Here is a 56053-nt window from a genome sequence, read left to right as displayed (position 1 = left end):
GGCTGTTATATACAAACTGGTAAATTACAAAGGAATTGTTCGCTGAGAGTTATTAGATCAGAGAAAGTAATATTTGAGGGCAATTTAGACTCTCTAAAAAGAGCTAAAGATGATGTAAAAGAAGTAAATACAGGATTTGAATGTGGAGTTGGCTGCGATAAATTCTCATCATGGATTGAAGGAGATGTAATCGAGGCATTCAAATTTGTAACCAAAAAGAGGACCTTATCTCAATAATTAAACATCTAGCCTATTAATCTTTATTTCTGTCAAAGATTAATAAAGTAGGAAATATTACACAAGCACCCAACTGAATGAGAAGGTTATTTTGCTGTAATTCAGTTCCGCTTGCAATTCTGGTAAGCATAATTAAAAGTCCCAAAAATGCAGAACCGCTAAAAGCTATCCACAATACTCTTCTTAATCCCTTATAAGGAGCTTGGGATTCCTTTAATAATTTATTTCTCAATTTAGGATCTATTTTTGACATAAATTCTTTAAATTATAAGATTAAGTCTATATGAAAAATACAATATTTAATTTGGCCGGTATAGCTCAGCGGTAGAGCAACTGTCTCGTAAACAGTGGGTCATTGGTTCAATTCCAATTATCGGCACTTACAAAGCAAAATAAAATGGTTAATAAAATTTTAAAAATTAGTTATTTTAATTATTTATTTTTATTACTCTTATATTTTATTTTGGCCAAAGAAGTTATATTTCGTTTGATGAAGGTTTTTATTCAATATAACCTAGATGGATTAAACCTTCTCAAAGTATGCTGGATTTATATGATTTCTAATATCTGAATTAAATAAAATTTTCGCGAGTATTTTCTTTGAATTTTTAATTTCTCCAAATTAGTAATAAAGTAGTTAGATTCTTAAAGAAATAAATTCATTAAATTTCATGACATGAATTTTAATTTGAAGTTCGAAAAATTAAATAAAAAAATTTACCAAAGAGAGCACTATGGAAAAATACTAACTGTAAGATTGCCATGTAATCCAATATTTCCAATTGGACCTATTTATTTAGCAGACCATATTCATAAATGTTTTCCAAATTTAGAGCAGCAATTCATTGATCTGGCGATTATTCCATCTAATAAAGTTTCCAAATATTTAGCTCGAAAAATTGATTATTTTAGACCACATCTCATCATTTTTTCATGGAGAGATATACAAATTTATGCACCTGTAGATGGTAGAAGTGGAAATCCCCTACAAAACTCTTTTGAAGTTTTCTACTCAAAAAATATCCTTAAAAAAATTAGAGGTTCTTGGGGAGGATTAAAATTAATTGCATCTCATTATGGAGAAATATACAGAAATACCTCTTTAGTCAAGATGGGACTAAAAAGAGCAAAAAAATACAATAAAAATGTAAAAGTAATTTTAGGAGGTGGGGCTGTTAGTGTCTTCTATGAACAATTGGGAAATCTTCTCCCAAAGGGAACTGTAATTTCAGTTGGAGAGGGAGAAAATCTCATAGAAAAAATCATTAGAGGAGATTCAATAGAGGAAGAAAGATGTTACATTGCTGGACAAAAACCTCGCAACAAATTAATACATGAACAACCCTCAGGCATTGTTAAAACTGCCTGCAACTATAAATACATTAAATCAATATGGCCTGAATTTGATTGGTATATAGAAAGTGGTGATTATTACGTGGGGGTACAAACAAAAAGAGGTTGTCCTCATAATTGCTGTTTCTGTGTTTACACAGTTGTTGAGGGGAAAAAGGTTCGGGTTAATCCTGTAAAGGAGGTTATCGAAGAAATGAAGCAATTATATGATATTGGAGTACGGGGATTTTGGTTCACTGATGCACAGTTTATTCCAGCCAAAAAACATATTCAAGATGCAAAAACACTTTTGCAAGCAATTAAGGATCAAGGCTGGGACGATATTAATTGGGCTGCATACATCAGAGCAGATAATATTGATGCTGAGCTAGCTCAGCTTATGGTTGATACAGGTATGAGTTATTTTGAAATAGGTATCACGTCGGGATCGCAAGAACTAGTTAAAAAAATGAGATTAGCGTATAACCTTGAAACTGTATTAAATAATTGCAGAATGCTAGTCAAATCAGGTTTTAAGAATCATGTTTCAGTCAATTATTCATTTAATGTTTTTGATGAAACGCCCAGCACCATAAGACAAACAATTGCTTACCATAGAGAATTAGAAAATATTTTTGGTAAAGGCTTAGTTGATCCAGCTATATTCTTTATAGGTTTGCAACCTCACACTCTTCTTGAGAAGTACGCCTTGGAACATAAAATTTTGAAGCCAAATTATAATCCAATGAGCATGATGCCCTGGACAGCGAGAAAACTTCTTTGGAATCCAGGCTCACTAGGGAAAAAACTTGGTCAAGTTTGCTTAGAAGCTTTTGACAATCCTGACGACGAATTTGGCAAAACAGTTATCGACATTCTTGAGAGAGAATATGGAAAGTGCTCCTTAAAAGAATCCCTAAAAGTTCGTCCTTTATCAGAAAGGAAATTAGCTCACTCTAAAAAATAAATTAAACGGTTATTAATCCTCTTTCTCAATTGAACTAGAAATTCCTTTAGATTTTAATGATTCTGAGTAGAATTCTGCGGGCTCTAAATCACAAACAATTACTAAACCCACCCCCGTATTGTGTGCTTCAAGCATTATGGCAGTAGCATCTTGTTCACTTAATTGCGGTACAACTTCTCTTAATGAAATAGTGACATACTCCATAGAATTAACTGGGTCATTATGAAGTAAAACCTTATATTTTGGAGATTTATTTTTTAATTCAACAGGTTCCTTTTCAATAACCGCTGAATTATTGTTTACACTTTGTTCTAACTTTATAGATGCCATTAAATTTATTAGAGTTTAAATTATATTTGTAATTATATATTAATTATTCTTTCCATTGCATCAAGGACGTTTGATCGTGAGTTAAATGCTGACAAGCGAAAATAACCCTCTCCTGCTAATCCAAATCCGCTCCCAGGTGTTCCCACTACACTAACTTTTTGGAGAAGGAAATCAAAAAAGTCCCAAGATGTCATTTGATCTGGAACTTTAATCCAAATATAAGGAGCATTATCCCCACCATAAACTTTATATCCTGAATTCTGAAGTTTATTTTTCATTATTTTTGCATTTTCCATATAAAAATCAATTAAGCCTCTCACCTGTTTCTTCCCTTCAAGAGAATAAACAGCCTCTGCACCTTTCTGAACAACATAACTTACTCCATTGAACTTTGTAGATTGTCGCCTATTCCAAAGAGGCCATAACTCTATTTCCTCATTTATTGAGCTCAAACCTTTGAGATTTTTAGGTATTACTGTAAAAGCACATCTAACTCCAGTGAATCCTGCATTCTTTGAAAAAGATCTAAATTCGATAGCACAATCCTTTGCTCCATCAATCTCATATATTGAATGTGGAATATCATTATCTTGAATAAATGCTTCATAAGCTGCATCAAAAAGTATTAGGGATTTGTTTTGTAGAGCATAGTCAACCCACTTTTTCAAGTCTGCTTTACTAATCGTCGCCCCAGTCGGGTTATTTGGGAAACAAAGATATAAAATATCAACTTTTTTTTCTGGTAGTTCTGGCAGAAAGTTATTCCCCTCGTTTATTGCAAGATATGTCAATCCTTGATAAGTACCATTTTCAAGAGAATCACCAGTTCTCCCTGTCATAACGTTACTATCTACATAAACTGGGTAAACAGGATCTGTTACAGCAATTGAATTATCTTTGCCAAGAATATCTAAAATATTGCTACTATCGCATTTAGAACCATCTGAAACAAAGATTTCTTCAGGTGTAATTTGACAGCCTCTCGAAATAAAATCATGCTCAGATATTTTTTCTCTGAGCCAAGAATAACCTTGTTCTGGTCCATAACCTCTAAAACCATCCGTTGTTCCCATTTCATCTAAAGCTTTACCCATAGCCTCAATACATGCTCTAGGTAATGGTTCTGTAACATCTCCAATGCCAAGCTTAATAATTTCAGCATTCTTATTTGATTGCGAATATATTTTTACCCTCTTAGCAATTTCAGGGAATAAATAGCCTGCTTTGAGTTTTAAATAATTTTCGTTTACTTGAACCACTTTAGATAAAAAATTTCACCAATATAAGAATAATGTATCAATGTGCTTTAGTGGTGATTAGATGTTAATATTACTTTAGTTATGATTAATCTCAGATATTATCATAGCTATGAATTCAATTTCAATTAGTTTGAAAATCGTTTAAAGCTTTATAAATAGCATATTTCAATCACAATTAATTTTAAAAAGTAAAAAATAAAAGCTATAAAAACTTGCTTTATTGAAAAATAAAATCTAATTATTTAATTTAGATGATTTTCAAAATCCAAATCATTCATAATCAACTATATGTCTCAGCAAATTATCATCGCAGAGCAGGCTCGAATAGCAGCACTACTTACAGATGATCGAGTTGATGAATTAATCGTCGCACAAGGTCAATATCAAATTGGCGATATTTTTTTAGGAACAGTTGAAAATGTTCTCCCTGGCATTGATGCCGCTTTCATAAACATTGGTGAAAGTGAAAAAAATGGATTCATCCATGTTTCAGATTTAGGTCCACTAAGACTCAAAAAAGGAACTTTTGGAATAACTGAATTACTAGAACCAAAACAAAAAGTTCTAGTTCAGGTAATAAAGGAACCCACAGGATCTAAAGGTCCCAGACTAACCGGAAGTATTTCAATTCCAGGAAAATATTTAATATTACAGCCATATGGCCAAGGAGTAAATATTTCAAGAAAAATAAATACAGAAACAGAACGAAGCCGTTTGAAAGCTCTTGGGGTTTTAATAAAACCACCCAGCACAGGCTTGTTATTTAGAACAGAGGCTGAAAAAATAAAAGAAGAACTTTTAATTGAAGATTTAGAACAATTAATTCAACAATGGGAAAATATACTAAAAGTTTCTGAAGCTTCTAATCCACCAAATTTGATAAAAAGAGATGATGATTTTTCCCTTAAGATCTTAAGAGATTATATTAAAGAATCAACTAAAAGCATAATTATTGATAGTAAGTTTTCAGTTGCAAGGGCAAAAGATTTTTTAGTAAATTATGAATCTGATATAGATATCGAATTCCACGATAACAATTTAAACCAACATATTTTCGAGAAGTACGAAATAAAGAAAACAATTCAAAAAGCTCTCCAGCCGAGAGTAGACCTTCCTTCGGGAGGGTATATCATTATCGAACCTACTGAAGCTTTAACAGTAATCGACGTAAACTCAGGATCATTCACAAGATCCGCAAATTCAAGACAAACCGTTTTGTGGACAAACTGCGAAGCCGCAGTTGAAATCTCAAGGCAAATGAAATTAAGAAATATTGGTGGAGTTATAGTAATAGATTTTATCGATATGGAATCTAGAAGAGATCAATTTCAGTTACTTGAACATTTTACCTCAGCAATAAAAGATGATTCTGCTAGGCCTCAAATAGCTCAGCTTACTGAATTAGGCTTAGTAGAGTTAACCAGAAAAAGACAAGGTCAAAATATATATGAATTATTCGGTAAAAAATGCTCTGCATGCGATGGTACCGGACATTTAGAAAATATATTAAATCACGAAATTTCTAACTTAAAAATTAAAAATTTTGAAAATAAATCTAATCAATCAAACAATCTAAAATCTTCAGATACAGATACTTATCAATCAACTGATGAGCAGGAAAAAATAATTGACAAGGAATTAATTAACTCCAAAGATCTAAGTAAAGAGAATTCATCTAATAAAAAAGAAAAAGAAAATGATAATTCCAACCTGTCAAATTCAAAAGAAAAAAATATAATCACAGTTGATCTTACAAATGAAGAAAAAATTGTATTCAGTCAATTAGGTATTAATCCACTTGTAAAGTTGGGGAAAGATTATCTTACCAGCAATAATTTTGTGCGATTAAAAGAAAGTAATAAAGAAAAGGAAAAAACCTTAGATAATAAAAAAACAAAAGCAAAACAAATTAAAAAAATCTCAAAATCGGGAGAAGAAAATATTCAAATTAAAATTGAAGCAAATGCAAATTCTAAGGATAAATTAACAAATAAAACTAATGAAAATAATGAAGTTACATTAACAGACAAAAAGGATGAAATTGAACTTACAGATGAGCTAAAAAATGCAAGAAAAAGAAGAAGAAGATCTTCAGCAAGCATTGAATAAAGTATTCGAAGTTGGATTAGATGAAGTTGGAAGGGGAGCAATTTTTGGTCCCGTTTTTGCAGCAGCTGTAGTATTAACTGAAAAAAATAAATTTATCTTAAAACAATTTGGAGTAACAGATAGTAAAAAACTAACCCCAAAAAAAAGAAAATTACTTTTACAAAAAATTTTATTACTTTCTTCAGATTATGGAATTGGGCAATCTTCGGCCAGAGAAATAGATAAGTTAGGTATCAGGGTTGCGACGGAACTGTCAATGATAAGAGCTTTAAAAAAATTAAAAGAAAAGCCATCTGAATTAAAAATTGATGGTCCCTTATTATTAAGGCCATGGGACGGAATTCAGAAAAACATATTATCTGGAGACTCAAAGTTTATCTCGATAGCTTCAGCAAGCATAATTGCCAAAGTTTCTCGCGACAATCTAATGGAGAGGTTAGAAAAAAAATACTCAGGATACTTGATATTTAAAAATAAAGGTTATGGAACAAGAGAGCATCTTTCATTAATCAAAAAAAATGGCTTAACTGAACTTCATAGGAAAAGTTTTTTAAAAAAATCAAATCTTCTTTAATTCACACCAATCTAAAAAGTCTTTTACGAGTTGCTGTTGAACCCTTGACTTTATACCCAACAGAATCCCATTTAATACCGAATGACCAGTAGATTCCAAAATTTTCCTTGGTACCAGCTTCAGTAGAGGAGGTTGGCTTACAGATACCCCAAGAAGCGCTTCACCTTCTAAACCAATAGTAGTTGCTTCCAAATTTGCTTTCAAAATAAGATTAAAATCATCTATCATACCCAAACCATCCAATGTACTTTCAAGAGCACTCATTTTTAAAATTCCACCTTTATTTTCTACCGCAATTGAGACAACAGGGTTAATATCTAATTGAAAAACCTTAAAACTTGTTACTGTATACTTATATCTACCTACTCCTTCTGCTACTAATTTTTTGGAGTCAAGCATTGCTCCAACAACTCTTTCTTCTTCCAAAAGATATTTAGAAAGATATTCTTTATTACGTGTTACAGAAAGCTTGAGTTTCTGTTTAGCATCAAAAGACAATAGCATTTTCTATATTCCTCCAATGCTTATTTGATTTCTTTTTTTTTTACAATTAATCATGCGCAAACAAGTTGCATATTTAGGTCCTCAAGGAACATACGCAGAAAAAGCAGCCCATATATTATCAAAGCTTGCCAATTTTCAGACACCTATATTTGTACCATGTAATGGGTTACATTCGGTTATTAAATCAATTGCGTACAACAATTGTGATGCAGCTGTAGTTCCTATAGAAAATTCTGTAGAAGGGGGAGTTACGGCTACTCTAGATGCCCTTTGGAAATTTCCTGAAATTTTCATAAATAAAGCAATTGTTTTACCTATTAAACATGCATTAATTAGTGATGGAGAACTTTCAAACATTTCAGAAGTATTATCTCATCCTCAAGCATTAGCTCAATGTTCAGAATGGTTATCTGAGAATCTTCCAAATGCAATTCCTCTCCCAACAAATTCAACATCAGAAGCTGTCAAAATGATCAAGGGGAGTAAATTCAGAGCGGCTATTGGTTCAAAATCGTTAATTCAAATCGAAGGACTTAAAGAATTAGCCTTTCCTATTAATGATGTTCCAGGTAATTGCACTAGATTTGTCTTGTTGAGCAAGGAATCAAATTCAAATTTAGCTAATATTGCTAGTTTTGCTTTCTCATTAATTTCAAATAAACCTGGTGCTTTGCTTAAAGCTGTAAATTATATTGCAGATTTTGGATTTAATATGAGTAAGATTGAATCAAGACCTTCAAAAAGAGAATTAGGAGAATACATAATTTATGTTGATTTAGAAATCAATAATCAAAATAGGATTACAAATTTTCTTGAATTAAAAAATAAGTTGATGCCACTTTGCAAGAATTTTGTAGATTTTGGAAATTATTTTTCTGAAAATGTTGAACTAGATTAATTTACCCTCTACATTTATAAACTCCAAACTCCATTAAACCTTTTCTAAATGCCCAATTCATGAGAAGTATTGTTGGAATCTCTCTAATCGACTTCACTATCGCAAATGGGCCAAGTGACAAAATTACGAGGGGCCTCCGCATACCTTCAATAATGGAGTCATACCATGAAGGATTTGTATAGGAATTCCAGTTTTCAGAAATAACTCTTCCTGAACTATTTCCGTTAGTTCCAAGAATGTTACTAAATTCGTTAATGCTAATAAAATGAGGATGTACCCATTGTTCAAGTAGTTGTTTAAGAACTAACTTTTCAAAAAATGATGGAGGGTATGCCCTTAAGTCTCTTGAGTTCCAATCAGCCAGCGCGAGATACCCTCCAGGTCTTAGAGTTCTCAGCATTTCATCTGCAAACCTAGTTTTATCATTCATGTGTGCACCAGCCTCAACACTCCAGATGGCATCAAATGATCCATCTTCAAATTTCAAATCCAAAGCATCCATAACTTGGAAGGTGCAATTTAGCCCATTAGGAGTAAGTTCTCGTGCTCTTTTAACTTGAGCCGGACTAATTGTAATGCCAGTAACATTAAAGCCATAATATTCTGCAAGAATCCTAGAACTTCCCCCTATTCCACAACCTACATCAAGTACTCTGGATCCCCGTGGTAATTTATCTAACCCACTCCATTTGACTAATTCATGAACAAACTGAACTTTAGCCTTCCTAAAATCAATATTTTTTACCTCTGAAGGATAAAAACCCAAATGTATATGTTCTCCCCATAATCTCTCAAGTAATTTATCTTGGGTCCAAGCATCATATGCAGAAGCTACTGTACCAGTGGAAATATATTTTCTAGCATTATTTCTCCAAATTATAGTTAGGACTAGAATGAATAAAACTATTAAAAAAAAAGGGAATAATAATTCAAACATTTAATTTTCTTTAATATCAGGAAAACTCTCTTTCAATGCTGTTCTTGCTGCAAGTTGTTTTCTTGTATGATCAAGCATTTCATATTCTCTTTGCAAACGAGTAAAAGTATCTCTCTCCTCAAGAAGTCTTTGCTGTTCTTCCGCAACAGGGCCGCCCAAATGAGCTCCTATCCAAAATGATAAATCCATTGGATTGTCAGGTAATTTATCAGGAAAATTTTTCTTAGTATTAGTCAATTTACTCGTTAAATTAATAACATCACTAAGTGCTTCTTTTACTGAATCTTTTAAAGAATCTAATTTTTGCAAATCATCAATATTATTATCACTAATCCAACTAACCATCGCAGAACAAAATGGCGTAGAACGGGTAATTTCTAAAACTTGGAATCTTTGTTGGCCGAGAGTGATAATATTACTTCTCCCATCCTCTGCAGTTTGATGTTTTAATATTTGTGCACAACATCCAACATTAGCCATACTTTTAGTGGTTGGATCCAACTTAATTACTCCAAACATAGAATCAGTTTCAAGAACGGATTGGAGCATAATCCTGTATCTCGATTCAAAAATATGTAAAGGCAATATTTCTTGAGGAAAAAGAACTACCTCTGACAAAGGAAATAAAGGTAATTCCCTTACTGAGAGTTCTCCCATTTAAACCTCAACTTATTTCATTTATACTAATCAATTTAGGTCGGTTTCGGGATTTATTAAAGTTTAACTTCTATATCTACACCACTAGGAAGATCTAGTTTCATTAAAGCGTCAATAGTTTTTGCAGAAGGACTATAGATATCTATTATTCTTCGATGTGTTCTTGTTTCAAAATGCTCTCTAGAATCTTTATCAACATGAGGTGATCTTAGAACACAATAAATCTTCCTTTTTGTAGGTAAAGGTATTGGACCTATTGCTGAAGCAGAAGTAGTATCAGCAGTTTGGATTATTTTGTCGCAAGATAAATCAAGCATTCTTCTATCAAACGCTTTGAGCCTTATTCTTATTTTTTGTTGTGCAATTGATGCAGTCATAGTTTCAAATAACTTTTAGTGAAGGGTCATTGATTAAAATGACCCTTTTCCATAAACCTATATTAGATGATTGAGGTTAAGTTTCTAAAATTAAAATTTATTATTTGAGTATTTTAGAAACAACTCCAGCACCGATAGTACGTCCACCTTCACGTATGGCGAATCGCATACCTTGTTCAATAGCCACTGGACAAATTAATTCTCCAGTCATCTTAATTCTGTCGCCTGGCATAACCATTTCTACATTAGACCCATCATCTGAAGTAAATGCGGTTATTTGACCTGTTACATCAGTTGTTCTGATGTAGAACTGAGGTCTATATCCTGCAAAGAAAGGAGTATGTCTTCCACCCTCTTCTTTTTTGAGAACATAAACTTCCCCTTCAAACTGAGTATGCGGAGTAATAGATCCTTTCTTTACAAGAACCATTCCTCTTTCAATATCTTCTTTCTGGACACCCCGCAAAAGTAAACCAACATTATCGCCAGCCATACCTTCGTCAAGAAGTTTTCGGAACATTTCAACTCCAGTAACAGTTGTTACTCTTGTATCTCTTATTCCAACTATTTCTACTTCTTCTCCAACCTTTACTTTACCTCTCTCAATTCTTCCAGTAGCAACAGTTCCTCTACCAGTAATAGAGAAAACGTCTTCAACTGCCATCAAGAATGGTTTATCAACTTCTCTTTCTGGCTCAGGGATGCTAGCATCAACTGCTTTCATTAGTTCTTCAATCTTTGATTCCCAAGTAGAATCGCCTTCGAGAGCTTTTAAACCTGAAACTTGAACTATAGGAATGTCATCTCCGGGGAAGTCATAACTGTCTAACAGTTCCCTAATTTCCATTTCAACAAGTTCAATAATTTCTTCATCATCGACCATATCGCACTTATTAAGAGCAACTACAAGAGCAGGAACTCCAACCTGTTTAGCTAAAAGAATATGCTCTTTAGTTTGAGCCATAGGACCATCTGTAGCAGCACAAACTAGGATCGCTCCATCCATCTGAGCGGCCCCTGTGATCATGTTTTTTACATAATCAGCATGCCCTGGGCAATCGACATGAGCATAATGCCTGCCTTCTGTTTCATATTCAACATGAGCTGTATTAATGGTAATGCCACGCTCTCTTTCTTCAGGAGCACCGTCAATGTCTCCATAGTCTTGAGCTTGTGCTTGACCTTTTTTGGCTAATACATTTGTAATAGCAGCTGTTAGTGTTGTTTTTCCATGATCAACATGGCCAATAGTACCTATGTTGACATGTGGTTTGTTTCTTTCGAACTTCTCGCGAGCCATTTTGAATTAAAGAATCGAGGGTTTAAGAGTTTTTTAGTTTAGAGATCAGGAGTTGCCCTGATTCTTGGAAATGATAGCTTCAGCAACATTACGAGGAACTTCTTCATAATTTGCGAACTCCATTGAAAATATACCCCGACCTTGAGTCATTGATCGGAGTTGAGTGGCATAACCGAACATTTCGGCTAATGGCACTTTGGCCTGTACCTTAGACAATCCATCGTCAACAGATTGTCCTTCTACTTGACCTCTTCTGGAAGAGAGATCACCAATTACAGATCCAAGAAAATCGTCAGGGCTTTCAACCTCAACTTTCATCATAGGCTCTAAAAGGACAGGATTGCATTTTTTAACCCCGTCTTTAAAAGCCATGGAACCTGCAATTTTGAAGGCCATTTCAGATGAGTCTACATCGTGGAATGAACCATCGACTAGTGTTACTTTTACATCAATGAGTGGATAACCGGCAAGAACACCAGATTCACATGTCTCTTTCATTCCATTAGATGCAGGACCAATATACTCTTTTGGTACAGCTCCACCAACAATTTTGTTTACAAATTCGAAACCTTTACCAACTTCAGCAGGTTCCATTTCAATAATGACATGACCATATTGACCTTTACCTCCAGTCTGTCTTGCATATTTACCTTCACCTTTAGAACTAGACCTAATAGTTTCTCTATATGAAACTTGTGGAGCTCCTATATTTGCTTCAACTTTAAATTCCCTTAACATTCTGTCAACAAGGATTTCTAAGTGCAACTCACCCATACCTGCAATAACAGTTTGATTTGTCTCAGGATCTGTACTTACCCTGAAGGTTGGGTCCTCTTCAGACAAAGCAGTTAAAGCTTTTGATAATTTTTCCATATCGCCCTTAGTTTTAGGCTCAACAGCGACTGAGATAACTGGTTCAGGAATAAACAATGTTTCCAAAACTATTGGATCTTCTGTGTTACACAAAGTGTCACCAGTTGTTGTGTTCTTAAGTCCTAATACAGCTCCTAAATCCCCAGCCCTCAACTCATCAACCTCCTCTCTTTCATCAGCCTTAAGAATCACTAATCTAGAAATTCTCTCTTTAGCATCCTTAGTAGAATTCATTACATAACTTCCCTTTGAAAGAACACCTGAATACATTCTCACAAAAGTTAATTTCCCATAGGGATCTGACATCACTTTGAAAGCTAATGCACTGAAAGGAGCATTATCATCTGAAGGTCTTACATCTTCTTTGCCACTTGGCAAAATACCTTGTATTGGTTTGACATCAACTGGAGCGGGCAAGTAATCAACTACAGCGTCTAATACAAGTTGAACACCTTTGTTCTTAAAAGCTGAACCGCATAGTACTGGAACCAAACCATGTTTTAAAACCCCTTCCCTAATACCTTTTTTAAGATGTTCTTCAGATAATTCTCCTGTTTCGAGAAATATTTCTATTAACTCTTCATCATTTTCTGCAACACTTTCCATTAACTTTAATCTCCACTCAGCAGCTTCATCCTCCATGTCAGATGGAATTGGTGCTTCTTGAATATCAGTACCTAAATCGTTTTTGTAAAGGTATGCTTTGTTGGCTACTAAATCAATAATGCCTGTAAGATCACCTTCAGCCCCAATAGGTAACTGGATTGGAAGTGCATTTGCCTTTAATCGATCTTTAATTTGCTTATTAACCTTTAAAAAATCCGCACCAGTTCTGTCCATTTTATTAACAAAAACCATTCTTGGAACGGAATATCTATCTGCTTGTCGCCAAACCGTCTCGGATTGAGGCTGTACTCCACCAACTGCGCAAAATACAGCTATGACTCCATCCAAGACACGCATTGATCTTTCAACTTCAATAGTAAAATCAACGTGTCCAGGAGTATCAATAATATTAATCCTATGATCTTGCCAACTAGTCGATATTGCAGCAGCAGTGATAGTTATTCCTCTTTCTCTTTCTTGATCCATCCAATCTGTTACTGCAGCACCATCATGAACCTCTCCAATTTTATGAACCACACCTGAATAAAATAAAATTCTTTCAGTTGTTGTTGTCTTACCTGCATCAATATGAGCGGCTATACCTATGTTTCTTACTCGTTCTAGGGGAAAGTCGCGTGCCAATTTTAAAGCTCCAAATAAAATAATTTTTGATTAGTGTAGTTCACCCTAAAAGCAAACTTTAATAATAATAAACTACTTAAGTGCCTTTTGATGAAATTAATATCTGTAATGCGCAAAAGCTTTATTAGCTTCTGCCATTTTATGAGTATCTTCTCTTTTTTTAACGGCACTGCCTGTTTCATTTGCTGCATCCATCAACTCGCCTGCAAGTTTTTGGGACATGCTTTTTCCATTTCTTGCACGAGAGAATGTAACAAGCCATCTTAATGCCATAGCCGTACCCCTCTCTTGGCGAACTTCCATGGGTACTTGATATGTTGCACCACCAACTCTTCTAGCTCTTACCTCAACAAGAGGAGTAGCATTTTTTACAGCTGTTTCAAATAATTCCACTGCATTACCACCTGTTCTCTCGCTTATTAGAGAAAACGCATCAGATAATATTCTTTGAGCTGTAGATTTTTTACCATGTTTCATCAATCGAGAAATCATCATTGAAGCAAGACGACTATTAAATTGAGGATCAGGCAGAACTGGTCTTTTTACTGCTGCATTACGACGTGACATAATTTTAAAAAGTGATGTTTACAAATTAATCTTTTGGAACTTTTGCTCCATACTTAGATCTGGATTGACGTCTATCTTTGACTCCAGCCGTATCTAAAGTTCCTCTTATTATATGATATCTAACTCCTGGCAAATCCTTGACTCTTCCACCTCTAAGTAGCACTACAGAATGTTCTTGCAAGTTATGTCCAATCCCAGGAATATAGGCAGTTACTTCGAAACCAGAGGTTAATCTAACCCTAGCAACTTTCCTCAAAGCTGAATTAGGCTTCTTAGGTGTTGATGTATAGACTCTTGTACATACTCCTCTTCTTTCAGGGCAAGCTTTTAATGCAGGAGATTTTGTTTTCTTTGTCAGACGTTTTCTTTCTGAACCTACTAATTGTGAGATGGTGGGCATCTATTAAACTTAGATAAAAATAAATATTCAACTATCATAACCTTTTAAGAGCACCAACTAAAAGTTTTTAATTATATTTTTTTTAAATTTGTCAAATTAAAATTCTTTGGTAAATATTCATTATCTTTAGATTTATTTTCGTATTTATTTTTATAATAGGAATACATAAGTAACTAAATAGTCTTTAATAATCTATGGGAGAGAGTATCAAAAGAATCGTTGGCCCATATCAAGATAGTTATTCCCCAAATGGAATAATTGGGGAGAAAGATGCCTGCGGAGTTGGTTTCATAGCAAATATTAAAGGGGTAGAAAGCAATTGGATCCTAAAACAGTCCCTTAAAGGTCTTAACTGCATGGAACATAGAGGAGGTTGTGGAGGAGATAGTGATTCAGGAGATGGAGCGGGCATTTTATGTTCAATTCCATGGGGATACCTAGAAGAGGAAATTAATCTAAAAAATAATCAAGCGTTTAATAGAGGTTTAGGTATGGTTTTTATGCCTAATAAAAAAGAAAAAATTGAAGTATGTAAATCAATATGTGATCAAGAAGCAGAAAAATTAAAAGTCAACAAAACATCTTGGAGAAAAGTACCTGTTAATAATGAAATCTTAGGCCCTTTAGCTAAAGCAAATGCTCCATTTATCTGTCAGTGGATTTTATATGTAGATAAAAAAGATCATCAGGATGTTGAAAGGCTTTTATTCCAATTAAGGAAAAGAATTGAGAAAAAAATAAGAGAAACTTTCAAAAACGATGTTGGGCATTGTGAATTTTATTTTGCTTCACTAAGTTCTCAAACAGTTGTTTATAAAGGTATGGTTCGTTCTGAAATATTATCCGAGTTTTATCAAGATCTAAAAGAAGATAGTTTTAAAGTTTCATTTTCAGTTTATCATCGTAGATTTAGTACTAATACACTTCCAAAATGGCCGCTAGCTCAACCCATGAGATTTTTGGGTCATAATGGCGAAATAAATACTCTATTGGGTAATATCAACTGGGCTAAAGCTTCAGAAACACATATTGATGATTTTTGGGAAGAGTTATCTAATGAAATCAAGCCCATTGTAGATGTAAACAAAAGTGATTCATCAAATCTTGATGCAACCCTTGAAATCAATATTCGTTCAGGTCAGCCCATTACTGACTCATTATTAAAACTTGTTCCTGAAGCATTTAGAGATCAACCAGAACTTGAGCAGAGAGAAGATATAAAAGCTTTTTATGAATATTCTGCAAGCCTACAAGAAGCTTGGGATGGTCCGGCACTCCTTGTATTTGCTGATGGAAATTTTGTCGGAGCAACGCTTGATAGAAATGGCCTAAGACCAGCAAGATATTCAATCACAGATGATGGTTTTGTAATAATGGGTTCTGAAACAGGAGTAGTAGATCTTGAAGAAGAAAGAGTAATAGAAAAAGGCCGATTAGGACCGGGACAAATGCTGGCAGTTGATTTTCATCAGAATAGAATCCTAAGAAATTGGGAAGTAAAATCTGAAGCCGCTCAAAGGCATGATTATAAAAATCTTCTAAGTAATAGAACTATTAAAATTGAAAATAATGAATGGGTTAAAGACTGCAAACTTAAAGACCTTGAGTTGTTGCAGCAACAAACTGCATACGGTTTTTCAGCGGAAGATAATGACCTTATCTTAGATTCAATGGCTTCATTAGCTAAAGAGCCTACTTATTGCATGGGCGACGACATCCCATTAGCAGTTCTCTCATCTAAGCCACATATTTTATATGACTACTTTAAGCAAAGATTTGCGCAAGTTACTAATCCTCCTATTGACCCTCTGAGAGAAAAACTTGTAATGAGTTTAGAGATGCATCTAGGAGAAAGATGTACACCATTTGAAATTAAAGATGCTAAACCCTTTGTTCATTTACAAAGTCCGATTCTTAATGAGGAAGAACTCATTTCCATCAAAAAATCAAAAATTAAATCTCAGACAATTTCAAGTTTGTTTGATTTAGAGGAAGGTATTCAAGGCTTAGAGAACCAATTAAAAGCAATCTGTAAACAAAGTGAGCTTTTTATAAAAGAAGGTTGCTCTTTAATTATCATTTCAGATAAGGGAATTAATCCTAAAAAGACTTTTATACCTCCCTTACTTGCTGTTGGAGCAATTCATCATTATCTTCTTAAAAAAGAAATCAGACTAAAAGCTTCTCTAATAATTGAGACTGGTCAATGTTGGAGCACACATCACTTAGCTTGTTTAATAGGCTATGGAGCAAGTGCAGTTTGCCCTTGGTTGACCTTCGAAGCAGGTAGACACTGGTTAAAACATCCAAAAACACAAAAACTCATTGATAGCAAAAAAATAAATCCATTATCAATAGTTGATGTTCAAGAAAATATTAAAAAAGCTTTAGAAGACGGTCTAAGAAAAATTCTCTCAAAAATTGGCATCTCACTTTTATCTAGTTACCATGGTGCACAAATTTTTGAAGCTGTAGGCCTTGGATCTGACTTAATAAAAATTGCTTTTGATGGTACAACAAGTCGTATCGCTGGCATAACATTAAAAGAATTAACTAATGAAACACTTTCGATACATACGAAAGCCTATCCAGAGATCGATTTAAAGAAATTAGAATTTTTAGGATTTGTACAATTTAGAAATAATGGAGAATATCATTCCAATAACCCAGAGATGTCCAAAGTTTTACATTCAGCTGTAAAGCAAGGACCAGAATACGATCATTTTGAAACTTACAAAAAACTTATTAGTAATAGACCGACAACATCTCTTAGAGATTTACTAACAATTAATTCAACAAGAAAAAAGATTCCATTAGAGGAAGTTGAAAGTGTTGAATCAATTTGCAAAAGGTTCTGTACTGGAGGAATGAGTTTAGGTGCCTTGTCCAGAGAAGCGCATGAAGTTTTAGCTGTTGCAATGAATAGAATTGGTGGAAAAAGTAATAGTGGAGAAGGGGGAGAAGATCCAGCTCGTTTTAATATTTTAAATGATATCGATGAAAATACTCAGTCAGCGACGTTACCATTTATTAAAGGCTTAGAGAATGGAGACACCGCATGCTCAGCTATTAAACAAATAGCATCAGGAAGATTTGGAGTTACACCTGAATATCTAAGAAGTGGTAAACAACTCGAAATTAAAATGGCTCAAGGTGCAAAACCCGGTGAGGGGGGACAATTACCTGGTCCAAAAGTTGATTCTTACATCGCAAAACTAAGAAATAGTAAACCTGGAGTAGCTTTAATATCTCCTCCCCCGCATCATGATATTTATTCAATTGAAGATTTAGCTCAACTTATCCACGACTTACACCAAGTTCATCCAAAAGCAAAAGTAAGCGTTAAATTAGTTTCTGAAATTGGTATAGGCACTATCGCTGCTGGAGTAAGCAAAGCTAATGCAGATGTAATTCAAATATCAGGCCATGACGGAGGTACAGGTGCTTCACCCCTGAGTTCTATTAAACATGCAGGTTTACCATGGGAACTAGGTGTTGCTGAGGTTCATAAATCTCTCTTAGAGAATAACTTACGCGAAAGGGTAATTTTGAGAACTGATGGAGGTCTTAAAACAGGCTGGGACGTAGTTATTGCAGCTTTACTAGGTGCTGAAGAATACGGTTTTGGTTCTGTAGCGATGATTGCTGAAGGATGCATAATGGCTCGGGTTTGTCATACAAACAAATGTCCTGTTGGAGTTGCCACTCAAAAAGAAGAATTAAGAAAAAGATTTAAAGGTATTCCAGAAAATGTTGTCAATTTTTTCTTGTATATTGCTGAAGAAGTAAGACAGATAATGAGTAGTATCGGTGTTTCTAATATGGAAGAACTGATTGGTAATAAAGAATTTCTTTCTGCAAGAAATATCGATCTTCCAAAAACTTCTAATATTGATCTCTCTTCTTTAGTAAATAAAGACTCAACCCCTGATAGATCATGGTTAAAACATTCAAAAACTGCCCATAGTAATGGTTCTGTATTAGAAGACGAGTTTTTGTCTGATACTGAATTTATAGATTCAATTAAAAATCATGCAATATTAACCAAAGAAATTGAGATAAAAAATACAGATAGAAGTGTTTGCGCGAAAATATCAGGCGAAATCGCAGAACTTCACGGCAACACTGGCTTCAATGGCGAACTCAACTTAAATTTCAAAGGATATGCAGGACAAAGCTTTGGTGCCTTTTTATTGAAGGGAATGAATGTTCAATTAATCGGAGAAGCAAATGATTATGTTTGTAAAGGAATGAATGGAGGAATACTCACAATAATTCCACCAAAAATAGAAAAAACTTCCTCCGAACAGGTTATTTTAGGAAACACTTGTCTTTATGGAGCAACAGGTGGGAAATTGTTTGCATTAGGAAAATCGGGAGAAAGATTTGCAGTAAGAAATAGTGGTGCTACAGCGGTAACAGAAGGAGCAGGTGATCATTGTTGTGAATACATGACTGGTGGAAAAGTAGTTATTCTAGGTTCCACAGGAAGGAATATTGGTGCGGGCATGACTGGTGGAATAGCTTTTATAATCGATGAGAAGAACGATTTAAGTAATAAAGTTAACAAGGAAATAGTTAGCATTCATAAAATAACTTCATTAAAGCAGGAAGATATCTTATTGGAAATTATTAGAGAATATGTATCAAAAACAAATAGCTTAAAGGCTGCCAAAATAATTGAAAATTGGTCCTATTACAGGAATATTTTCAAATTAATAGTTCCCCCAAGCGAAGAAGACATGCTTGGCATAAAGAAAATGTAAATGCCTTTCTTTATAAAAACTGAAATTATAAAAAAAGAATACTTAATTAATCATGATTTAAAACAAAAAATAATTAACGAACATAATGATTGGATAAAAAAATTAAAAAAAGAGGGAATTAATATAAAAAGTGGATTTTTAGTAGATGAGTTAAAAAGGCCAGGTGATGGCGGATTACTCATTCTTGAGGTTAATAATTATAAAAATGCACTAAAAATCATTAAGAATGATCCAATGATTAAAAATGATCTAGTTGAATGGAAATTGAATGAGTGGATAGATCCAAATAAATAAAAATGACTATCTTGGATACTTTTTCATAAGTTTTTGAATCTCTTCAGCATGGTAGCTACTACGAGTTAAAGGAGAACTAACTACTTGCATGAAGTTTAAATCTTTTTCCCCGAACGCTTTAAAATAGTTAAATTTTGAAGGACTTACAAATCTTTTAACAGGTAAATGATTAGGGCCAGGAGATAAATATTGACCAATAGTAACAATATCAACGAAATTACTTTTTAAATCCTTAAGCAGATTTAAGACCTCCTCGTCTTTTTCTCCTAAACCAAGCATAAAGCCTGACTTTGTATAAATTTTGGGAGAATAGTCTCTGGTTCTCCTAAGCAACTCAAGAGTTCTCACATATTTACCCTGAGGTCTTACTTTTTTATAAAGCGCAGGCACAGTCTCAATATTATGGTTTAAAACATTTGGATTTGAATCAAGAACTTTTTCAAGAGCTTTCCAGTTGCCACAAAAATCAGGAATTAAAAGCTCAATAGTAGTTTCAGGAGATTTTTCTCTTATTTGATGAACACATTGGAAAAATTGAGATGCGCCACCATCCTCAAGATCGTCTCTATTGACTGATGTAATTACAACATGCTTAAGGTTCATTCTAAAAACAGCTTCGGCCAGACGATATGGTTCAGTTGGGTCTAAGTCTCTCTTAGATCTATCAAAATCAATATCGCAATATGGACATGCCCTAGTGCAACCAGGACCCATTATGAGGAAAGTTGCAGTTCCACTAGCAAAACATTCGCCGATATTTGGACAGCTTGCTTCTTGACATACAGTATTGAGATTTAAATCATTTAATAAATTTGCAGTATTACCAATTCGCTCAACTTGTGGAGCTTTGACCCTTAACCATTCAGGTTTTGAAATTAAACTATTAGGATTATTAGTCACATTAAATCTTCTTGCCTGTAATTTTATTTTACTAAAAACAAGACTAATTAACTATTTATAATTTCAAAGACGAAACTCATTCAACGGAAGTAAATAAATAAATGAATTCAACTAATCCTTCTGCAATTTAGAAAATCTTAATTAAATTTATTCGTTACACAACATTCTTGTTTCATTAACTAAAATTGAATCAGATTTCATAACGTTATTTTTAATACAGATATCAGAACGTATAAATTTTTTAGATATATCCTAAAAAAAATTTTATAGTTGAATTATTTTGTACCAAAAAGTGTTTTTTTAATTATTTTTTGATACAGTAAAAAATATATGTAATAAAACATTGACTTTTAAATTCAAAAGAAAACGTATTTTATTATCGGAAAAAAATAAAAACTCTAAAGCAATAGGTTATGCAAGAGCTACTCATAACGAATATGAATATTTAGAAGAGCAAATAAAAATTTTAAAGGAAGAGGGTTGCAGTTTAGTGTTCTCTGAATTAATAAGTTTATCTGAAGAAATCAAACCCCAACTCAATAAAGCTATCAATTTCTTATCAAAAGGCGATCAATTAATAATAACTCAGCTTGATCGAGCATTTAAAAATAAAAAAGAATGTTTGATAACAATAAATAAACTTATTAATAGGGATATTCAATTACGAACTTTGACTGGTTTTTTTGCTGCTAATGAATCTTCTAATGCAAATTCTTCAATTTTTAAGATTTTATATGAATTAGATAATTTAGAAGACAAAAGTTTAGGTGAAAGAAAAAAAGAACAACTATTAGACAGAAAATTATCTGGAAATAATTTGGGAGGCAGGCCCAAAATAAGTCCTTTAAAAGAATCTTTAGTAATCAGATTGCGTAATGAAGGATATTCATATCGATCAATCAGAACACAAACTGGAATTGCTTTATCAACAATTAGGAGAGTGATTTTGGAGGGAGAATTAACATAAAATGATGAAGAAAGAAATTGAAAATTTAATAAAAGAAAATTTTAAAGATACCGCATTGCGTATTTATGAATTAGATGATGAAGATAGAAAAAGTTTGTTAGCAGAATATAGAGAATGGATTATGAATGATTTAGATTTTGAAGAAGTAATGATGCTACCTTATGAAGCCTATACTGACAAATTAGATTCTAATTTCTTAGAAGATTCACTTTAGTCCTCAATGGTATATCTCTTATTAAAATCGTATACTTCTTTTGCTATAAACGGTAAAAGAGAAGAATCTTTGGAATATTTTTCTCCATTACAAAAAACGACTAATAAAGTTTGAAGAGATTGATTATTAATCCACCAAGCTGAATCATGTCTAACTTCAGACATTAAGCCTGCTTTACTCCAAAGATTAATGCTTTCTGGTAATCCTTCACCCAAAAAACCATCTATTTGATTAAGAGAATCCTTTTTAAGAACAACCTTATTTAAATTTCTTTTTAAAAAACTTCGCAAATTTAAATTATTTTCTTGATAATCAATATGAATCATAATTTCCTCCAAAATCCTTGCAGCTGAATCAGAGTTCATAGCGTTTCTATTTTTATTATCATATCCATAGAATTCTTTCTCACGACCAAATGGTCCATCATCCCAAGTCTTCTGACAGCAATTTATACCAACCAATTCTTCCCAATTTAAATCATGTAGCCAATCATTTATTATACTTCTTTGGTATTTCCAATTTTCCCATAATTCGCCTTCAATTCGAGGTCCACTTGTTGTTCCAGTAAGTAAATCAATTAAAAAGCTTGTTGCATTATTACTGGAGAAAGACAACATTTTCCCTACAGCATCAATAATTTCATCTGATAATAATAAACTTCCTTTTTTAATCCAATAAAATGCAGCAAGGCCATAAACTAACTTGACTATGCTGGCAGGGTAAACCATTTTTTTGTTATTAATGCCAGTTCCAAAACCTTTAAATACACTTTTATTTTTACTTTTATAATTAATCCAAGTTATCGAAATATCTTCTCTTGAAAAATCTTTATCATGAGAGCATACTCTCCTTAAAATATCATTTAAGGCTAGTCCCATTTCCTGACTTAAATAGTAAAAGGACATTGAATGGAAATTTATAAAAATCCTATCTCACTATTTAAACAAACTAATTTTTCAAAAACTATTTGGTGGCGATTAAAAGTTAATATTTCGGGATATCAAAATGAAACAGAAGATAAATTAGTTACTGAAATATTTAAAAATAGAATTTTTAGGCTTATTTATCCAAATATTTATCAAAACAACCATAAATTTTCAAGAATACTAGTTCAACTATATGAAGATGGTTACGTCTGTTGGATAAATTTAGATGGGTTAATTATTGAGAAATACGAATTCAAAAAAAATAACAGTTTAGAAAATGAACACTTCTTTATAAAAGATAAAGTTAACTCAATTTTACAATGGATCAAAGATCAATCTGAGTTAAATAATGAATATCTTTGGGGAGGTACATTAGGACCCAATTTTGATTGTTCTGGATTAATTCAGACCGCTTTTTTAAAGCATCAAATTTATATACCGCGAGACTCTTTTCAAATAAAAAGTTTTTGTAAGCACCTTTTTTATTACAAAAAATCGTATGCGGCTTTACGACCTGGCGATCTTTTATTTTTTGGAAATGAAAAAAGATGTGATCATATTGGAATCTACAAAGGAGACGGATTCTATTACCATTGCTCTGGAATGGATTTTGGCAGAAATGGAATAGGATTAGATACCCTAAAAACGTCTAATGATAAAATCTCATTGCATTATAAATCTAAACTAATTTCGGCAGGAAGAGTAGTTAGAAATTATAGATGGGACCGAACTATACGTTAATTAATTTAGCTCAACTTTGAATTAAATTAAAATATTACTTATTCTTTTATTTAGAGATTAACCTGAAGTCCAAATATTTTTAATGATTGGCATTATGGTATCTAAGTGTAATGTCCCAACAAGTAACCAAGCAAAAACAGCTCCTCCACATCCTCCTAACCAAAAACCACTTGTAAAATCAGCCCAACCAGCTCTTGTAAATAAGTCCTTTGGCGGATTATTAACAGTCGTATCTGGAGGTTGAACATTAGGTGCTTTACCAGGTGCATTGTATAGCACAAAAAGTGCTGTCAAAATATGAACAGCTCCAATAGTAGCGAGAAGTCCAGCTGTTAGAGCAAATTCAGAATTTCTTAATGGACCAGTCATGGTAAAAGGTCCATATAGAAGATATCCAAAAGCTGCTCCAGTTTCTAAACCTCTAAAATTAGGGGAAATACCCTCTCTGTAAAAAGGTAAATTATTTATAAAGGCTTTTGTAAAATAACCACTATTAACTGGAGTAGCTAAATTACCAACACAAGGATCAGCAACTGTTTTTACTGCCCATTGTTCTGCTACGCCAATATCATTTGGTTGTACAGAACTATCTATGTATTTCTCTTCAAACTTAATAGAACTTGTTGATTCAGAGAATGATTTTTGAAAGTCGCTCATTTTTTTAATAGTTTAGTGTTTGATAATTTATTCAGTTGCTGTAATTAATCTTCCAATCAATACGATAAAAACAGCAGGCATTGCTATACCAATTAATGGAACAAAAATTGAGGGTAAAAGACTTGGTAAATCAGATGGCATAGTTCTTTAAACATCTTTAAACACTTTAGTATTGATCAGCGAAATAATGTTAATTTTATTACTGGATGATATAAAAATTATTAACTTTTTACATGTTAAATTTTTTCGCAATTTTAATTATTATTTTTATAGGAATATTACTTCTAGTTTTTAAAAAAAGAAACTTTAAAAAGTTAATAAATCAATGCAATTTAAATTCTATTCAATTAAAGAAAAATAATAAAAGTAATAATAAATTTCTATCTAAAAAAAATAGTTATTTGCACAATCACGAAGAAAAAAAGTACTCAATATTTTATAAAAATTCTCAAAGAAATAAAATGATTAGTCTTTTTCAGGGTGATACAGAAAATAAATTAAAGGCATTAAAAATTGCGGAAGAATTAGCTGATAAATCAACATTACCCATTTTACGAAAAGGCTTAAGAGATATTTCTCCTGAAGTAGTTGAAATTTCAGCTTTATTAATAAGACAGTTCAAGTAAACAATCAATTTTGCTTAGCACTGTTTATTGATCTAATTCTGTAAATTGGACGATTTTGACTTTCATGATATGTCCTAATTAAAAGTTCACTCAACAATCCAAAGCTAAATAATTGTACACCAGTAATTCCTAATATTAATGCAAACATCAGCAACGGACGATTTCCAATATCCTCACCCATTATTTTTAAAACTATCAAATAAGAACTTATCACAAGGCTAAAGAAAATACTTATAATTCCAACAAAACCAAATCCATACATCGGTCTTGTTAAAAATTTAGTCATAAACCAAACAGTTAGTAAATCCATTAAAACTCTAAAAGTTCTATCAATTCCATATTTACTAGATCCATATTGCCTGCTCCTATGATTTACTTTAATTTCTTTGATTCTTGCACCTTCAATATTTGCTAAAACGGGCAAAAACCTGTGAAGTTCCCCATATAACTTTATATCTTCTATTATTTCTTTCTTAAACGCTTTTAATGAGCAACCATAGTCATGCAACTTCAAACCTGTTACGTGAGCTATTAACTTATTCGCTATTTTTGATGGTATCTTTCTATTAATTAATTTATCTTTTCTATCAAATCTCCAACCACAAACCAAATCAAAGCCATTATTAATTTCTGAAATTAATAAGGGAATATCATTTGGATCATTCTGTAAATCACCATCCAAAGTAATAACAATATCGCCCTTAGAATTATCAAAGCCAGCTGACATTGCTGCAGTTTGACCATAATTTTTGCGAAGGGAAATTACTGACAATTGTTTAATTTTGAGAGTTAGTTGCTTTAATACTTGATGAGTATTATCTTTAGAACCATCATTTACAACAATCAATTCAAAATTAAATTTATGAGATGACATTACATTTATAACTTCATCCAATAAAAGACCAATACTCTCGCTTTCATTGAAAACAGGTACGATAATAGAAATTAATTGTTTTATATCTGACATTTATATCTAATAATAATTACACAATTTTAACTTAATTTAGAACATTAAAATTAAACAAAAAAAATCACCACAAAAGTGGCGATTTAAATTATTTAAGGGAAATTTAACCAAACTTACCTGAAGTGGATGCGATAACAAATGCCCCAAATGTAAGTATGTTTCCAATTGTGAAATGTGCAAGTCCAACTAATCTAGCTTGAACAATTGAAAGTGCAACTGGCTTATCTCTCCAACCAACAAGGTTAGCAATTGGAGTACGCTGGTGTGCCCAAACTAATGTTTCAATTAATTCTTGCCAGTAACCACGCCATGATATTAGGAACATGAAACCAGTAGCCCAAACTAAGTGACCGAATAGGAACATCCAAGCCCAAGGAGATAGGGAATTTACTCCAAATGGATTATATCCATTGATAAGTTGAGCAGAGTTTAACCAGAGATAATCTCTGAACCAACCCATTAGATAAGTTCCTGATTCGTTAAATTGTGCTACATTACCCTGCCAAATTGCTAGGTGTTTCCAATGCCAGTAGAAAGTTACCCATGCTATTAAATTTAATGCCCAGAACATAGCTAAGTACATAGCGTCCCAAGATGAACTATCACATGTACCTCCACGTCCAGGACCATCGCAAGGGAATGCATAACCTAAATCTTTCTTATCAGGAATTAATTTTGTTCCTCTAGCATCCAGTGCGCCTTTGATAAGTATTAAAGCGGTTGTATGAAGACCTAGAGCGATAGCATGGTGAACTAAGAAATCTGCAGGACCTATAGGCAAGAAAGCGCTTAATGCATCTTGTCTATTGATCAAATCCATCCAGTAGTGATTACCTGGCAATGAATTAGCAGCGAGACTTGCTGAACTTGTTGGATCCGATAATAAAGCATTAAAGCCGTACATCATTTTACCTTGAGCAGCTTGAACAAATTGAGCAAATACTGGCTCAATTAGAATTTGCTTTTCAGGATTACCAAAAGCAACAACAACGTCGTTATGAACATAAATTCCTAGAGTATGGAATCCAAGCAGCATTGTTACCCAACTAAGATGGCTTATCAAAGCTTCCTTTGTTCCAAGAACTCTTGCCAATACATTATCTTTATTTAATTCTGGATCATAATCTCTTACAAAGAAAATAGCTCCGTGTGCAAATGCACCAACCATCAAGAACATTGCTATGTACTGATGATGACTATATAAAGCAGATTGTGTAGTGTAGTCCCTCGCGATAAAAGCGTAAGAAGGAAGTGCTCCCATATGTTGAGCTACAAGAGAAGTTGCTACACCAAGGGATGCTAATGCTAATCCAAGTTGGAAATGTAATGAATTGTTTACAGTTTCATATATTCCATCGTGATTAATACCAAAACTACCTTTATGAGGATCATTAGGGTGTCTTGTATTATGGGCTTCTGTAATTTCTTTGAGGCTATGACCAATACCAAAAGTATTTCTATACATATGACCAGCAATTACAAAAACTGTTCCAATCGCAATATGGTGATGAGCAATATCGGTAAGCCATAATGCTTCACTTTGAGGATGAAGACCACCTAAGAAAGTAAAGATTGCTGTTCCAGCTCCTTCAGCTGTTCCAAATACTTGATCTAGTGAATCAGGATTTTGGGCATAAGCTCCCCAGTTTAACGTAAAGAAAGGAGCTAATCCTGCAGGGTGAGGAAGAACTGTTAACCAGTTATCCCAACCTACATGCTGACCTCTTGATTCAGGTATAGCAACATGAACCAAATGTCCTGTCCAAGCGATACTACTAAAACCAAATAAGACAGCTAAATGATGATTTAATCTTGACTCTGCATTTTTAAACCAAGCTAAAGAAGGTCTGAATTTTGGCTGTAAGTGTAACCAACCAGCAAATAGAGTCCAACAAGCCAAAATACTCATGAATATTGAAGCTTGGAAGAGTTGCTCGTTAGTTCTCATTCCAATTGTGTACCACCAATGGTAGAGACCTGAATAAGCTATGTTTACTGGACCGCTTGCTCCAGCTTGTGTCATGGCTTCTGTGATGCCAGATCCAAAATGAGGGTCCCAAATAGCATGAGCTACAGGACGGACATGAGTTGGGTCGAGTACAAATTGCTCAAAATTGCCTTGCCAAGCAATATGAAATAAGTTACCAGCTACCCAGAGAGCAATTATTGCTAGATGTCCAAAATGTGTAGAGAATAGCTTCTGATAAAGTTTTTCTTCGGTCATACCATCATGACTTTCAAAATCATGAGCGGTAGCTATTCCGTACCATATTCGTCGGGTTGTGGGGTCCTGAGCTAGACCCTGGTTAAATGATGGAAATTTTGTTGCCATTGAATTAAAAAGGTGAAGTTCAGGTTATTAGCCCAGCCCGAAAAGGCGAGCATGGAAGAAGGCCCATGTGGTAGCAATACCACCTACAAGGAAATGTGTAACACCTACTGCACGTCCCTGTGTAATAGATAGAGCTCTAGGTTGAATGGTTGGTGCAACCTTTAGTTTATTGTGTGCCCAAACAATTGATTCGAACAATTCTTGCCAATATCCTCTTCCGCTGAAGAGGAACATTAAACTAAACGCCCATATAAAGTGAGCTCCCAAGAACATCAAACCGTACATGCTTATGGATTGACCATAGCTTGTTAATACTTGAGAAGCTTGAGCCCAGAGGAAATCTCTTAACCAACCATTTATAGTAATTGAACTTTGTGCAAAATTACCACCAGTAAGTCCCCAAACATCACTTTGCATTTTCCAAGAGAAGTGGAAAATAACTATTGATAAACAGTTATACATCCAGAAGAGAGCTAAGAAAACGTGATCCCATGAAGAAACTTGACATGTACCACCTCTTCCAGGGCCATCACAAGGAAATCTAAATCCTAGAGAAGCTTTGTCAGGAATCAACCGTGAACTTCTTGCATAAAGAACTCCTTTAAGAAGTATCAAAACAGTTACATGGATTTGGAAAGCATGAATATGATGAATCATTAAATCAGCTGTCCCTAACGGAATTGGCGCTATAGCTACCTTCCCACCAACTTCTACTAAACTTCCATTAAAGACTTCACTTAAAGCTTTGTGAGGTAAAGCTTCTGCAGTACCTGCTAAAAGGGAAGTCCCAACAGCAGATGCTTGAATACTCTGTACCCATTGAGCAAAGATTGGCTGAAGTTGGATAGCAGAATCACTAAACATATCTTGAGGTCTACCCAAAGCTCTCATAGTATCGTTGTGAATATAGAGTCCAAAACTATGGAATCCTAACCACATACAAACCCAGTTCAAGTGACTGATTAAAGCATCTCTTGCCTTAAGAATTCTGTCTAATACATTATCAATATGTTTTGCAGGATCGTAATCTCTAACCATCGCAATTCCAGCATGTGCACCTGCTCCTACTATGAATAATCCACCTATCCACATGTGATGGGTAAATAATCCAAGAACTGTCATATAGTCAGTAGCTATATAAGGATATGGAGGCATCGCATACATGTGATGAGATACAAGTATACTTATTGATCCAAGCATCGCTAGGTTTACTGATAGCTGAGCATGTCTACTTTCTGCCATGAACTCAAAAAGACCTTGATGACCTTTAGGTGCAGGGAATAATATTGGGTCTCCTTGTTGTGAATCTAATATTTCTTTCATGCTATGACCAATACCGTAATTGGTTCTGTACATATGACCACCGATTATCGCTATTACACCAAAAGCTAAATGATGATGTGAAACATCAGTCATCCACAAGCTTCCTGTCACAGGGTTAAGTCCACCTTTGAAAGTAAGGAAGTCTGAGAAAGCTAACCAATTTAAACTAAAGAAATTACCTGTACCACTTGCTAATCCTGGAAATATCTGACCGATAATTTGTGGATCGCAGAGTTGATGCGGCATTGGCATATCTGCAATAGTTGCTATTTCTTTTCCATTAATAACTAAAGGAGAACCTGCATCAATTGCATCTAAAAGAGCTGCAGTAGGAGCTCCTATATGAATGCAATGGCCAGCCCATGCTAAAGATCCTAGCCCTACTAAACCAGCTATATGGTGGTTAAGCATAGACTCAATTTCTTGAAACCACTCCATTTTTGGAGCTGCTTTGTGATAATGAAAAATCCCAGCATGAAGCATAAGTGCAGCCATTACAACAGCACCTATTGCTAGAGCCATTAATTCACTCTCGTTAGTAATTCCCCATGCTCGCCACATGTGAAATATTCCTGAACTGATTTGAATACCGTTGTAATTGGCACCAAGATCAGCATTAAGCATCTCCTGACCAACAATTGCCCATACTTGCTGAGCGCCCGGTTTGACATTAGTTGGATCAGCTAACCAGCCTGAATAATTAGAAAATCTTGCTCCATGGAAAAATGCAGCACTCATCCATATAAAAATGACTGCAAGATGTCCAAAATGAGCCGAAAAGATTTTTCTTGTTGCTTCTTCAGCATCGCCTGTATGCACATCGAAATCATGTGCATCAGCATGCAAATTCCAGATCCAAGTTGTAGTTTTTGGACCCTTAGATAATTTACTTGACCAGAAACCTGGCTTATCTAATTTGGCAAAATCAATAGGTCTTGGATCGGCCTTAACAGGATCCTCCAAAACTTTTTTGTTTTTTTCTCCACTTTCTGGTGGGCTGATGGTCATCTAGCACCTCGAAAATAATTGACACTAAAGCCGATTGATCGGATCTTGAACTTATTTCTAATGATAATGTTCAAGAAAACGAATCCATCGAAACTTTAGATATTCGTTTCAAAAATAATAAGGCAAAGATTCTTTCGTTATGCATTAACGTAACAAATGTTCTAATGATTGTTACTATATGAATATTTTGTTAAATTCTAGTCTACGACTAAATTATGGGTATTTTTACTCAAATTTTATATAAATTTCTTAAATTTTTTTTTATATTTCAAAGAAAATTTTTTAAATACAGCGACAGGATATAATTTCAACGTAACTATTAAAAGTTTCTGATTTGAAAGGAATTGCTATAGGTCTATCTAATAATTCAAAAGAAATTTTAAAAAGGCTTAAAAAAACTGAATTTGTCAAAGACATATATATTGCAGGTTCTCCAAAAGAAGATGGAAAGGGAAATCAACTTATTCAAGTACAAAAACCTAGAGAAATCTTACTAACAAAATGGCCGGAAATAGATTTAATAATTTTTATAGGCTCAATTGCTGCATCAATACGCATAGTGAATTCATTTTTAACCTCTAAAGATCAAGATCCAGGAGTTATCGTTATAGATAACAAATGTTCCAAGATAGTTCCTTTAATTGGCTTACATCAGTCAAATACACAAAATATTGCATTTCAAATTGCTAATTTACTCGGTGGCGAAATAATAGAAACTAATAATTCCAATGATCAAAGCTTTTTAAATCTTGATGCATTTGGAAATCAATGGGGTTGGAAAAGATCTGGAAACATAAAAGATTGGTCAAAACTAGTAATTAAACAAGCTAATAACGAAGAAATATTTTGCAAACAATCATCTGGTAATAGCTTATGGAAAACTTCAGAATCAGGTGAGATTATTAATCAAATTAATAAAAAAGAAACTGGAAAACCAAATTCAACATTTAATATAAGTATATTCAAAAATCATGAAACAACTTGGCACCCGCCCGTATTATGGATTGGCATTGGATGTGAAAGAAATACAAGCAAAGAATTAATAGCAAATTCTTTAAATAATTTTTTGGAGTCAAGAAATTTATCACAGCAATCTATTGCGGGATTTGCAACTATTGATATTAAAAAAGATGAAAGAGGTATTTTAGAACTTGCTGAAGAAAAAAACTTGCCTGTAAAGTTTTTTAGTAAAGATGATCTTTCAAAAATAATTGTTCCAAATCCATCAAATATCGTTCAAAAAGAAATTGGCACTCCTTCTGTAGCAGAAGCCTCTTCCTTAATGGCCGCAGGAGAAGAATCAAAATTATTAGAAGAAAAAAGAATTTTTAAAGATCAATCTGGGGCAGTAACTATCGCTGTAGCAGAATCAAAAAATCAATATAATCCAACCCATGGCGAAATACATATTATTGGAAGTGGTCCTGGTGATATCTCCTTCCTAACCAGTAGTGCAAAAAAAGCACTTTCAAGATGTACTGTTTGGATCGGATACAAAATGTATTTAGATTTAATTAAATCCTTAAAAAGAAGTGACCAAGTTTTAATTGAAAGTAAACTTACTGAAGAAAAAGAGAGATGCAGTAAGGCAATTAAACTAGCTGAGGAAGGAATAAAAGTGGCTTTAATTTCTTCAGGTGAATCTGGATTTTATGGCATGGCAGGTTTAGTTTTAGAATTACTTCAAAAAATCAAAAAAGAATATAGATCTTACTTTGAAGTACATCCAGGTATAAGTAGTGTTCAATTAGCGGCTGCGATTAGTGGAGCACCACTAATGAATGACTTTTGTACAGTAAGCTTAAGCGATAAATTAACTCCATGGTCTTTAATAAAAAAAAGAATTGAAGGAGCTCTTGTGGGTGACTTTGTAATAGCTTTATTTAATCCTCAATCCATTGAAAGAAATTGGCAGCTAAAAAGTGTAATAGATATATGTTTACAATATAGGCACGGGGATACTCCAGTTTTAATAGCTAGACAAGTAGGGAGAGAAAATCAAACCAAAAAATTTTTTACTTTAAACACAATTCCTTTTAAAGAGGTTGATATGTTATCAATAATAATTATTGGCAATTCTCAAACCACATTAATAGATGGAATATTTCTTACTCCAAGAGGCTATTTACAAGATTAAGTTTAGATAATAAATAAATTATCCATAGAATCTTTTTTGCTTTTTTTTAATAAGAATACTAGTCTTTTATAAAGTATTAAGTGATTACGTTGAAAAATGTTGGTTTAATTTTATTTGACATAGATGGTGTAATAAGAAGCGTAGAGAATAGTTATAGACTTTCATTAAAAAAAACAGTCTACAAATTTACTGGATGGGAGCCAAGTTATATAGATATTGATAATGCCAAAAATGAAGGAATTTGGAATAATGACTGGGATTTAAGTTTAGAATTTATAAAAAGATTTAAAAAAAAAGAGAACTTTAATATTGAAATACCTTCAAAAGAGGAAATAGTTAAATGCTTTGAAGAATTCTACTTTGGAGGAGATCCAAATGAAGATAGCAAATATTGGTCTGGATTAATAACAAATGAAGAGTTATTAGTTGATAAAAATTTTTTTGATTTATTAGAAAGCAATGGATTAATTTGGGGTTTTGTAAGTGGCGCAGAGTCTGCCTCGGCAAAATTTGTTTTAGAAAAAAGACTTGGTCTAAAATCACCACCATTAATATCTATGAGAGATGCGCCCGACAAGCCTGATCCAAAAGGCTTTATTAACTTATCCAAAAAACTTCTCGGAGATAAACTTGGTTCATCAAATATTCCTATTGGATATGTAGGAGATACTATCGCAGATATAAATACAGTTATGAACGCTAAAAAAGAAATTCCATCTCAGAAATTCATAAGTATTGGAATAGCTCCTCCTCATTTACATTCAAAGTCCCGATTAAAAGAACGAAATGCATACGAAAAAAATCTTCAAAAAGCAGGTGCTGAATTGATTTTAAATTCTATTTATGACCTCATAGATATTAATTTTGACTTATTTTAAAAATATTAATTAAAAATTTTCTTAATAAATTACGGAGAGGGAGGGATTCGAACCCTCGACAAAAGTTACCTCCTGTAACTCCTTAGCAGGGAGCCGCTTTCAACCACTCAGCCACCTCTCCAGTTCTTATAGATTATCAATTTTTTTGCAAACATTCAAAATTATTTATTTAATCGAAATGTCTAATCAACTTGAACTCTCGGCAATCTATTTTTAAAAGAACAAAGAATTTCCCAAGGAATAGTATTAGATTCTCTTGCCCAATCAATGGGAGAAATTGTTTTATCGCCTTCAGATCCTAGTAATACCACCGTACTACCAACTTTAATTTCATCTGAACCTGTAATATCCACCATCATTTGATCCATAGTTATCGATCCTACTTGGGGATAAAGTTTATTTTTAAAGATAACTTTTATCTTACCTGAGAGATTTCTAGGGACTCCATCTGCATAACCAATACTTAATACAGCCAACTTAGTTTTTCTACTACTTACAAATTTGCCTCCATAACTTACTCTTACACCTTGATCAATAACTCTTATAAAAGCTACTTTGACCTTCAAACATAAAGCTGGTTTAAGACATAAATTTTTTTCTATTTTTTCTAGAGGACTATATCCATACATAGAAAGTCCAACTCGTACCATATGAAAATGAAAATCCTTATTGAGAAGCATGCCTGCAGAATTTGCCAAATGAATCTTGATATTGTGATCACTATCAACGTTAATTTGTTTTAATAATTCCTTAAACTTAAGTCTTTGTAATTGTGTACTGCTTTTAGGATCTAATGAATTATCTTCATCTGCAGATGATAAATGACTATATATTCCTTCTATTGAAATGTTTTCAAAAGATTTTATTTTTTCAAATTCCTGAATAAACTTATCAGATTCAAATCCTAATCTTGACATTCCAGTATCAACCTTAAGATGTAAAGAATATTTCAACCCAAACTGCTTACCAATATTGTTGCAAATTAAACACTCTCTAAGACTACTGATAGTTGGCATAAGATCATTTTTAAAGGCTATTATTAAATCCTTTTTCGTATATAGATTTCCCAAAACAAGAATTGGATTGTTAACTCCAGAAGAACGAAGCTTAATACCTTCTTTTAAGGTGGCAACACCTAATTCTGAAGCTCCGCCTTTAATAGCATATTCAGATACTACTTTTGCATCATGTCCATATCCATCAGCTTTGACAACCGCCATGAATTGACAACTTTTACTTAATTTAGATCTTAATTGTCTTACATTTTTTTCTATTGCTTCACCATTGACTTCAATCCATGCTCTTTGTTTCGGATCTATATCTCTTTCAAAAAATGGATATTTATCAAAATTAAATCCTTGAATTGCTTTCCGTCTTTGCATTAACTTTGCACAAATATATGCGCTTATTGAAATATACAGTTAGCATGACATGTAAATTGTATTTTGGCATGGGCCAGACTCTAGTTTTAAATGCATCTTATGAACCTTTAAACATCACTTCATGGCGAAGAGCTGTGATTTTAATGATTAAAGGTAAAGCAGAAAGCTTAGAGGAAGACAAATCATATTCAATTCATTTTGGAAGAAAATTACCTACTGTTATACGACTACGTTACTACGTTAAGGTGCCTTTTAGAGAGGTTTCTTTAACAAGAAAAAATATTCTTCTAAGAGATAACAATGCTTGTCAATACTGCAATTATAGAGGTAGTGATTTATCAATAGATCATGTTTTACCGAGAAGCAGAGGTGGAACTGATAACTGGGAAAATGTTACTACAGCATGTCTTAGATGTAATGTACAAAAAGGCAACCGTACTCCTGAAGAGGCAAATATGCCTTTAAAACGAAAGCCGTACCGTCCACTAAGCAATCTCAATTTTGAAGCTACAAGACAAATTGACTCTGGCAGACATAGAGAATGGAGTAAATATGTGATAGGTGTCGCAATCTAACAAAAATAAGGTCTTAATTCGATTCGTTACTAAAATCTTCCATCATTCTCTTTTGTTCTTGGGCTATACATGCATCAATCACTTCGTCCAATTGACCGGCGAGAATTGGTTCTAGTGAGAAATTTGAACCTAATCTATGATCAGTTGTTCTGTTGTCTTTAAAATTATAAGTTCTAATTTTTTCACTTCTATCGCCTGTTCCAACCTGCGAAAGCCTTTGTGATCTCTCTTTCGCATTTGCTTCTTTTAATTGAATTTCATATAATTTTGCCCTTAAAATTTCCATTGCTCGTTCACGATTCTGCAATTGAGATCTCTCTTGAGTGCAAAAAACTCTTATTCCTGTGGGCTTGTGAAGAAGATCAATAGCAGTCTCTACTTTATTAACATTTTGTCCCCCTGCACCTCCTGATCTTGCTGTACCAACCTCTAAGTCAGTTGGATCAATTGTAACTTCAACAGGATCAGCCTCAGGCATGACAGCAACTGTAGCTGTAGAAGTGTGAACTCTGCCTTGAGATTCAGTAGCGGGAACTCTTTGGACTCTATGTACTCCAGCCTCAAATTTAAGTTGACTATATACAGAATTACCCTTAACTGAGATAACTAACTCCTTAAATCCTCCCATATCTGACTCTGAAGCACTTACAGGTTTGACAGACCATCCAATTTTTTGTCCATATCTTTCATACATTCTTGCTAAATCACCCGCCCAGATACAAGCCTCATTACCTCCAGCACCAGCCCTGATCTCTAACATTACACTTCTCTCATCTCTTGGATCTTTTGGTAATAAGGCGATTGTGGTTTTTTGAATCAGTTCATTCTTGTATTCCTCTAGAGTTATTAACTCCTCATTTATTAAAGATTCCATTTCTTTATCATTTCTATTCTCTTTTAGTAAATTTTTTGAATCTTCGATTTCTTTATCAGTATCAAGCAATTTATTAAAATCAACAACCAAAGGTTCTAATTTTGACCTTTCTTTTGCTATTGATTCTAATTTTTTTGGATCATTAGCTATATCAGGATCTGCAAGCTGCACTTCCAAATTTTCAAAACTTTCAGCAGCAGTTTTCAACCTTGTAATTAATGTTGAGTATTCCAATTGAAATTATGCTTGATTTTTGAAAATTCTATTTTTTAGAATCTGTTTCTTCTTTTTTCTCTGTTGAGGAAGCAGTATCGGCTGAACCCATTCCATATTTTTTCATAAACCTATCAACCCTACCTTCTGTATCAAGAATCTTTTGAGTTCCAGTGAAGAATGGATGATTACCACTCCAAACATCAACATGTAATTCAGGCTGTGTGGAGCCAGTAGTCATTACAACTTCTCCATTACAAATAACTTTTGCATCTGGATACCATTTTGGGTGTATTTCTGATTTTGGCATGATTTAAATTCCTTTAACGTTTAGAGAATTGAGGAGCTTTTCTTGCTTTTTTAAGACCATATTTTCTTCTTTCCTTAGCTCTAGGATCTCTACTAAGATGGCCTTCAGTTTTTAGCGGTTTCCTATTTTCAGGAGATAATTCGCAAAGTGCTCGAGCTGCACCTTGCTTTATAGCATCAGCTTGACCAGTCAATCCACCTCCAAAAACATTTACCAAAATATCATAAGAATTTTCAAGGCCTAATGTTTGCAAAGGTGCTTTTATTGAATTTAAGTGCAGAGGATTAAAGTTTAAGTAATCATCTCCAGCACGACCATTGATTTTTATTAATCCATTTCCTGGAATCAAGCGAACTCTAGCTACTGAAGTTTTTCTTCTTCCAGTTCCCCAATACACAGCTTTGTTTTTTATTTGACTATTCATTTTGATAAATTAACTATTTAATAATACAGGATTCTGAGCAGCATGAGGATGATCAGCACCTTTATAAACTTTTAGTTTTTTAAATTGCTGTCTTCCTAAAGAATTATGAGGCAGCATACCTTTAACAGCTTGCTCAATGATTCTTTCAGGAATTCTTTCTTGTAGAGACTCAAATTTTTCAATTTTCATTCCTCCGGGCCTTCCAGAATGTCTCCTATACAACTTTTGTGATGCTTTTTTACCTGTTACCTCAACTTTTTCGGCATTTACTACTATGACAAAATCTCCTGTATCTAGATGAGGTGTGAATGTTGGTTTATTCTTACCTCTCAATACAGTTGCAATTTCTGTAGCAAGTCTACCAAGTGTCTTATCTTTTGCGTCAACTAAAAACCAATTTCTTTCAATGGTTTCTAAAGATGGAGTAATTGTTTTATTCATTTACCAAATTTATGCAAATAAATTTAAGTTAGTTATAAATTCTACCTTATTGGAGGAATATTAAACAACAGTTTTGGATGATTTATATACAAAATTCCGCTTTAATTAAATTTTACTTAAGAAAAACCCTTAATTAAAAATACAGGGAAAAAATCATCGTAATTAATCTTTTTAAAAATATTTTCTTCATAAACAGCATTTACAAAACATAACCCTTTAGCAGGAGCAGATTCTTTAACATCATTTTTCTTTTTATTTACCCATCTGTCTGTAAAAATTTCTGGCGATATTTTTTTTTCTCCAACTAAAACTAATTGACCAACAATTAAACGGACCATTCCATATAGAAAACCAGTAGCTTTAATATCAACAAAAATCAAATTTTCTACTCTTTTAATATCTATATTTTTTATATTTGTAATAGAGTTTATTCTATTAGAACCACTTTTCTGAAAAGCAAAAAAATCATGTTCTCCTTCCATTCGCTTGGATGCATTTAACATTAAATCTTCATCTAATACTTTTTGATATCTATGCCATGACCAATTATTGATAAACAAGTTAGGGAATTTACTGTTATTAATAACATATCGATAATGTCTATATATTGCTGAATAGCATGCATGCCAATTATCTTTAACCTCAACTGATTCCAAGATCCTAATTGTTAAGGGTAAAAGATTATTTAAAACATCAGAATAACTATCTCCTGGAATAACACAATCAACATCAAAGTGTACTACTTGACCTGATGCATGAACACCAGCATCAGTCCTACCTGCTGCAAATGTCTTTACTTTATGATTTGTAATCTTTAAGAGAGCTCTTTCTAAAATTTCTTGAACAGTGGTTGTATTTTTTTGTTTTTGCCAACCTGAATAATGAGATCCGTCATATTGGACTAGTAAAGCTACCCTTTTCAAAAGTTATTTTTCCAAAAAGCCCCTTTATTAACTAACTTAAACTAGCTCGATGATGGCCATCTGAGCGTTATCACCTTTTCTAGATACAGTTCTTACTATGCGTGTATAACCTCCATTTCTGTCTCCATATCTTTCCTTTGCTTTTTCAAATAATGAATGAACTAATTTCTTATCATAAATATATCCAATAGCTCTTCTCCTGGAAGCTAAACTTCCCTCTTTGGCAAGTGAAATCATTCTTTCAGCTTCGTTTCTTAAAGCTTTTGCCCTAGCTTTTGTTGTCGTTACTCTACCTTCCCTAATTAATTGTGTAGTTAAACCTCTTAGAAGTGCTTTCCTCTGGTCAGCAGGTTTACTTAATAATGGAATTCTAAGTTGGTGTCTCATAATCTTAAAAGTTGTTAAACAGATGTTCTACTTTGTGGAATAGAAATGCCTATGCGCTCGAGAGCTTCAATAACCTCGTCTGCAGATTTAGAGCCAAAGTTCTTAATTTCAAGAAGATCTTCATAACTGAAGCCCATTAAATCCGAAACTGAGTTAACTTGCGCCCGTTTTAAACAATTATATGCTCTAACGGACAAGTTTAGTTCCTCGAGCGGAATTTGAGCTTCAGGAGATGGTTCAGGTTCCTCAGGAATTTCTTCAACCATTGTTACAGTAGCAAGGGGTTGGAAGAGTTCTATTAATTGATTTGCAGCTTGAGCAATAGCATCGTCAGGACTTGTTGAGCCATCTGTTACTACCTCCATTTTTAATCTTTCTCTTCCTGTTCCTCCTTCTGCTACAGCGGTTTCATCAATCGTAAAATTCACTCTTTTCACCGGCATAAATACAGCATCTATTTGAAGTAAATCAATTGCAGTTGTCTCTTCACTCTTTCGATCCACAGGTCTATATCCAACACCTCTTTCAACATGGATTTCCAATTCTAAATTATGACCCTCTTGAATAGTCGCGATCGGTTTTTCGCCATCAACAATTTCAACTTGAGAGGAGAATTGAATATCATTCGCCTTCACCTCCATTGGGCCACTAGCTACTAACCTGCCAATTTCAAGCTCTGGATTAGAGCTATTTATTGATAATTGCTTGCAATTGAGGAGAATATCTAAAACGTCTTCTCTAACTCCAGGAATAGTGGCATATTCATGATTAATTCCAGCTATTCTTACTGCAGTCACTGCACTCCCTTCAAGTCCTCCCATAAGGACTCTTCTAAGAGAATTACCCAAAGTTGTAGCCTGTCCCCTTTCTAGAGGACCAATTAAAAAAGTTCCTGTCTGGGAGCGATCATCTGATATTTGATGGTCGATTCTGTCTATCTGGTATTGCAACACGGAAAATAATGAGGTTAAGAGTTTTTTTTTGGGGGGGTGAGAATGGTTAAGACCTAAACGCGTCTCCGTTTAGGTCTTCTACATCCATTATGAGGTAATGGAGTGACATCTCTTATTAGAGTTATTTCTAATCCGGCCACTTGTAAAGCTCTTATGGCCGTTTCCCTACCTGCGCCAGGGCCTCTAACAAGTACTTCTATTTGTCTCATGCCTTGATCAAGTGCTCTTCTAGCTGCAGCTTCAGCAGCTGTTTGAGCAGCAAATGGAGTACCTTTACGGGCACCTTTGAATCCACTGGCACCTGCTGAAGACCAAGAAATTACATGCCCAGAGGTGTCAGTAATTGAGACGATAGTATTATTAAATGTGCTTTGGATATGTACCACACCATTAGGTACATTACGTTTAGATTTCTTTGAACCTGTTTTTTTTACTGTAGCTGGCATAATGTTTTAATTTAGTACTTCAATTTGTAGATAGATTTAGTTAATTATTTTTTTCTTCCAGCAACCGTTTTCCTAGAGCCACGTCTTGTTCTGGCATTTGTTCTAGTTCTTTGACCTCTTACTGGAAGACTCATTCTATGTCTTCTTCCTCTTATACACCCAATATCTTGTAGACGTTTTAAAGCCATTCCCTCTTTTCTTCTCAAATCCCCTTCCAAAGTGAATTCTTCTGTGGCACCCCTAAGTTTTTGAACATCAGAATCTGAAAGATCTTTGACACGAGTATCTGGGTTTACACCCGTATCAGCAAGAATTAGCTTTGATCTCGTTAAACCAATCCCATAGACGTATGTTAGTGCAATTTCAACTCGCTTTTCGCGAGGTATGTCAATTCCTGCAATCCTGGCCACGTGTTTTGAATAAGTAAAAGTTTGAATTTAAGGGTTGAAATTTAACCCTGACGTTGTTTATTGCGAGGTCTTTTCTTGTTAATAACATAGATTTTACCTCTTCTCCTCACGATCTGATCGTCAGGACTAATTTTTTTGACTGAAGATCTGACCTTCATAGGGGTTTAACAAATAAAACGTTAATATTATATTCTACATCATCGTCATGCCATTTTTTGTTTGATATCAGAGGAAATAGTTTTTAAATCTCTATCAGCATCAATATATTCTAACAATGAGAGATCTTTGAAATATTGAATCAGTGGTTCTGTAGTTTTTTTATAAATATCAACTCTTGTTCTAATTGTCTCTTCAGTATCATCTTTTCTCCCTCTTAAAAGCAAACGCTTAATTAGCACTTCTTCTGGAATATCTAAATAAAACACCACTTCTAAAGGTTGATTTATTTCATTGAGGACTTCATTCAATGAATTTGCTTGAGATAAATTTCTTGGGTAACCATCTAAAATCCAACCTTCATTATCCTTAACTAAATTATGTCTTACTATCTTTAATACAAGTTCGTCACTAACAAGTTCCCCTCGATTCATAATATCTTTTACCTGGATACCAAGGGCAGTATTCATTTCGATTTCTTTTCTTAATAATTCACCAGTAGAAAGGTGTAAGTAAGAATTAGTTTGACTTAGCAATTCCGCTTGCGTCCCTTTCCCTGCTCCAGGAGCTCCTAAAAATAGTAAATGTTTCTTCATTAATTATTAATTAGTCCCTCATACCTTTGTGAAATAACATAAGTTTGAATTTGCTTAGCAGTATCTATAGCAACACCCACAAGAATAAGTAATGAAGTAGCTCCTAAACCTTGAAAGGTCTGAACATTTGTAGCTCTTTCTACTGCAGCTGGGATTATGGCTACTGAACCCAGAAATAATCCTCCCAATAATGTCAGCCTATTTTGTATACCTGATAGATAGTTTGCTGTATTACTTCCTGGTCTAACTCCTGGTATCGCTACTCCTCCTTTCTTTAAATTTGAAGCAACATCCACTGGATTGATGGTAAGAGATGCATAAAAATAAGAGAACCCCAAAATCAAGGAGAAGAATGTAAGAGCATATGGCCATGGATTAGAAGATCCTGGATTTAAACTACTCGCTAACTTTATTAAGACTGGATTTCCCGTAACATTTGCAATGGTTATGGGTAAAAAGATTAAAGCAGATGCAAATATAATAGGCATTACTCCTCCTGCATTTAATTTCAAAGGTAAATAACTTTGCCTTGTAGGAAGAAGTGTTGAATTTCCTATTTGCCTTTTTGCACTAACAATAGGAATGCGTCTGGCTCCCTCTTGAACAAAAATGATCCCAACAATTGTCAGTAAAAATACTCCAAGTAAAACAGCTATACCTAAAACATCTCCTCTATCGCCAGTTTGAGCTTTTTCAATAGTTGAACTCAGAGCCTTAGGTAATGTCGAAACAATATTCAAAAAAATTACCAGTGAAGCACCTTGACCTATCCCTTTCTCTGTAATTATTTCACTAAACCACATTACCAACATTGAACCAGTAACTAAGGCAATGGAGGTTTGTAAGACAAATGTAGTTTCACTTATACCTTCGATAGCATATTGTCTGAGAATTAAAGAAAAAATTATACTTTGCAAAAAACCCCATCCTAATGAAACGTATCTAGTTATTTGAGCAATTTTTCTTCTTCCCGCTTCTCCTTCATTTTTTTGTAAATCTTCAAGTACAGGCAAAGAAGCTGTTAGAAGCTGAATAATAATTGATGCGTTGATAAAAGGAAGTATGCCTAATGCGAATATTCCTAAAGTTGAAATTCCTCCTCCAGTAAAAATATCTAAAAAACCTATTAATTGACCCCCTTGATCTATAAAACTTTTAAAAGCAACTCTATCAATCCCAGGCATGGGGATATAGATACCAAGTCTTACTAAAAGAAGAAGACCTAAAGTTGTTAAAACTCTACTTCTTAGCTCTTTATTTAAAAATAATTGGGAAAGAATTTCAGAAGCGCCAGGATTTCTACTTTTATTGACAAACATTTTGAAGTTTACCTAAATTGTTAGCAAATTTATTTATTATTTATAAGCTCACAGGATCCACCTGCGTCCTCAATTTTTTGTTTCGCAACTTTTGTAAATGCATGGGCTTGGACTTTTAACTTCACATTAAGTTTTCCATTACCAAGAATTTTTAAAGGAAATTTGGGCTTGAAGATCAATCCTTTCTTAACTAGTGAGTCTATGTTAACAGTATCGTTATCTTTGAAATCATTTAATTTTTCTAGATTAATTATAGAAAAGTTCTTTTGATTAATTATTTCAAAGTGCTTTAATTTTGGAACTCTTCTATACAAAGGCATTTGGCCACCTTCAAAACCTGGCCGTGTGGGTCTTCCAGAACGTGACTTTTGTCCTCTCATTCCAAAACCACATGAAGCACCCTGACCAGCTGCAATACCTCTACCCTTTCTTAATTTTTTCTTTCTAGAGCCAGAGTTTGATTTAAGTGTATTTAATGTTGAAGTCATGATTTTTAAGAGTAAAGCTGTTCAAGTGAGATACCTCTCTCCCTTGAAACAGATTTATGTGTTCTTAATTGAGAGAGAGCTACCATAGCAGCTCTTGCATTATTCAAAGGTGTTTTACTGCCCAATCTTTTTGCTAAGACATTTTTTATACCTGCTAATTCTAAAACTGTTCTAATTGAACCGCCAGCAATTACACCTGTACCTGGAGCGGCAGGCCTAATCAACACGTTAGCAGCACCATCACTACCTAAAGATAAAGTTGGTATTGAGTTATTTGGCGTTAATGGAACTCTGACAAGATTCTTTTTTCCATCTGAAACTCCCTTTCTAACTGCACCAATAACATCACCAGCTTTACCAACACCAACTCCGACTTGACCTTTTTCATTACCAACAACAACTATTGCTCTAAAACTCATTTTTTTTCCGCCCTTGACAGTTTTCGATACACGTCTTATTTGAACAACCCTTTCTTGCCAATCAGAATCTCTTTCAAGATTTTTTGCATCACCTCTTTTGTTTCTTTTGCGATCATTTCGATTATTCTTTTTTTGCTCGCCAGGCATAGCTCCTGGGGCTTTATCATTCTTGGATTGAATTTCTTGTTTTGTTGGAGTGTCAGTCATAGTAATAAATTAAAAATTAGAATTCTAGGCCAGCTTCACGAGCAGCATCAGCAAGTGCTTTCACTCTTCCGTGATATAAATTACCTCCACGGTCAAAAATTACTTGCTTGATACCTTTTTTTATTGCTCTGTTTGCTAATAATTTTCCAACAATGGATGAGGAATTACAATCAGAGGGTAATTTCTCAGATTTTTCTCTTAGTTCTTTATCAATAGTTGAAGCTGAACAAATAGTTTTTTGAGCGCTATCATCTATAACCTGGGCATAAATATGGTTATTAGAGCGGAAAACAGACAGTCTAGGACGCATAGCATCTCCAATTAAGAATCTCCTTAATCTTCTATGTCTTTTTTGAGTTTGTAATTTCCTTGAAAGTTTGGTCATTTTTTTAATTGGAATTATTTTTTGCCAGATTTACCAGCTTTTCTGAGAATTCTCTCATCATGGTATTTAATTCCTTTACCTTTGTAGGGCTCTGGGGGTCTAATTGATCTGATTTTTGCTGCTTCATTGCCAACAATTTCCTTATCAATTCCAGATACAGTAACGTTTGTATTACTCTCAACTTTGTATGTTATACCATCAGGGGGGGTCATTTCTATAGGATGACTATAACCTGCACTAACAACAAGATTTTTGCCTTTTACTTGTGCTCTTGATCCAACTCCAACAATTTCCAGCTTTTTTGAAAAACCTTGACTAACCCCTTTAACCATATTTGCAATTAAGGCTCTACATAAACCATGTCTTTGCCTTGAGAATATTTTGGTGGTAGTAGGACTTACGACAACAGTATTATCTTTTTTATCAAAACTAACTCCTTCCGGCATCTGACGTTTTAATTCACCCTTAGGGCCTTTAACCGTTACTGTTAATCCATCAAAATCAACAGTTACTTTATCTGGGATCAGCACTGGTGTTTTTCCAATTCTTGACATGATTAATCCTCCTTAATAAACATAGCAGAGTACTTCACCACCTATACCTTGCTTCCTAGCATCACGATCACTCATGACACCCTTAGAAGTCGATATGATAGCAACTCCGAGACCTCCAAGAACTTTTGGTAAAGCTCTAGTATTTTTATAAATTCTCAAACCAGGTTTACTAACTCTTTGCATAGATCGAATAGTAGGGAATTTATTTTTACCACTATATTTCAGGCCAAGTATTAATTGTGATTTATAGCCTTCACCTTCCTCGTTAATTTCAGAAATGAACCCCTCTTTTTGAAGTACTTTTGCAATACTTAAGGACATTTTTGAACTTGGGATTGTTGTGGTTGTATGCTTTTTTTGACTCGCATTTCTGATTCGAGTAAGCATATCTGAAATAGGATCGTGATTTGACATAGTTTTAATTTAATTCTTACTAAAAGGCATTCCTAACTCCTGCAAAAGAGCTTTACCTTCTTGATCTGATTTTGCACTAGTGACAATAGTTATATCCATACCTCTTATTGAATCTATTTTATCAAAAGAGATTTCAGGAAAAATCAATTGCTCTTTCACTCCAACGGTATAATTCCCTCTCCCATCGAAACTTTTTGGATTAACTCCTCTGAAGTCTCTTATTCTAGGTAAAGCTAAATTTATAAATCTCTCCAAAAAGGAATACATCCTGTCTCCTCTCAAAGTAACAGTGCAACCAATCGGCATACCCTCACGAATTTTAAAACCCGCAATAGCTTTTTTAGCCCTAGTCACAAGGGCCTTTTGTCCTGTAATTGTTGCCATTTCGTTTAAAGAGGCTTCTAGAGCTTTCGAATTTGAAGCTGCCTCACCAAGACCTCTGTTAACGTTGACTTTGACAACTTTAGGTACTTGATGAATATTCTTAAGACCAAGGTCCTTTAAAAGTTTTGGTCTTATTGATTCTTTGTAGCGATTTTTTAGAGTCATAATTTTTTGTTAATTCTGGTCTTTGTCAGAATTGATAAATTAGGAAAAGTTGAAATCTGGTTTCTGATGAAAAATTAATCAATTACTTCACCAGTTTTCTTCAATCTTCTTTTCTTAACCCCCTCTTTATCAATAAAGTATTCAATCTTACTTGTAAGATTTTTATCCTTTGAGAAGAACATTACATTTGATGCATGTAAAGATGCTTCTTCTGTAAGTATTCTTCCAGTTTCTCCTTCCTGAGTTGGTTTTACATGTTTGGTCCTAAGGTTAATTCCCTTCACAACTACTCTATTTTCAAGAGGGATAGTTTTTAAAACCTCACCAGTTTTACCTTTGTCCTTTCCATTAATTACTTTTACCAAATCTCCAGTTTTGATTCTCATTTTTATTCTCTGGAAATTTTTCTTTTGCTTTAATGAATCCAACATTTAAATCACCTCCGGAGCAAGAGAAACAATCTTTGTGTAATTTTTATCCCGCAGTTCTCTAGCTACAGGACCAAAGACTCTCGTACCTTTTGGATTCTTATCTTCATTAATCAATACTGCCGCATTGTCATCAAATCTTATTGAATTACCAGTATTTCTTCTTAATGTTGCTTTAGTTCTGACGATAACAGCTTTAACAACTTCAGATTTTTTAACTCCCATGTTAGGAAGAGCATCTTTTACAGTTGCTACGATTACATCTCCGACGTGCGCATACCTTCTATTAGAACCTAAAACTCTAATACATTGAAGTCTTTTTGCTCCGCTATTATCGGCAACTGTTAAATAAGTTTCTTGTTGAATCATTTTTTAACCTCCTGAGCCTGATTTGTTTTATTAAGAATCTCTTCTATTGCCCATCTTTTATGAGCACTTAATGGTCTAGTTTCTCTAATTTTAACTCGATCACCTAAAACACATGTATTTTCTGGATCATGCGCCTTGTATCGTGTAGTTCTACTTACAATTTTTTTATAAGTGGGATGAGGATATCTGTTAATAACAGCAACAACAACTGTTTTATCCATTTTGTCGCTTACAACAGTACCAATTCTTTCTTTAAGTGCCATAACTAATAATTAATCAGAAGTTGTTTGAGAAGCAGATTGACTCTTACTGAGAGTGAGTAATTGCGCAACTTGTTTCTTGATAATTTTAAATTTATGAGTTTCATTGAGCTGTCTTGTAGCTTGCTTGAATCTCAAATCAAAAAGATCTTTTCGTAATTGGTCAATCTTTTCAGTAATTTGTTCAGAATTTAATTTTTTAAATTCCTTAAGTGACTGTGAGTTTTTCATTTTTTAACCTCCTCTTGAGATTTTTTACTATTTTTTGTATTTTCTTGGGAGGAATTTTCTAGATTTTTATCAATGGAGATAAATTTAGTTTTTACAGGAAGTTTGTATTGAGCCAGACGCATAGCTTCCTTTGCAATTTCCTCAGTGATATCATCACCACCCATTTCAAAAAGTATTCTTCCAGGTTTTACAACTGCGACCCAAAACTCTGGATTACCTTTACCAGAACCCATTCTGGTTTCGGCAGGTCTCATAGTTACGGGTTTATCAGGAAATATTCTTATCCAGATTTGACCACCACGTTTGATATATCTGGTCATAGCTCTTCTGCTTGCTTCAATCTGACGCGCAGTTACCCAGCCACAATCTTGAGCTTGGAGAGCAAATTGACCGAATGAAATAGTATTACCTTTTGAGGCTACACCCCTCATTCTGCCTCTGTGTTGTTTACGGAATTTAGTACGTTTTGGACTAAGCATTTTTATACCTCCTATGAATTCTCATTTGAACGATCCTCAAATTGCTGAGGTATTCTACTAGCTTTCCTCTTAGGGCTCGCACCCACAGGGATAGTTTGTTCTTCTTTAGGGAGAACTTCACCTTTGAAAACCCAAACTTTAATGCCTAGAACACCGTAAGTTGTATTAGCTTCACGTGTTGCATAGTCAATTTCAGCTCTCAATGTATGTAATGGAACTCTACCTTCTCTAGTCCATTCAGTTCTAGCTATTTCAGCACCATTCAACCTTCCCCCTACTTGAATTTTTAGACCTAAGACTCCAGCTCTTTGGGCCCTCTGTAAGGCCATTCTTATAGTTCTTCTGAAGGCGACTCTTTTTTCAAGTTGTTGCGCAATATATTCAGCTAGTAAAAAAGCATCAGCATCTACGCGTTCAACTTCTACAACGTTTATTCTGACTTGCCTTGTTCTATCCCCTATAGTTTTCTGAATACCAGATCTTAATTCTTCAATCCCACTTCCTTGTCTTCCAACTATAACTCCTGGTCTTGCTGTTTTTAATTCAAGTTCCAGTTGGTCAGCTTTTCTAGCTATTAAAACATCGCTAATTCCTGCTGCTCCATATTTTTTTTGTATGAAGGTACGAATTTTAAAATCTTCTTGAAGAAGAATTGGATATGTTTTAGAAGTAGCAAACCACTTAGATCGATGCTCTTGTGTAATTCCTAATCTTAATCCAGAAGGATGTATTTTATGTCCCATTAGTTTTGTACCTCCGCATTAGTTTGAGTAGGAGCAGATTCAACAGAAATACTGATGTGGCAAGTCTGTTTTTTAATTGAAAAAGCTCGACCTTGAGCTCTGGGCCTATACCTTTTCATTACTGGACCACTATTAGCCCATGCAGAGGAAATAACTAAGGTGGATGGATCCATTCCAAGATTATGTTCTGCATTGGCAACCGCAGATCTTAAGACTTTAGTGATGGGTTCTGTAGATCTGTAAGGCATAAATTCCAACATAATCAATGCATCTCTATAAGACCTACCCCTTATCTGATCCAAAACTCTTCTCACTTTAGAGGCTGATCCGCGAACGTAATTCCCATGAGCGATTGCTGTTTTTGTTGTTTCAGGTGTTTTTGTCATGATTTTGCTCCTTTCTTATCTCTTATATGACCTCGGTATGTGCGTGTAGGAGCAAATTCACCAAGTTTATGACCAATCATTTGTTCAGTAATAAATACTGGAATATGAGTCTTGCCATTGTGTACGGCGATTGTGTGACCAATCATTAAAGGTAAAATCGTAGAGGATCTAGACCAAGTTTTGATAACAGACTTGTCATTATCAGTATTTTGTTTTTCTACCTTCTTGAGCAGGCTATCTGCTATAAAAGGTCCTTTTTTTAGTGAACGTCCCATGATTATGTAATAGAAATTAAAATAATAAATGAAGTAATCAAGAATCTCTTCCTCCTCTACTCCTCTTAGAAACGCGACGGCGTCTTCGAACAACTAATTTATTACTTGGTTTGTTCTTTTTACGTGTCTTTAATCCAAGAGCTGGTTTACCCCAAGGAGTAACTGGTCCTGCTCTACCAATTGGTGCTTTTCCCTCTCCTCCTCCATGTGGATGATCACATGGGTTCATTACACTACCCCTTACTTGAGGCCTTCTTCCAAGCCATCTTCTTCTTCCTGCTTTACCTAAGCTAGTATTTCTTATTTCAGAATTACCAACTTCACCAAGAGTTGCGTAGCATTCTTTTCTTACAAGTCTTACCTCGGTAGATGGGAGTTTTAAAGCAACATAATCTCCCTCTTTTGCCATAACTTGAGCACTAGCTCCTGCGGATCGAACCATCTGAGCACCCCTACCTGCATATAACTCAACACAATGAACACTAGATCCTAATGGCATGAAAGAAAGTGGCATTGCATTACCATCTTCAATTGGAACACTTTCTCCAGAGATGACATTTTGTCCGACTTTTACTCCTGCTGGAGCGATAATATATCTTTTTTCCCCATCTTCGTAGAATAAAAGTGCCAGCCTTGCATTTCTATGAGGATCGTAGTGAATAGCAGCAACTTTAGCGTTTATGTTTCTTTTATCTCTTCTAAAGTCAACTAATCTATATTGCCTTTTATGACCACCTCCACGATGACGGCAAGTGATAACTCCACGATTATTCCTGCCCTTAACTCTATGTTTTGAAACTATAAGTGATCTTTCGGGTTTTGCACTTGTTATTTCACTAAAGTCAGTAACTACTCTCTGCCTAGTGCCAGGTGTATAAGGTTTAAATTTACGGATTGCCATGATTAAAACTCCTTAAGATTCTGGAAATAGTTGGATTTTGTCTCCTTCAGCAAGACGCACAATTGCCTTCTTGACCTGAGAACGTTTACCGGAAAATTTCCCGACTCTTCTTGTTCTCCTAGGAGGATTCATAGTGTTTACTCCTATGACTTTAACACTAAATAAGGCTTCAACAGCAGCTTTTATTTGTGGTTTTGCCGCTCTAGGATCTACTTCAAAAGTATATTGGTTAAGATCTAGCGAATTTGTAGCTTTCTCAGTAATAACTGGCTTTCTTATTACATCGGCTAAACGAGAATCGAATAATTTACTCATGATGCATAAACCTCCTGAATTTTATCTATCGCTGATTGCCCTATGACCAATTTATTAGCATTGAGAATATCAAATACATTTAATTGATCGGCGGCAATTAATTTTACTTTTTCAATATTATTAATGGATTTTTTTATAACATCGGACGGACTATCAAGAATAACCAAAACTTTTTCAGTTTTTTGTATACCTAATCGAGCAAGGCCATTGACGATATCACTTGTTTTAGGCTGCTTTAAAGTAGATCCAAAATCTTCAACGGCCTTCATATCAGAGACTCTAGACATAAGTGCGGTTCTAAGAGCTAACCTACGTTCCTTACGGTTCATATCAAGATTATAAGAACGTGGCTTTGGTCCAAAAATAATTCCGCCCCCAGGTCTTAAAGGTGTCCTTATTGATCCTTGGCGGGCTCTTCCTGTACCTTTCTGTTTATATGGCTTTCTGCCGCCCCCACGCACTTCAGATCTTGTCAAAGTTGATGCTGTCCCCTGTCTTTTATTTGCTAGCTGTCTAAGGACTGCTCTATGTATTAAGTCTGCAGAAGAAGTTTCTTTAGCAACTGCTAAATCAAGAGAAACTTTGCCAGATTTCTTACCATCCCACTTAAGAGTTTCAAGTGTTGTCATGATTTTTCACCTCCTTTTTTGCCTACAACATTATTTGGCTTAATATTTATTATTGAGCCTGGCTTACCTGGGACAGAACCTTTTACTACAAGTAAATTTTTCTGATCATCAATTTTTAGAACTAACAAACCTTTAGTAGTAATCTGTTTTCCTCCATATCTTCCTGCCATTCTTTTTCCAGGATAAATTCTGCCTGGCGTTGTACCTGCACCTATAGATCCAGGTGCTCTATGATTTTTTGAACCATGACTCATAGGACCTCTGCTGAAACCATGTCTTTTCTGGTAACCAGCAAAACCTCTACCCATAGATTTGCCACTGATATCAACTTTTTGACCAACCTCAAAGTTTTTTACAGTTATTTGATTTCCGATTTCATAAGATGAAGTTTCCTCAACTCTATATTCTTTCAAATGCTTTAAAAGTTCTTCACCTGATTTCAACAAATGTCCCTTTTCAGGCTTACTTATAAGCTTATCTTTGGACAAGCCATATCCAATTTGAACGGCAGTATAACCATCCAAAGCGGTTGTTTTCAATTGAGTAATTCGGCAAGGACCAGCCTCAATAAGAGTAACTGGCACTGAATTGCCTTTCTCGTCGAAAAGTTGGGACATGCCCAATTTCTTTCCTAAAATTCCTATAGACATAAGACTAGATTAGGCTAGCTCGTAATGATTTTTAAATTATCTAAACCTTCAGTTATCAGGTGAAGTTAATAAAAAAACAATTAATAAGGTTGAGACTTAACAGAAAATCTTGATAGTTTCTCATGGGATAAACCCACCTGTGTTTTTTAACGAAACGCTAAAAAATGTGAAATTTTATAGAGGCTCGGCTAGCTTGCGAGCTTAAAAATTCACTGAGTTACAATTGTACATCATCGGGTACCATAAAATAAAATAAAATAAAATAAAGGAAATTTTTATGCCATTACTTCTCACAGGGAAAAAGTTTCATAACGATTTAAAAACTAACAAATGTCTTGCAATCTTTGCTCCTCTTGAAGGTGGTTATGAAACTCGTCTTTTGAGGAGGATGAGGGCCAAGGGCTTTAAAACTTTTATAACCTCAGCAAGAGGGCTTGGAGATCCAGAAGTCTTCTTGCTCAAATTGCATGGCGTTAGACCACCCCACCTTGGTCATCAAAGCGTAGGAAGAAATGGAGCACTCGGGGAAGTTCAACAAGTTATCCCACAAGCTTCTGAGTTATTTAATGAAAATGATAAAAATAAATTACTTTGGTTATTAGAAGGTCAAGTACTTTCTCAGTCTGAATTAGAGAGCTTAATAGAGATTTGCACTAACGATAATAAACTAACGATAGTTGTTGAAATGGGGGGCTCAAGAAAACTTGAATGGAAGCCGTTAAGTGATTATATTTTTAATGAATTTGAAAGTTAAATTGTTTGCTGACAACTAAGAATAAAAAAGATAAATGGATTAAATTAATTTGTGGCGCCAGTAATGAAGATATTGTTGCCATAGAAGATTTGTGTGCAATTTATACTGCTGCTGGTGTCGACTACATAGATGTTGCCGCAGAAGAATCTATAGTCCACGCAGCAAAAAAAGGAATCGAGTGGGCAAAAAAAGTCTTTAAAAACTCCCCTGGATTAATGATAAGCATTAGTGATGGAAATGATATCCACTTTCGTAAAGCAAAATTTGATCCATTGAAATGTCCTCCTAATTGTCCAAGACCGTGCGAAAAAGTATGCCCCACCTTTGCAATTGATAATTCTGGGATCAAAAAGAGTAAATGTTATGGATGTGGAAGATGTTTGAATAGCTGCCCTCTAAATCTAATTAGTGAGTATGAATATAATTTGTCAAAAGACGATTTAGGATCAACACTTCAGAAAATAAAGCCTAATGCAGTAGAAATTCATACAGAAATCAATCGCCTTGATTCTTTCGCAAAAGTTGTCGGTATCCTTAATAATTCTGGAATGAAATTAGACAAAATATCTATCAGTTGTGGATTAAATTCATCTTTCAAAAAATCACAAGAGCCCGAAGATCTTTTGAAAGCTCTTTGGGAAAGATATGAAATTCTTAAAAAACTTGATATTCCCCTTATTTGGCAGCTAGATGGAAGGCCAATGTCTGGAGATCTTGCTCCTTCAACAAGTAAAGATGCTGTTAAGTTGTTTGAAAAAATCGGTTCAGATCTCCCACCTGGATTAATTCAATTAGCAGGAGGAACAAATGAAAAAACTCATGAATTTTTGAATTCAAACAATCTTCCAGACGGAATAGCATTTGGAAGTTCTGCAAGAAAAATTATGCAGCCCCTTATTGAATTTGCTCATAAAAATAACAAAAAACTCTATGAGTATCCTGAAAGGATGGCTTTAGCGATCAAAAAAGCTAAGAAATTTCTAGAGCCATGGAAATCGAGCTCATTCAAATAATATTTTATTTTTCAAAACTAACGCCATGTTTATAAAAACTTTGTATTTTTTGGATAGAAAAAAATCTTTTCATGTATTAAAATAAAAAATCAATGGGCCGTCGCCAAGTGGTAAGGCATCGGGTTTTGGTCTCGACATTCCTAGGTTCGAATCCTAGCGGCCCAGTTCTAATATTCAATAGGTGTCTTCTCAAAAAATATTTCTATTTGATTTCGATGGAGTAATAGTCGATGGAATGCAAGAATACTGGCATAGTTCCTTGTTGGCCTGTGAAAGATATTTAAATTCACCCTGCATCTCTGTTGATCAAAAACTTTATAAAAGGGTACCAAATTCTTTCAAAGAAATTAGGCCTTTGGTTAAATATGGTTGGGAAATGATCCTAATTGTTCACGAAATTATAAAAACAGAAAATCCATTAAAAAATGAAAATAAAGATGATTTCACTAATAATTATCATCAAAATTGCCAGAGGATATTAAATGAAAATTCCTGGATTGCCGAAGATTTACAAAAAATGTTAGATCAGTCGCGTAAGTACCAAATTGATAAAGATTTTAAATCGTGGGTAAATTTACATAATCCTTTTTTTGAAATTATAAATTTTATGAAAGAATTAAGGAAAAGAGACATAAAAACTGGAGTTATAACAACTAAAGGTAAAATATTTGCAGAAAAAATTCTTAAACAATTAAATATTTTTCCAGAGTTTATTTTTGGTTATGAATCCGGAACAAAAGTCAAAATAGCTGAAAAACTTACACAAACTTATGAAATTTTAGGCTTTATAGAAGACAGAAAAAAAACTCTAATAGATATTAAACAAAATTCAGAAACGTCTCACATTCCATGCTTCCTAGCTGATTGGGGATATTTGAAAAAATCAGATAAATATACCTTAAGTAATGAAATCAAATTAATAAAATTAGATAACCTTGAGGAATTAGTTGCAATTTAAAGATAATCAGTTAGAGTACACATGTACTATGGTTTGTATTTATGAAGTTTGGTTTAAATAAAAATTTCCAAATTTAGAATAAATTACAAGAACTTTAATCAATAAATCAAACAATGAGCCTTGAAGAGAAGAAAAAAACTGAATCCAAAGAAAAAGACAAGGCATTAAGTCTTGTCTTAGGTCAAATAGAAAGAAATTTTGGACGAGGATCAATAATGAGACTTGGTGACGCATCAAGAATGAAAGTAGAAACAATATCTACTGGAGCGCTCACCTTAGATTTAGCATTAGGAGGAGGCTATCCAAAAGGTAGAGTAGTAGAAGTTTATGGACCAGAAAGTTCAGGAAAAACTACATTAACGTTGCACGCGATTGCGGAAGTACAAAAGAATGGAGGAGTAGCAGCATTTGTGGATGCTGAGCATGCACTCGATCCAGTTTATGCAGCCTCCTTAGGAGTTGATGTTGAAAATTTGCTAGTTTCACAACCAGATACAGGTGAAATGGCTCTGGAAATAGTTGACCAACTTATAAGATCAAGTGCAGTAGATCTTGTTGTTGTTGACTCGGTCGCAGCATTAACCCCAAGAGCTGAGATAGAAGGGGAGATGGGAGATCACGTAATTGGAAGCCAAGCAAGGCTAATGAGCCAGGCAATGAGGAAAATAACAGGAAATATTGGTAAATCTGGATGTACGGTAATATTCCTAAATCAACTACGCCTAAAAATTGGCGTTACATACGGCAATCCAGAAACAACCACAGGAGGTAATGCATTAAAATTTTATGCCTCAGTGAGACTTGATATCAGAAGAATTCAAACTCTTAAAAGAGGTACTGAAGAATATGGCATAAGAGCAAAAGTGAAAGTAGCAAAAAACAAAGTCGCGCCACCATTTAGAATTGCAGAGTTTGATATTCTCTTCGGAAAAGGTATTAGTACAACAGGATGTTTATTAGACTTAGCAGAAGAGACTAATATCATAATAAGGAGAGGTGCTTGGTATAGTTATGAAGGAGAAAATATTGGACAAGGAAGAGATAATACAATTATTTGGCTTGATCAAAACTTAGAAATCAGGAACAAAGTAGAATCAATGGTTAAAGATAAGTTAACAGAAGGAACTGAAGTGAGTTCTAATTCAATGAAAGCATTAAATAGCAATCCTGCTAATACAATCGCTGTTAATGATATAAAAACTGTAGCTTAGATTTATAAAGAATCAGCTAAAGTCCACCACCCAGCAGCAGGGCCTATAAATCTCACTACAATCCATAACATTACTAACCCTCCGATTCCAAACCAACTGGCCTTAATACTTAATTTAATTAGGCTATCTCTTTGATTGATTGTAAAGGGAAGCCATTCAAATAATCTTGGTGACTCATCAATTTTAGTTTGACTATTATTTTTTTTTGGAGGTAAACCAAGTGTTTTACGTCTTTTTGCTTCTCCCATATTTCTTTAGTTATTTACAAAATCATAACTTAATCAAAAGGTAGCATATAGTTGATTTGTTTTGAGGGTTGAATGTTTTGCAAAAGTAATCTTCCCCAGTTTCTTTTATTTGCTCTTCCATCTAAAATTATTAACTTACCTGAATTTCTTCTTAAAGGAGAAATAGATCTTTCAAGCTTAATTTTAGCTTGAGGAAGAAGGAAATCTCTAAACCAATCTTGAGAAAGCTTCTTTTTATGAGAGACTGTAATTGCATTAATAGGTTCTGACATATTTGGAATCGGAAGTAAGGGAATGATAATTTGTTCTGGAATTTCAATTAAATAAGAATTCATAATCCACCAGTCAAAACTAGTGCAAAGAATTTCATCTTTACCAGAGGGAATTGTCTCTAGAAATACCCTCTTCCCGTACTTAGAAGCTAATTCTGTAGCAATGTTAGTTTTTAAATTAATATCATCAGACAAAACTAA

Annotated in this window: 69 protein-coding genes and 3 tRNA genes (2 of these 72 cut by a window edge); 20 read left to right on the top strand and 52 right to left on the bottom strand. The window is 34.1% G+C overall.

The features are described from left to right. Positions 1-237: the final stretch of a translation initiation factor IF-2 gene (gene infB / locus EV02_RS01845; protein WP_032520109.1), read on the top strand. The gene continues 3135 nt to the left of window position 1, outside the view; the window shows 237 of its 3372 coding nt (coding positions 3136-3372); its start codon lies beyond the left edge, outside the window; it ends in the stop codon at positions 235-237. A 16-nt stretch (positions 238-253) separates the two neighbouring features. Here the strand turns inward: infB and EV02_RS01850 are convergent, their stop codons facing one another. After that, positions 254-490 carry a DUF3493 domain-containing protein gene (locus EV02_RS01850; RefSeq protein WP_032520108.1) on the bottom strand — a complete coding sequence of 79 codons (237 nt, stop codon included), beginning with the start codon at positions 488-490 and terminating at the stop codon, positions 254-256. Positions 491-544: 54 nt separating this feature from the next. Between EV02_RS01850 and EV02_RS01855 the strand changes: the two genes are divergently transcribed. Together EV02_RS01855 and EV02_RS01860 are read left to right on the top strand one after the other, a co-directional pair. Continuing rightward, positions 545-616, top strand: a tRNA-Thr gene (locus tag EV02_RS01855). 297 nt (positions 617-913) lie between these two features. Beyond that, positions 914-2536: a photosystem II high light acclimation radical SAM protein gene (locus EV02_RS01860; protein ID WP_032520106.1), complete on the top strand. Its 1623-nt coding sequence runs from the start codon at positions 914-916 to the stop codon at positions 2534-2536. Between the two features lie 12 nt (positions 2537-2548). On the opposite strand, the gene clpS is transcribed toward EV02_RS01860, so the two are convergent. Next, positions 2549-2866, bottom strand: a complete 318-nt coding sequence (gene clpS / locus EV02_RS01865; RefSeq protein WP_032520105.1) for an ATP-dependent Clp protease adapter ClpS — start codon at positions 2864-2866, stop codon at positions 2549-2551. A 32-nt stretch (positions 2867-2898) separates the two neighbouring features. Continuing rightward, positions 2899-4125 (bottom strand): LL-diaminopimelate aminotransferase, encoded by a 1227-nt coding sequence (locus tag EV02_RS01870; RefSeq protein WP_032520104.1) that lies wholly within the window; start codon positions 4123-4125, stop codon positions 2899-2901. Positions 4126-4413: 288 nt separating this feature from the next. Between EV02_RS01870 and EV02_RS01875 the strand changes: the two genes are divergently transcribed. Then, entirely contained in the window at positions 4414-6234 is a 1821-nt protein-coding gene (locus tag EV02_RS01875) for an Rne/Rng family ribonuclease (RefSeq protein ID WP_032520103.1), read from the top strand. Then, on the top strand, positions 6191-6808 hold the full coding sequence (locus EV02_RS01880; RefSeq protein WP_032520102.1) for a ribonuclease HII: 618 nt from the start codon (positions 6191-6193) through the stop codon (positions 6806-6808). The genes EV02_RS01875 and EV02_RS01880 overlap by 44 nt, the downstream gene beginning before the upstream one ends. Here EV02_RS01880 and EV02_RS01885 read toward each other — a convergent pair. Further along, positions 6794-7312 (bottom strand): DUF1997 domain-containing protein, encoded by a 519-nt coding sequence (locus EV02_RS01885; protein ID WP_032520101.1) that lies wholly within the window; start codon positions 7310-7312, stop codon positions 6794-6796. The genes EV02_RS01880 and EV02_RS01885 overlap by 15 nt on opposite strands. Positions 7313-7364: 52 nt before the next feature. Here EV02_RS01885 and pheA point away from each other — a divergent pair, with 52 nt between their 5' ends. Further along, positions 7365-8210, top strand: coding sequence for a prephenate dehydratase (gene pheA / locus EV02_RS01890; RefSeq protein ID WP_032520100.1), 846 nt, complete (start codon positions 7365-7367; stop codon positions 8208-8210). Between the two features lies 1 nt (position 8211). Here pheA and EV02_RS01895 read toward each other — a convergent pair whose 3' ends face one another. The 7 genes from EV02_RS01895 to rpsL all read right to left on the bottom strand — a co-directional run bounded on the left by EV02_RS01895 (position 8212) and on the right by rpsL (position 14569). Next, positions 8212-9147: a methyltransferase domain-containing protein gene (locus EV02_RS01895; protein WP_032520099.1), complete on the bottom strand. Its 936-nt coding sequence runs from the start codon at positions 9145-9147 to the stop codon at positions 8212-8214. Then, complete coding sequence (locus tag EV02_RS01900) at positions 9148-9804, bottom strand: LON peptidase substrate-binding domain-containing protein (RefSeq protein ID WP_032520098.1); 657 nt, start codon at positions 9802-9804, stop codon at positions 9148-9150. It abuts the gene before it with no gap. 56 nt (positions 9805-9860) lie between these two features. Then, positions 9861-10181 (bottom strand): 30S ribosomal protein S10, encoded by a 321-nt coding sequence (gene rpsJ / locus EV02_RS01905; RefSeq protein ID WP_002807536.1) that lies wholly within the window; start codon positions 10179-10181, stop codon positions 9861-9863. Positions 10182-10281: 100 nt separating this feature from the next. Next, a complete protein-coding gene (gene tuf / locus EV02_RS01910; RefSeq protein WP_025923574.1) occupies positions 10282-11481 on the bottom strand; it encodes an elongation factor Tu in 1200 nt (399 codons plus the stop codon). A gap of 45 nt (positions 11482-11526) precedes the next feature. Beyond that, positions 11527-13602, bottom strand: a complete 2076-nt coding sequence (gene fusA, locus EV02_RS01915; RefSeq protein ID WP_032520097.1) for an elongation factor G — start codon at positions 13600-13602, stop codon at positions 11527-11529. Between the two features lie 96 nt (positions 13603-13698). Then, on the bottom strand, positions 13699-14169 hold the full coding sequence (gene rpsG / locus EV02_RS01920; RefSeq protein ID WP_002806267.1) for a 30S ribosomal protein S7: 471 nt from the start codon (positions 14167-14169) through the stop codon (positions 13699-13701). A 25-nt stretch (positions 14170-14194) separates the two neighbouring features. Then, complete coding sequence (rpsL, locus tag EV02_RS01925; RefSeq protein ID WP_032520096.1) at positions 14195-14569, bottom strand: 30S ribosomal protein S12; 375 nt, start codon at positions 14567-14569, stop codon at positions 14195-14197. Between the two features lie 194 nt (positions 14570-14763). Here rpsL and gltB point away from each other — a divergent pair, with 194 nt between their 5' ends. After that, a complete protein-coding gene (gene gltB / locus EV02_RS01930) occupies positions 14764-19335 on the top strand; it encodes a glutamate synthase large subunit (protein WP_032520095.1) in 4572 nt (1523 codons plus the stop codon). After that, positions 19336-19629 carry a YciI family protein gene (locus EV02_RS01935; protein ID WP_032520094.1) on the top strand — a complete coding sequence of 98 codons (294 nt, stop codon included), beginning with the start codon at positions 19336-19338 and terminating at the stop codon, positions 19627-19629. 6 nt (positions 19630-19635) lie between these two features. Here EV02_RS01935 and lipA read toward each other — a convergent pair whose 3' ends face one another. Continuing rightward, entirely contained in the window at positions 19636-20529 is an 894-nt protein-coding gene (gene lipA, locus EV02_RS01940) for a lipoyl synthase (protein ID WP_032520093.1), read from the bottom strand. A 343-nt stretch (positions 20530-20872) separates the two neighbouring features. On the opposite strand from lipA, the gene EV02_RS01945 reads away from it, so the two are divergent. Together EV02_RS01945 and EV02_RS01950 are read left to right on the top strand one after the other, a co-directional pair. After that, complete coding sequence (locus EV02_RS01945; RefSeq protein ID WP_080724856.1) at positions 20873-21496, top strand: recombinase family protein; 624 nt, start codon at positions 20873-20875, stop codon at positions 21494-21496. A gap of 1 nt (position 21497) precedes the next feature. Continuing rightward, a complete protein-coding gene (locus tag EV02_RS01950; RefSeq protein WP_032520091.1) occupies positions 21498-21710 on the top strand; it encodes a hypothetical protein in 213 nt (70 codons plus the stop codon). Here EV02_RS01950 and EV02_RS01955 read toward each other — a convergent pair. Next, entirely contained in the window at positions 21707-22615 is a 909-nt protein-coding gene (locus EV02_RS01955) for a serine hydrolase (protein ID WP_032520090.1), read from the bottom strand. The two genes, EV02_RS01950 and EV02_RS01955, sit on opposite strands and share 4 nt — an antisense overlap. A gap of 3 nt (positions 22616-22618) precedes the next feature. Between EV02_RS01955 and EV02_RS01960 the strand changes: the two genes are divergently transcribed. Continuing rightward, positions 22619-23377, top strand: coding sequence for a C40 family peptidase (locus EV02_RS01960; RefSeq protein ID WP_032520089.1), 759 nt, complete (start codon positions 22619-22621; stop codon positions 23375-23377). Positions 23378-23434: 57 nt separating this feature from the next. Here EV02_RS01960 and EV02_RS01965 read toward each other — a convergent pair whose 3' ends face one another. Beyond that, on the bottom strand, positions 23435-24034 hold the full coding sequence (locus EV02_RS01965; RefSeq protein ID WP_032520088.1) for a photosystem I reaction center protein subunit XI: 600 nt from the start codon (positions 24032-24034) through the stop codon (positions 23435-23437). A 27-nt stretch (positions 24035-24061) separates the two neighbouring features. Continuing rightward, complete coding sequence (locus EV02_RS09235) at positions 24062-24175, bottom strand: photosystem I reaction center subunit VIII (RefSeq protein ID WP_011863629.1); 114 nt, start codon at positions 24173-24175, stop codon at positions 24062-24064. A 92-nt stretch (positions 24176-24267) separates the two neighbouring features. On the opposite strand from EV02_RS09235, the gene EV02_RS01970 reads away from it, so the two are divergent. Further along, positions 24268-24660 carry a hypothetical protein gene (locus tag EV02_RS01970; protein ID WP_032520087.1) on the top strand — a complete coding sequence of 131 codons (393 nt, stop codon included), beginning with the start codon at positions 24268-24270 and terminating at the stop codon, positions 24658-24660. A gap of 4 nt (positions 24661-24664) precedes the next feature. Here EV02_RS01970 and EV02_RS01975 read toward each other — a convergent pair whose 3' ends face one another. The 3 genes from EV02_RS01975 to psaA all read right to left on the bottom strand — a co-directional run bounded on the left by EV02_RS01975 (position 24665) and on the right by psaA (position 30290). Then, the gene (locus EV02_RS01975; RefSeq protein WP_032520086.1) at positions 24665-25627 is read right to left on the bottom strand and encodes a glycosyltransferase family 2 protein; all 963 of its coding nucleotides are present in this window, start codon (positions 25625-25627) and stop codon (positions 24665-24667) included. Between the two features lie 103 nt (positions 25628-25730). Next, positions 25731-27959 carry a photosystem I core protein PsaB gene (gene psaB, locus EV02_RS01980; protein ID WP_032520085.1) on the bottom strand — a complete coding sequence of 743 codons (2229 nt, stop codon included), beginning with the start codon at positions 27957-27959 and terminating at the stop codon, positions 25731-25733. Positions 27960-27986: 27 nt separating this feature from the next. Beyond that, positions 27987-30290 (bottom strand): photosystem I core protein PsaA, encoded by a 2304-nt coding sequence (gene psaA, locus EV02_RS01985; RefSeq protein ID WP_032520084.1) that lies wholly within the window; start codon positions 30288-30290, stop codon positions 27987-27989. Positions 30291-30624: 334 nt separating this feature from the next. On the opposite strand from psaA, the gene cobJ reads away from it, so the two are divergent. Together cobJ and EV02_RS01995 are read left to right on the top strand one after the other, a co-directional pair. Beyond that, the gene (gene cobJ, locus EV02_RS01990) at positions 30625-32427 is read left to right on the top strand and encodes a precorrin-3B C(17)-methyltransferase (protein WP_032520083.1); all 1803 of its coding nucleotides are present in this window, start codon (positions 30625-30627) and stop codon (positions 32425-32427) included. Between the two features lie 89 nt (positions 32428-32516). Beyond that, positions 32517-33305 carry a TIGR01548 family HAD-type hydrolase gene (locus EV02_RS01995; RefSeq protein ID WP_032520082.1) on the top strand — a complete coding sequence of 263 codons (789 nt, stop codon included), beginning with the start codon at positions 32517-32519 and terminating at the stop codon, positions 33303-33305. 32 nt (positions 33306-33337) lie between these two features. Here EV02_RS01995 and EV02_RS02000 read toward each other — a convergent pair. Together EV02_RS02000 and alr are read right to left on the bottom strand one after the other, a co-directional pair. Further along, positions 33338-33426 (bottom strand) — tRNA-Ser (locus EV02_RS02000). A 61-nt stretch (positions 33427-33487) separates the two neighbouring features. Then, positions 33488-34687, bottom strand: coding sequence for an alanine racemase (gene alr, locus EV02_RS02005; protein WP_032520081.1), 1200 nt, complete (start codon positions 34685-34687; stop codon positions 33488-33490). 17 nt (positions 34688-34704) lie between these two features. Between alr and EV02_RS02010 the strand changes: the two genes are divergently transcribed. Beyond that, the gene (locus EV02_RS02010; RefSeq protein WP_032520080.1) at positions 34705-35262 is read left to right on the top strand and encodes an HNH endonuclease; all 558 of its coding nucleotides are present in this window, start codon (positions 34705-34707) and stop codon (positions 35260-35262) included. A gap of 13 nt (positions 35263-35275) precedes the next feature. On the opposite strand, the gene prfA is transcribed toward EV02_RS02010, so the two are convergent. The 30 genes from prfA to rplC all read right to left on the bottom strand — a co-directional run bounded on the left by prfA (position 35276) and on the right by rplC (position 51396). After that, entirely contained in the window at positions 35276-36370 is a 1095-nt protein-coding gene (gene prfA, locus EV02_RS02015; RefSeq protein WP_032520079.1) for a peptide chain release factor 1, read from the bottom strand. A gap of 28 nt (positions 36371-36398) precedes the next feature. Then, entirely contained in the window at positions 36399-36659 is a 261-nt protein-coding gene (gene rpmE / locus EV02_RS0108865; RefSeq protein ID WP_032520078.1) for a 50S ribosomal protein L31, read from the bottom strand. A 13-nt stretch (positions 36660-36672) separates the two neighbouring features. Next, entirely contained in the window at positions 36673-37083 is a 411-nt protein-coding gene (rpsI, locus tag EV02_RS02020; protein ID WP_032520077.1) for a 30S ribosomal protein S9, read from the bottom strand. 9 nt (positions 37084-37092) lie between these two features. Continuing rightward, positions 37093-37524 (bottom strand): 50S ribosomal protein L13, encoded by a 432-nt coding sequence (rplM, locus tag EV02_RS02025; protein ID WP_011863640.1) that lies wholly within the window; start codon positions 37522-37524, stop codon positions 37093-37095. A 116-nt stretch (positions 37525-37640) separates the two neighbouring features. After that, positions 37641-38447, bottom strand: coding sequence for a tRNA pseudouridine(38-40) synthase TruA (gene truA, locus EV02_RS02030; protein ID WP_032520076.1), 807 nt, complete (start codon positions 38445-38447; stop codon positions 37641-37643). A 36-nt stretch (positions 38448-38483) separates the two neighbouring features. Continuing rightward, on the bottom strand, positions 38484-38834 hold the full coding sequence (gene rplQ, locus EV02_RS02035) for a 50S ribosomal protein L17 (protein WP_011863642.1): 351 nt from the start codon (positions 38832-38834) through the stop codon (positions 38484-38486). 14 nt (positions 38835-38848) lie between these two features. Further along, a complete protein-coding gene (locus EV02_RS02040; RefSeq protein WP_032520075.1) occupies positions 38849-39787 on the bottom strand; it encodes a DNA-directed RNA polymerase subunit alpha in 939 nt (312 codons plus the stop codon). 53 nt (positions 39788-39840) lie between these two features. Then, entirely contained in the window at positions 39841-40233 is a 393-nt protein-coding gene (rpsK, locus tag EV02_RS02045) for a 30S ribosomal protein S11 (protein ID WP_011863644.1), read from the bottom strand. Between the two features lie 44 nt (positions 40234-40277). Next, entirely contained in the window at positions 40278-40643 is a 366-nt protein-coding gene (gene rpsM / locus EV02_RS02050) for a 30S ribosomal protein S13 (RefSeq protein ID WP_032520074.1), read from the bottom strand. Positions 40644-40684: 41 nt separating this feature from the next. After that, the gene (gene rpmJ / locus EV02_RS09230; RefSeq protein ID WP_011377173.1) at positions 40685-40801 is read right to left on the bottom strand and encodes a 50S ribosomal protein L36; all 117 of its coding nucleotides are present in this window, start codon (positions 40799-40801) and stop codon (positions 40685-40687) included. 45 nt (positions 40802-40846) lie between these two features. Then, the gene (locus EV02_RS02055) at positions 40847-41395 is read right to left on the bottom strand and encodes an adenylate kinase (protein ID WP_032520073.1); all 549 of its coding nucleotides are present in this window, start codon (positions 41393-41395) and stop codon (positions 40847-40849) included. Next, positions 41395-42714, bottom strand: a complete 1320-nt coding sequence (gene secY, locus EV02_RS02060; protein WP_032520072.1) for a preprotein translocase subunit SecY — start codon at positions 42712-42714, stop codon at positions 41395-41397. The genes EV02_RS02055 and secY overlap by 1 nt, the downstream gene beginning before the upstream one ends. A 29-nt stretch (positions 42715-42743) precedes the next feature. Next, entirely contained in the window at positions 42744-43202 is a 459-nt protein-coding gene (gene rplO, locus EV02_RS02065) for a 50S ribosomal protein L15 (protein WP_032520071.1), read from the bottom strand. Between the two features lie 5 nt (positions 43203-43207). Continuing rightward, positions 43208-43828 (bottom strand): 30S ribosomal protein S5, encoded by a 621-nt coding sequence (gene rpsE, locus EV02_RS02070; RefSeq protein ID WP_032520070.1) that lies wholly within the window; start codon positions 43826-43828, stop codon positions 43208-43210. Between the two features lie 16 nt (positions 43829-43844). Continuing rightward, entirely contained in the window at positions 43845-44213 is a 369-nt protein-coding gene (gene rplR, locus EV02_RS02075; RefSeq protein WP_032520069.1) for a 50S ribosomal protein L18, read from the bottom strand. A 14-nt stretch (positions 44214-44227) separates the two neighbouring features. Then, positions 44228-44767 carry a 50S ribosomal protein L6 gene (gene rplF / locus EV02_RS02080; protein ID WP_032520068.1) on the bottom strand — a complete coding sequence of 180 codons (540 nt, stop codon included), beginning with the start codon at positions 44765-44767 and terminating at the stop codon, positions 44228-44230. Positions 44768-44779: 12 nt separating this feature from the next. Beyond that, positions 44780-45181 carry a 30S ribosomal protein S8 gene (gene rpsH, locus EV02_RS02085; protein ID WP_032520066.1) on the bottom strand — a complete coding sequence of 134 codons (402 nt, stop codon included), beginning with the start codon at positions 45179-45181 and terminating at the stop codon, positions 44780-44782. Between the two features lie 9 nt (positions 45182-45190). Next, on the bottom strand, positions 45191-45730 hold the full coding sequence (rplE, locus tag EV02_RS02090; protein WP_011819160.1) for a 50S ribosomal protein L5: 540 nt from the start codon (positions 45728-45730) through the stop codon (positions 45191-45193). A gap of 74 nt (positions 45731-45804) precedes the next feature. Further along, positions 45805-46161 carry a 50S ribosomal protein L24 gene (gene rplX / locus EV02_RS02095; RefSeq protein WP_011819161.1) on the bottom strand — a complete coding sequence of 119 codons (357 nt, stop codon included), beginning with the start codon at positions 46159-46161 and terminating at the stop codon, positions 45805-45807. Beyond that, a complete protein-coding gene (gene rplN / locus EV02_RS02100; RefSeq protein WP_002807235.1) occupies positions 46162-46527 on the bottom strand; it encodes a 50S ribosomal protein L14 in 366 nt (121 codons plus the stop codon). After that, positions 46524-46790: a 30S ribosomal protein S17 gene (gene rpsQ / locus EV02_RS02105; RefSeq protein WP_032520065.1), complete on the bottom strand. Its 267-nt coding sequence runs from the start codon at positions 46788-46790 to the stop codon at positions 46524-46526. Before rpsQ ends, rplN begins: the two co-directional genes overlap by 4 nt. A gap of 9 nt (positions 46791-46799) precedes the next feature. After that, the gene (rpmC, locus tag EV02_RS02110; protein WP_032520064.1) at positions 46800-47018 is read right to left on the bottom strand and encodes a 50S ribosomal protein L29; all 219 of its coding nucleotides are present in this window, start codon (positions 47016-47018) and stop codon (positions 46800-46802) included. Then, complete coding sequence (rplP, locus tag EV02_RS02115) at positions 47015-47497, bottom strand: 50S ribosomal protein L16 (protein ID WP_032520063.1); 483 nt, start codon at positions 47495-47497, stop codon at positions 47015-47017. Before rplP ends, rpmC begins: the two co-directional genes overlap by 4 nt. A gap of 11 nt (positions 47498-47508) precedes the next feature. Then, positions 47509-48240 carry a 30S ribosomal protein S3 gene (gene rpsC / locus EV02_RS02120; protein ID WP_032520062.1) on the bottom strand — a complete coding sequence of 244 codons (732 nt, stop codon included), beginning with the start codon at positions 48238-48240 and terminating at the stop codon, positions 47509-47511. Then, positions 48240-48626 (bottom strand): 50S ribosomal protein L22, encoded by a 387-nt coding sequence (gene rplV / locus EV02_RS02125; protein ID WP_032520061.1) that lies wholly within the window; start codon positions 48624-48626, stop codon positions 48240-48242. Before rplV ends, rpsC begins: the two co-directional genes overlap by 1 nt. Then, positions 48623-48901: a 30S ribosomal protein S19 gene (rpsS, locus tag EV02_RS02130; protein WP_011819167.1), complete on the bottom strand. Its 279-nt coding sequence runs from the start codon at positions 48899-48901 to the stop codon at positions 48623-48625. The genes rplV and rpsS overlap by 4 nt, the downstream gene beginning before the upstream one ends. Positions 48902-48938: 37 nt before the next feature. Continuing rightward, positions 48939-49802, bottom strand: a complete 864-nt coding sequence (gene rplB, locus EV02_RS02135) for a 50S ribosomal protein L2 (RefSeq protein WP_032520060.1) — start codon at positions 49800-49802, stop codon at positions 48939-48941. A 12-nt stretch (positions 49803-49814) separates the two neighbouring features. Continuing rightward, positions 49815-50117, bottom strand: a complete 303-nt coding sequence (locus tag EV02_RS02140; RefSeq protein WP_032520059.1) for a 50S ribosomal protein L23 — start codon at positions 50115-50117, stop codon at positions 49815-49817. Then, positions 50114-50746 carry a 50S ribosomal protein L4 gene (gene rplD / locus EV02_RS02145; RefSeq protein WP_032520057.1) on the bottom strand — a complete coding sequence of 211 codons (633 nt, stop codon included), beginning with the start codon at positions 50744-50746 and terminating at the stop codon, positions 50114-50116. Before rplD ends, EV02_RS02140 begins: the two co-directional genes overlap by 4 nt. Beyond that, positions 50743-51396: a 50S ribosomal protein L3 gene (gene rplC, locus EV02_RS02150; protein WP_032520055.1), complete on the bottom strand. Its 654-nt coding sequence runs from the start codon at positions 51394-51396 to the stop codon at positions 50743-50745. Before rplC ends, rplD begins: the two co-directional genes overlap by 4 nt. A 277-nt stretch (positions 51397-51673) precedes the next feature. Here rplC and ndhN point away from each other — a divergent pair, with 277 nt between their 5' ends. The 5 genes from ndhN to recA all read left to right on the top strand — a co-directional run bounded on the left by ndhN (position 51674) and on the right by recA (position 55332). Continuing rightward, positions 51674-52150 carry an NAD(P)H-quinone oxidoreductase subunit N gene (gene ndhN, locus EV02_RS02155; RefSeq protein WP_032520054.1) on the top strand — a complete coding sequence of 159 codons (477 nt, stop codon included), beginning with the start codon at positions 51674-51676 and terminating at the stop codon, positions 52148-52150. Between the two features lie 5 nt (positions 52151-52155). Next, positions 52156-53163 (top strand): LdpA C-terminal domain-containing domain, encoded by a 1008-nt coding sequence (locus EV02_RS02160; RefSeq protein ID WP_032520053.1) that lies wholly within the window; start codon positions 52156-52158, stop codon positions 53161-53163. A gap of 93 nt (positions 53164-53256) precedes the next feature. Next, positions 53257-53328, top strand: a tRNA-Gln gene (locus EV02_RS02165). A gap of 16 nt (positions 53329-53344) precedes the next feature. Beyond that, the gene (locus tag EV02_RS02170) at positions 53345-54121 is read left to right on the top strand and encodes an HAD family hydrolase (RefSeq protein WP_032520051.1); all 777 of its coding nucleotides are present in this window, start codon (positions 53345-53347) and stop codon (positions 54119-54121) included. A 113-nt stretch (positions 54122-54234) separates the two neighbouring features. Further along, positions 54235-55332 carry a recombinase RecA gene (gene recA / locus EV02_RS02175; protein ID WP_032520050.1) on the top strand — a complete coding sequence of 366 codons (1098 nt, stop codon included), beginning with the start codon at positions 54235-54237 and terminating at the stop codon, positions 55330-55332. Between the two features lie 2 nt (positions 55333-55334). Here the strand turns inward: recA and EV02_RS02180 are convergent, their stop codons facing one another. Further along, on the bottom strand, positions 55335-55580 hold the full coding sequence (locus EV02_RS02180; RefSeq protein WP_032520049.1) for a DUF2839 domain-containing protein: 246 nt from the start codon (positions 55578-55580) through the stop codon (positions 55335-55337). A gap of 29 nt (positions 55581-55609) precedes the next feature. After that, positions 55610-56053, bottom strand: partial view of a DNA helicase gene (locus tag EV02_RS02185; RefSeq protein ID WP_032520048.1) — the 3' end only. 1005 nt of this gene lie beyond the right edge of the window; only the last 444 of its 1449 coding nucleotides appear in the window; its start codon lies beyond the right edge, outside the window; the stop codon is at positions 55610-55612.

The sequence above is a fragment of the Prochlorococcus marinus str. SB genome (genome assembly GCF_000760115.1).
Taxonomy (GTDB): Bacteria; Cyanobacteriota; Cyanobacteriia; order PCC-6307; family Cyanobiaceae; genus Prochlorococcus_A; species Prochlorococcus_A marinus_D.
Note: the sequence above shows the minus strand (reverse complement) of the source record. Positions and strands in the feature narration are given on the sequence as shown.

What these genes read in the sequence shown, in the direction of transcription:
- EV02_RS01850 (WP_032520108.1), bottom strand. Translation starts at nt 490, where the DNA reads ATGTCAAAAATAGATCCTAAATTGAGAAATAAATTATTAAAGGAATCC.
- EV02_RS01860 (WP_032520106.1), top strand. Translation starts at nt 914, where the DNA reads ATGAATTTTAATTTGAAGTTCGAAAAATTAAATAAAAAAATTTACCAA.
- clpS (WP_032520105.1), bottom strand. Translation starts at nt 2,866, where the DNA reads ATGGCATCTATAAAGTTAGAACAAAGTGTAAACAATAATTCAGCGGTT.
- EV02_RS01875 (WP_032520103.1), top strand. Translation starts at nt 4,414, where the DNA reads ATGTCTCAGCAAATTATCATCGCAGAGCAGGCTCGAATAGCAGCACTA.
- EV02_RS01880 (WP_032520102.1), top strand. Translation starts at nt 6,191, where the DNA reads ATGCAAGAAAAAGAAGAAGAAGATCTTCAGCAAGCATTGAATAAAGTA.
- EV02_RS01885 (WP_032520101.1), bottom strand. Translation starts at nt 7,312, where the DNA reads ATGCTATTGTCTTTTGATGCTAAACAGAAACTCAAGCTTTCTGTAACA.
- pheA (WP_032520100.1), top strand. Translation starts at nt 7,365, where the DNA reads ATGCGCAAACAAGTTGCATATTTAGGTCCTCAAGGAACATACGCAGAA.
- EV02_RS01895 (WP_032520099.1), bottom strand. Translation starts at nt 9,147, where the DNA reads ATGTTTGAATTATTATTCCCTTTTTTTTTAATAGTTTTATTCATTCTA.
- EV02_RS01900 (WP_032520098.1), bottom strand. Translation starts at nt 9,804, where the DNA reads ATGGGAGAACTCTCAGTAAGGGAATTACCTTTATTTCCTTTGTCAGAG.
- rpsJ (WP_002807536.1), bottom strand. Translation starts at nt 10,181, where the DNA reads ATGACTGCATCAATTGCACAACAAAAAATAAGAATAAGGCTCAAAGCG.
- tuf (WP_025923574.1), bottom strand. Translation starts at nt 11,481, where the DNA reads ATGGCTCGCGAGAAGTTCGAAAGAAACAAACCACATGTCAACATAGGT.
- rpsG (WP_002806267.1), bottom strand. Translation starts at nt 14,169, where the DNA reads ATGTCACGTCGTAATGCAGCAGTAAAAAGACCAGTTCTGCCTGATCCT.
- rpsL (WP_032520096.1), bottom strand. Translation starts at nt 14,569, where the DNA reads ATGCCCACCATCTCACAATTAGTAGGTTCAGAAAGAAAACGTCTGACA.
- gltB (WP_032520095.1), top strand. Translation starts at nt 14,764, where the DNA reads ATGGGAGAGAGTATCAAAAGAATCGTTGGCCCATATCAAGATAGTTAT.
- EV02_RS01935 (WP_032520094.1), top strand. Translation starts at nt 19,336, where the DNA reads ATGCCTTTCTTTATAAAAACTGAAATTATAAAAAAAGAATACTTAATT.
- EV02_RS01950 (WP_032520091.1), top strand. Translation starts at nt 21,498, where the DNA reads ATGATGAAGAAAGAAATTGAAAATTTAATAAAAGAAAATTTTAAAGAT.
- EV02_RS01955 (WP_032520090.1), bottom strand. Translation starts at nt 22,615, where the DNA reads ATGTCCTTTTACTATTTAAGTCAGGAAATGGGACTAGCCTTAAATGAT.
- EV02_RS01960 (WP_032520089.1), top strand. Translation starts at nt 22,619, where the DNA reads ATGGAAATTTATAAAAATCCTATCTCACTATTTAAACAAACTAATTTT.
- EV02_RS01965 (WP_032520088.1), bottom strand. Translation starts at nt 24,034, where the DNA reads ATGAGCGACTTTCAAAAATCATTCTCTGAATCAACAAGTTCTATTAAG.
- EV02_RS09235 (WP_011863629.1), bottom strand. Translation starts at nt 24,175, where the DNA reads ATGCCATCTGATTTACCAAGTCTTTTACCCTCAATTTTTGTTCCATTA.
- EV02_RS01970 (WP_032520087.1), top strand. Translation starts at nt 24,268, where the DNA reads ATGTTAAATTTTTTCGCAATTTTAATTATTATTTTTATAGGAATATTA.
- EV02_RS01975 (WP_032520086.1), bottom strand. Translation starts at nt 25,627, where the DNA reads ATGTCAGATATAAAACAATTAATTTCTATTATCGTACCTGTTTTCAAT.
- psaB (WP_032520085.1), bottom strand. Translation starts at nt 27,959, where the DNA reads ATGGCAACAAAATTTCCATCATTTAACCAGGGTCTAGCTCAGGACCCC.
- psaA (WP_032520084.1), bottom strand. Translation starts at nt 30,290, where the DNA reads ATGACCATCAGCCCACCAGAAAGTGGAGAAAAAAACAAAAAAGTTTTG.
- alr (WP_032520081.1), bottom strand. Translation starts at nt 34,687, where the DNA reads ATGCAAAGACGGAAAGCAATTCAAGGATTTAATTTTGATAAATATCCA.
- EV02_RS02010 (WP_032520080.1), top strand. Translation starts at nt 34,705, where the DNA reads ATGCGCTTATTGAAATATACAGTTAGCATGACATGTAAATTGTATTTT.
- rpmE (WP_032520078.1), bottom strand. Translation starts at nt 36,659, where the DNA reads ATGCCAAAATCAGAAATACACCCAAAATGGTATCCAGATGCAAAAGTT.
- rpsI (WP_032520077.1), bottom strand. Translation starts at nt 37,083, where the DNA reads ATGAATAGTCAAATAAAAAACAAAGCTGTGTATTGGGGAACTGGAAGA.
- rplM (WP_011863640.1), bottom strand. Translation starts at nt 37,524, where the DNA reads ATGAATAAAACAATTACTCCATCTTTAGAAACCATTGAAAGAAATTGG.
- rplQ (WP_011863642.1), bottom strand. Translation starts at nt 38,834, where the DNA reads ATGAGACACCAACTTAGAATTCCATTATTAAGTAAACCTGCTGACCAG.
- rpsK (WP_011863644.1), bottom strand. Translation starts at nt 40,233, where the DNA reads ATGCCAGCTACAGTAAAAAAAACAGGTTCAAAGAAATCTAAACGTAAT.
- rpmJ (WP_011377173.1), bottom strand. Translation starts at nt 40,801, where the DNA reads ATGAAGGTCAGATCTTCAGTCAAAAAAATTAGTCCTGACGATCAGATC.
- EV02_RS02055 (WP_032520073.1), bottom strand. Translation starts at nt 41,395, where the DNA reads ATGAAGAAACATTTACTATTTTTAGGAGCTCCTGGAGCAGGGAAAGGG.
- secY (WP_032520072.1), bottom strand. Translation starts at nt 42,714, where the DNA reads ATGTTTGTCAATAAAAGTAGAAATCCTGGCGCTTCTGAAATTCTTTCC.
- rplO (WP_032520071.1), bottom strand. Translation starts at nt 43,202, where the DNA reads ATGACTTCAACATTAAATACACTTAAATCAAACTCTGGCTCTAGAAAG.
- rpsE (WP_032520070.1), bottom strand. Translation starts at nt 43,828, where the DNA reads ATGACTGACACTCCAACAAAACAAGAAATTCAATCCAAGAATGATAAA.
- rplR (WP_032520069.1), bottom strand. Translation starts at nt 44,213, where the DNA reads ATGACCAAACTTTCAAGGAAATTACAAACTCAAAAAAGACATAGAAGA.
- rplF (WP_032520068.1), bottom strand. Translation starts at nt 44,767, where the DNA reads ATGTCAAGAATTGGAAAAACACCAGTGCTGATCCCAGATAAAGTAACT.
- rpsH (WP_032520066.1), bottom strand. Translation starts at nt 45,181, where the DNA reads ATGTCAAATCACGATCCTATTTCAGATATGCTTACTCGAATCAGAAAT.
- rplE (WP_011819160.1), bottom strand. Translation starts at nt 45,730, where the DNA reads ATGACTCTAAAAAATCGCTACAAAGAATCAATAAGACCAAAACTTTTA.
- rplX (WP_011819161.1), bottom strand. Translation starts at nt 46,161, where the DNA reads ATGTTGGATTCATTAAAGCAAAAGAAAAATTTCCAGAGAATAAAAATG.
- rplN (WP_002807235.1), bottom strand. Translation starts at nt 46,527, where the DNA reads ATGATTCAACAAGAAACTTATTTAACAGTTGCCGATAATAGCGGAGCA.
- rpsQ (WP_032520065.1), bottom strand. Translation starts at nt 46,790, where the DNA reads ATGGCACTTAAAGAAAGAATTGGTACTGTTGTAAGCGACAAAATGGAT.
- rpmC (WP_032520064.1), bottom strand. Translation starts at nt 47,018, where the DNA reads ATGAAAAACTCACAGTCACTTAAGGAATTTAAAAAATTAAATTCTGAA.
- rplP (WP_032520063.1), bottom strand. Translation starts at nt 47,497, where the DNA reads ATGCTTAGTCCAAAACGTACTAAATTCCGTAAACAACACAGAGGCAGA.
- rpsC (WP_032520062.1), bottom strand. Translation starts at nt 48,240, where the DNA reads ATGGGACATAAAATACATCCTTCTGGATTAAGATTAGGAATTACACAA.
- rplV (WP_032520061.1), bottom strand. Translation starts at nt 48,626, where the DNA reads ATGACAAAAACACCTGAAACAACAAAAACAGCAATCGCTCATGGGAAT.
- rpsS (WP_011819167.1), bottom strand. Translation starts at nt 48,901, where the DNA reads ATGGGACGTTCACTAAAAAAAGGACCTTTTATAGCAGATAGCCTGCTC.
- rplB (WP_032520060.1), bottom strand. Translation starts at nt 49,802, where the DNA reads ATGGCAATCCGTAAATTTAAACCTTATACACCTGGCACTAGGCAGAGA.
- EV02_RS02140 (WP_032520059.1), bottom strand. Translation starts at nt 50,117, where the DNA reads ATGAGTAAATTATTCGATTCTCGTTTAGCCGATGTAATAAGAAAGCCA.
- rplD (WP_032520057.1), bottom strand. Translation starts at nt 50,746, where the DNA reads ATGACAACACTTGAAACTCTTAAGTGGGATGGTAAGAAATCTGGCAAA.
- rplC (WP_032520055.1), bottom strand. Translation starts at nt 51,396, where the DNA reads ATGTCTATAGGAATTTTAGGAAAGAAATTGGGCATGTCCCAACTTTTC.
- ndhN (WP_032520054.1), top strand. Translation starts at nt 51,674, where the DNA reads ATGCCATTACTTCTCACAGGGAAAAAGTTTCATAACGATTTAAAAACT.
- recA (WP_032520050.1), top strand. Translation starts at nt 54,235, where the DNA reads ATGAGCCTTGAAGAGAAGAAAAAAACTGAATCCAAAGAAAAAGACAAG.
- EV02_RS02180 (WP_032520049.1), bottom strand. Translation starts at nt 55,580, where the DNA reads ATGGGAGAAGCAAAAAGACGTAAAACACTTGGTTTACCTCCAAAAAAA.